The 56,982-nt window shown below is 70.3% G+C and carries 49 protein-coding genes (1 of these 49 only partly in view); 31 read left to right on the top strand and 18 right to left on the bottom strand.

Going from position 1 to position 56,982, the window contains the following annotated elements; all coding sequences use genetic code 11:
• The 4 genes in view from FXO19_RS14410 to FXO19_RS14395 are tightly spaced (at most 35 nt apart) and all read left to right on the top strand, a layout consistent with a single transcriptional unit that may run on beyond the window.
• On the top strand, positions 1 to 35 hold the 3' portion of the coding sequence (locus FXO19_RS14410) for a TetR/AcrR family transcriptional regulator (protein WP_149195809.1). Its footprint begins 586 nt before the window's first position; only the last 35 of its 621 coding nucleotides appear in the window; its start codon lies beyond the left edge, outside the window; its stop codon occupies positions 33 to 35.
• Between the two features lie 35 nt (positions 36 to 70).
• On the top strand, positions 71 to 2,095 hold the full coding sequence (locus tag FXO19_RS14405) for a M1 family metallopeptidase (RefSeq protein ID WP_149195808.1): 2,025 nt from the start codon (positions 71 to 73) through the stop codon (positions 2,093 to 2,095).
• A 3-nt stretch (positions 2,096 to 2,098) separates the two neighbouring features.
• Positions 2,099 to 3,067 (top strand): alpha/beta fold hydrolase, encoded by a 969-nt coding sequence (locus FXO19_RS14400; protein ID WP_149195807.1) that lies wholly within the window; start codon positions 2,099 to 2,101, stop codon positions 3,065 to 3,067.
• Entirely contained in the window at positions 3,064 to 3,792 is a 729-nt protein-coding gene (locus tag FXO19_RS14395) for a hypothetical protein (RefSeq protein WP_149195806.1), read from the top strand. The genes FXO19_RS14400 and FXO19_RS14395 overlap by 4 nt, the downstream gene beginning before the upstream one ends.
• A 125-nt stretch (positions 3,793 to 3,917) precedes the next feature.
• Here FXO19_RS14395 and FXO19_RS14390 read toward each other — a convergent pair whose 3' ends face one another.
• On the bottom strand, positions 3,918 to 4,748 hold the full coding sequence (locus FXO19_RS14390) for a putative signal transducing protein (protein ID WP_255516448.1): 831 nt from the start codon (positions 4,746 to 4,748) through the stop codon (positions 3,918 to 3,920).
• A gap of 10 nt (positions 4,749 to 4,758) precedes the next feature.
• Positions 4,759 to 5,691 (bottom strand): carbohydrate kinase family protein, encoded by a 933-nt coding sequence (locus tag FXO19_RS14385; RefSeq protein WP_149195804.1) that lies wholly within the window; start codon positions 5,689 to 5,691, stop codon positions 4,759 to 4,761.
• A gap of 388 nt (positions 5,692 to 6,079) precedes the next feature.
• Here FXO19_RS14385 and FXO19_RS14380 point away from each other — a divergent pair, with 388 nt between their 5' ends.
• The 12 genes from FXO19_RS14380 (at position 6,080) to FXO19_RS14325 (ending at position 20,503) form a co-directional block, all read left to right on the top strand.
• A complete protein-coding gene (locus FXO19_RS14380) occupies positions 6,080 to 7,123 on the top strand; it encodes a rod shape-determining protein (protein WP_149195803.1) in 1,044 nt (347 codons plus the stop codon).
• Positions 7,124 to 7,255: 132 nt separating this feature from the next.
• Positions 7,256 to 8,212, top strand: coding sequence for a rod shape-determining protein MreC (gene mreC, locus FXO19_RS14375; RefSeq protein ID WP_149195802.1), 957 nt, complete (start codon positions 7,256 to 7,258; stop codon positions 8,210 to 8,212).
• On the top strand, positions 8,209 to 8,691 hold the full coding sequence (gene mreD, locus FXO19_RS14370; protein ID WP_149195801.1) for a rod shape-determining protein MreD: 483 nt from the start codon (positions 8,209 to 8,211) through the stop codon (positions 8,689 to 8,691). The genes mreC and mreD overlap by 4 nt, the downstream gene beginning before the upstream one ends.
• 25 nt (positions 8,692 to 8,716) lie before the next feature.
• Positions 8,717 to 10,678, top strand: a complete 1,962-nt coding sequence (mrdA, locus tag FXO19_RS14365) for a penicillin-binding protein 2 (protein ID WP_425481484.1) — start codon at positions 8,717 to 8,719, stop codon at positions 10,676 to 10,678.
• Positions 10,675 to 11,784, top strand: a complete 1,110-nt coding sequence (gene rodA / locus FXO19_RS14360) for a rod shape-determining protein RodA (protein WP_149195799.1) — start codon at positions 10,675 to 10,677, stop codon at positions 11,782 to 11,784. Before mrdA ends, rodA begins: the two co-directional genes overlap by 4 nt.
• Positions 11,785 to 11,946: 162 nt before the next feature.
• Positions 11,947 to 13,110 (top strand): lytic murein transglycosylase B, encoded by a 1,164-nt coding sequence (gene mltB, locus FXO19_RS14355; protein ID WP_149195798.1) that lies wholly within the window; start codon positions 11,947 to 11,949, stop codon positions 13,108 to 13,110.
• Entirely contained in the window at positions 13,107 to 14,450 is a 1,344-nt protein-coding gene (locus FXO19_RS14350) for a septal ring lytic transglycosylase RlpA family protein (RefSeq protein WP_255516447.1), read from the top strand. The genes mltB and FXO19_RS14350 overlap by 4 nt, the downstream gene beginning before the upstream one ends.
• Positions 14,451 to 14,540: 90 nt before the next feature.
• Positions 14,541 to 15,767, top strand: a complete 1,227-nt coding sequence (locus FXO19_RS14345) for a D-alanyl-D-alanine carboxypeptidase family protein (RefSeq protein WP_149195797.1) — start codon at positions 14,541 to 14,543, stop codon at positions 15,765 to 15,767.
• A gap of 51 nt (positions 15,768 to 15,818) precedes the next feature.
• Positions 15,819 to 16,097 carry a DUF493 family protein gene (locus tag FXO19_RS14340; protein ID WP_149195796.1) on the top strand — a complete coding sequence of 93 codons (279 nt, stop codon included), beginning with the start codon at positions 15,819 to 15,821 and terminating at the stop codon, positions 16,095 to 16,097.
• Positions 16,098 to 16,192: 95 nt separating this feature from the next.
• Positions 16,193 to 16,852, top strand: a complete 660-nt coding sequence (lipB, locus tag FXO19_RS14335) for a lipoyl(octanoyl) transferase LipB (RefSeq protein ID WP_149195795.1) — start codon at positions 16,193 to 16,195, stop codon at positions 16,850 to 16,852.
• A gap of 247 nt (positions 16,853 to 17,099) precedes the next feature.
• Positions 17,100 to 18,116, top strand: a complete 1,017-nt coding sequence (gene lipA / locus FXO19_RS14330; RefSeq protein ID WP_149195794.1) for a lipoyl synthase — start codon at positions 17,100 to 17,102, stop codon at positions 18,114 to 18,116.
• A gap of 197 nt (positions 18,117 to 18,313) precedes the next feature.
• Positions 18,314 to 20,503: a carboxy terminal-processing peptidase gene (locus tag FXO19_RS14325; RefSeq protein WP_149195793.1), complete on the top strand. Its 2,190-nt coding sequence runs from the start codon at positions 18,314 to 18,316 to the stop codon at positions 20,501 to 20,503.
• 51 nt (positions 20,504 to 20,554) lie between these two features.
• On the opposite strand, the gene FXO19_RS14320 is transcribed toward FXO19_RS14325, so the two are convergent.
• Positions 20,555 to 21,049 (bottom strand): Lrp/AsnC family transcriptional regulator, encoded by a 495-nt coding sequence (locus FXO19_RS14320; protein ID WP_149195792.1) that lies wholly within the window; start codon positions 21,047 to 21,049, stop codon positions 20,555 to 20,557.
• 94 nt (positions 21,050 to 21,143) lie between these two features.
• Between FXO19_RS14320 and FXO19_RS14315 the strand changes: the two genes are divergently transcribed.
• The 3 genes from FXO19_RS14315 (at position 21,144) to rarD (ending at position 23,858) form a co-directional block, all read left to right on the top strand.
• Positions 21,144 to 21,695 (top strand): GNAT family N-acetyltransferase, encoded by a 552-nt coding sequence (locus FXO19_RS14315; RefSeq protein ID WP_149195791.1) that lies wholly within the window; start codon positions 21,144 to 21,146, stop codon positions 21,693 to 21,695.
• 325 nt (positions 21,696 to 22,020) lie between these two features.
• Complete coding sequence (yedA, locus tag FXO19_RS14310; protein ID WP_149195790.1) at positions 22,021 to 22,950, top strand: drug/metabolite exporter YedA; 930 nt, start codon at positions 22,021 to 22,023, stop codon at positions 22,948 to 22,950.
• The gene (gene rarD / locus FXO19_RS14305) at positions 22,947 to 23,858 is read left to right on the top strand and encodes an EamA family transporter RarD (RefSeq protein WP_255516446.1); all 912 of its coding nucleotides are present in this window, start codon (positions 22,947 to 22,949) and stop codon (positions 23,856 to 23,858) included. The genes yedA and rarD overlap by 4 nt, the downstream gene beginning before the upstream one ends.
• Before the next feature lie 95 nt (positions 23,859 to 23,953).
• Here rarD and FXO19_RS14300 read toward each other — a convergent pair whose 3' ends face one another.
• The 3 genes from FXO19_RS14300 to FXO19_RS14290 form a co-directional block, all read right to left on the bottom strand.
• Positions 23,954 to 24,523 (bottom strand): hypothetical protein, encoded by a 570-nt coding sequence (locus FXO19_RS14300; RefSeq protein ID WP_149195789.1) that lies wholly within the window; start codon positions 24,521 to 24,523, stop codon positions 23,954 to 23,956.
• A 10-nt stretch (positions 24,524 to 24,533) separates the two neighbouring features.
• The gene (locus FXO19_RS14295) at positions 24,534 to 26,720 is read right to left on the bottom strand and encodes a xanthine dehydrogenase family protein molybdopterin-binding subunit (protein ID WP_255516445.1); all 2,187 of its coding nucleotides are present in this window, start codon (positions 26,718 to 26,720) and stop codon (positions 24,534 to 24,536) included.
• A gap of 136 nt (positions 26,721 to 26,856) precedes the next feature.
• Complete coding sequence (locus FXO19_RS14290; RefSeq protein ID WP_149195788.1) at positions 26,857 to 27,312, bottom strand: (2Fe-2S)-binding protein; 456 nt, start codon at positions 27,310 to 27,312, stop codon at positions 26,857 to 26,859.
• Between the two features lie 202 nt (positions 27,313 to 27,514).
• Here FXO19_RS14290 and FXO19_RS19630 point away from each other — a divergent pair, with 202 nt between their 5' ends.
• Positions 27,515 to 28,480, top strand: a complete 966-nt coding sequence (locus tag FXO19_RS19630; RefSeq protein ID WP_149195787.1) for an XdhC family protein — start codon at positions 27,515 to 27,517, stop codon at positions 28,478 to 28,480.
• Positions 28,477 to 29,094: a nucleotidyltransferase family protein gene (locus FXO19_RS19625; protein WP_149195786.1), complete on the top strand. Its 618-nt coding sequence runs from the start codon at positions 28,477 to 28,479 to the stop codon at positions 29,092 to 29,094. Before FXO19_RS19630 ends, FXO19_RS19625 begins: the two co-directional genes overlap by 4 nt.
• A gap of 28 nt (positions 29,095 to 29,122) precedes the next feature.
• On the opposite strand, the gene FXO19_RS14275 is transcribed toward FXO19_RS19625, so the two are convergent.
• The 5 genes from FXO19_RS14275 to FXO19_RS14255 form a co-directional block, all read right to left on the bottom strand.
• A complete protein-coding gene (locus tag FXO19_RS14275; RefSeq protein ID WP_149195785.1) occupies positions 29,123 to 29,458 on the bottom strand; it encodes a hypothetical protein in 336 nt (111 codons plus the stop codon).
• Positions 29,455 to 30,780, bottom strand: a complete 1,326-nt coding sequence (locus tag FXO19_RS14270) for an ABC transporter permease (RefSeq protein ID WP_187775801.1) — start codon at positions 30,778 to 30,780, stop codon at positions 29,455 to 29,457. Before FXO19_RS14270 ends, FXO19_RS14275 begins: the two co-directional genes overlap by 4 nt.
• A 13-nt stretch (positions 30,781 to 30,793) precedes the next feature.
• Complete coding sequence (locus tag FXO19_RS14265) at positions 30,794 to 31,960, bottom strand: ABC transporter permease (protein ID WP_149195784.1); 1,167 nt, start codon at positions 31,958 to 31,960, stop codon at positions 30,794 to 30,796.
• Positions 31,961 to 32,069: 109 nt separating this feature from the next.
• The gene (locus FXO19_RS14260) at positions 32,070 to 32,762 is read right to left on the bottom strand and encodes an ABC transporter ATP-binding protein (RefSeq protein WP_149195783.1); all 693 of its coding nucleotides are present in this window, start codon (positions 32,760 to 32,762) and stop codon (positions 32,070 to 32,072) included.
• A gap of 166 nt (positions 32,763 to 32,928) precedes the next feature.
• Positions 32,929 to 34,173: an efflux RND transporter periplasmic adaptor subunit gene (locus FXO19_RS14255; RefSeq protein WP_149195782.1), complete on the bottom strand. Its 1,245-nt coding sequence runs from the start codon at positions 34,171 to 34,173 to the stop codon at positions 32,929 to 32,931.
• 508 nt (positions 34,174 to 34,681) lie between these two features.
• Between FXO19_RS14255 and FXO19_RS14250 the strand changes: the two genes are divergently transcribed.
• The 4 genes from FXO19_RS14250 to FXO19_RS14235 all read left to right on the top strand — a co-directional run bounded on the left by FXO19_RS14250 (position 34,682) and on the right by FXO19_RS14235 (position 37,871).
• Positions 34,682 to 35,110 (top strand): hypothetical protein, encoded by a 429-nt coding sequence (locus FXO19_RS14250; RefSeq protein ID WP_149195781.1) that lies wholly within the window; start codon positions 34,682 to 34,684, stop codon positions 35,108 to 35,110.
• A 71-nt stretch (positions 35,111 to 35,181) separates the two neighbouring features.
• Positions 35,182 to 35,382 (top strand): zinc-finger domain-containing protein, encoded by a 201-nt coding sequence (locus tag FXO19_RS14245; protein ID WP_149195780.1) that lies wholly within the window; start codon positions 35,182 to 35,184, stop codon positions 35,380 to 35,382.
• 22 nt (positions 35,383 to 35,404) lie between these two features.
• On the top strand, positions 35,405 to 36,529 hold the full coding sequence (locus FXO19_RS14240; protein ID WP_255516444.1) for a glycosyltransferase: 1,125 nt from the start codon (positions 35,405 to 35,407) through the stop codon (positions 36,527 to 36,529).
• Entirely contained in the window at positions 36,507 to 37,871 is a 1,365-nt protein-coding gene (locus FXO19_RS14235) for an O-antigen ligase family protein (protein ID WP_149195779.1), read from the top strand. Before FXO19_RS14240 ends, FXO19_RS14235 begins: the two co-directional genes overlap by 23 nt.
• A 273-nt stretch (positions 37,872 to 38,144) precedes the next feature.
• On the opposite strand, the gene lpxL is transcribed toward FXO19_RS14235, so the two are convergent.
• Positions 38,145 to 39,059 (bottom strand): LpxL/LpxP family Kdo(2)-lipid IV(A) lauroyl/palmitoleoyl acyltransferase, encoded by a 915-nt coding sequence (gene lpxL / locus FXO19_RS14230; protein WP_149195778.1) that lies wholly within the window; start codon positions 39,057 to 39,059, stop codon positions 38,145 to 38,147.
• Between the two features lie 247 nt (positions 39,060 to 39,306).
• On the opposite strand from lpxL, the gene waaA reads away from it, so the two are divergent.
• Positions 39,307 to 40,593: a lipid IV(A) 3-deoxy-D-manno-octulosonic acid transferase gene (gene waaA / locus FXO19_RS14225; protein ID WP_149195777.1), complete on the top strand. Its 1,287-nt coding sequence runs from the start codon at positions 39,307 to 39,309 to the stop codon at positions 40,591 to 40,593.
• Positions 40,594 to 40,799: 206 nt separating this feature from the next.
• On the opposite strand, the gene FXO19_RS14220 is transcribed toward waaA, so the two are convergent.
• From FXO19_RS14220 to FXO19_RS14210, 3 genes are all read right to left on the bottom strand, one after another.
• On the bottom strand, positions 40,800 to 42,149 hold the full coding sequence (locus tag FXO19_RS14220; protein ID WP_149195776.1) for a TolC family outer membrane protein: 1,350 nt from the start codon (positions 42,147 to 42,149) through the stop codon (positions 40,800 to 40,802).
• A gap of 56 nt (positions 42,150 to 42,205) precedes the next feature.
• Positions 42,206 to 42,868 (bottom strand): protein-L-isoaspartate O-methyltransferase family protein, encoded by a 663-nt coding sequence (locus FXO19_RS14215; RefSeq protein WP_149195775.1) that lies wholly within the window; start codon positions 42,866 to 42,868, stop codon positions 42,206 to 42,208.
• Between the two features lie 129 nt (positions 42,869 to 42,997).
• Entirely contained in the window at positions 42,998 to 43,666 is a 669-nt protein-coding gene (locus tag FXO19_RS14210) for a TetR/AcrR family transcriptional regulator (protein WP_149195774.1), read from the bottom strand.
• A gap of 108 nt (positions 43,667 to 43,774) precedes the next feature.
• Between FXO19_RS14210 and FXO19_RS14205 the strand changes: the two genes are divergently transcribed.
• The 5 genes from FXO19_RS14205 (at position 43,775) to FXO19_RS14180 (ending at position 53,670) form a co-directional block, all read left to right on the top strand.
• Positions 43,775 to 44,884: an efflux RND transporter periplasmic adaptor subunit gene (locus FXO19_RS14205; protein WP_149195773.1), complete on the top strand. Its 1,110-nt coding sequence runs from the start codon at positions 43,775 to 43,777 to the stop codon at positions 44,882 to 44,884.
• A gap of 370 nt (positions 44,885 to 45,254) precedes the next feature.
• The gene (locus tag FXO19_RS14200) at positions 45,255 to 48,413 is read left to right on the top strand and encodes an efflux RND transporter permease subunit (RefSeq protein WP_149195772.1); all 3,159 of its coding nucleotides are present in this window, start codon (positions 45,255 to 45,257) and stop codon (positions 48,411 to 48,413) included.
• A 183-nt stretch (positions 48,414 to 48,596) separates the two neighbouring features.
• Positions 48,597 to 50,435: an FAD-dependent oxidoreductase gene (locus FXO19_RS14195; protein ID WP_149195771.1), complete on the top strand. Its 1,839-nt coding sequence runs from the start codon at positions 48,597 to 48,599 to the stop codon at positions 50,433 to 50,435.
• A gap of 112 nt (positions 50,436 to 50,547) precedes the next feature.
• Positions 50,548 to 52,401, top strand: a complete 1,854-nt coding sequence (locus FXO19_RS14190) for a 2-oxoacid:acceptor oxidoreductase subunit alpha (protein WP_149195770.1) — start codon at positions 50,548 to 50,550, stop codon at positions 52,399 to 52,401.
• Between the two features lie 213 nt (positions 52,402 to 52,614).
• Positions 52,615 to 53,670 carry a 2-oxoacid:ferredoxin oxidoreductase subunit beta gene (locus tag FXO19_RS14180; RefSeq protein WP_149195768.1) on the top strand — a complete coding sequence of 352 codons (1,056 nt, stop codon included), beginning with the start codon at positions 52,615 to 52,617 and terminating at the stop codon, positions 53,668 to 53,670.
• Between the two features lie 90 nt (positions 53,671 to 53,760).
• Here FXO19_RS14180 and leuB read toward each other — a convergent pair whose 3' ends face one another.
• From leuB to leuC, 3 genes are read right to left on the bottom strand one after another with little or no spacing between them, the layout of a single operon-like run.
• A complete protein-coding gene (gene leuB / locus FXO19_RS14175; protein WP_149195767.1) occupies positions 53,761 to 54,849 on the bottom strand; it encodes a 3-isopropylmalate dehydrogenase in 1,089 nt (362 codons plus the stop codon).
• A complete protein-coding gene (leuD, locus tag FXO19_RS14170; RefSeq protein WP_149195766.1) occupies positions 54,839 to 55,462 on the bottom strand; it encodes a 3-isopropylmalate dehydratase small subunit in 624 nt (207 codons plus the stop codon). The genes leuB and leuD overlap by 11 nt, the downstream gene beginning before the upstream one ends.
• The gene (leuC, locus tag FXO19_RS14165) at positions 55,462 to 56,886 is read right to left on the bottom strand and encodes a 3-isopropylmalate dehydratase large subunit (RefSeq protein WP_149195765.1); all 1,425 of its coding nucleotides are present in this window, start codon (positions 56,884 to 56,886) and stop codon (positions 55,462 to 55,464) included. Before leuC ends, leuD begins: the two co-directional genes overlap by 1 nt.
• Positions 56,887 to 56,982: the final 96 nt, after the last annotated feature.

Genomic DNA, 56,982 nt, shown 5'->3' with positions numbered 1-56,982 from the left:
CCGCGGCGGACCCGAGCCCATGCCCGGAACGGTAAACTCCCAGGCCCGATCCGCCGAGGATTTGCCCTCCATGCGTTATCCCCCGATTCGATCCGGCCGCCTGATCCCCCTCATGGCGCTGTCGCTGCTCGCCCTGTTCGCCGCCGGCTGCCAGCGCGAACCCACTCCCGAAACCGCGGCCCCCACCGCCCGGCCGGAGACCGCCGTGTCCACCGAAGACCGCGACGAACATTCCTACGCCGAGCCGGAGAAAGTCGTCATCGACGATCTGGCGCTCGACCTGGCGCTCGATTTCGACAGCAAGACCCTGGCCGGAACCGCCACCTACACGCTCGACTGGAAGGACGACGGCGCGACCCAATTGGTGCTCGACACCCGCGACCTGACCATCGAACAGGTGGAAGGCCAGGCCGACGGTGGCTGGCAATCCCTGCAGTACACGCTCGACGCGCCCGACGCGCTGCTCGGCAGCCGGCTGGTGATCGAGACCCCCGAGCGCAATGCCATGGTGCGCGTGACCTACCGCACCTCGCCCGAGGCCTCGGGCCTGCAGTGGCTGGAGCCGTCGATGACCGAGGGCGGCGAGCTGCCCTTCATGTTCAGCCAGTCGCAGGCGATCCACGCCCGCAGCTGGGTGCCGCTGCAGGACACGCCGTCGGTGCGCTACACCTACAGCGCGAAGATCGCCTCCCGCCCGGACGTGATGGTGCTGATGAGCGCCGACAACGACCCGGCCGCGGAACGCGACGGCGATTACACCTTCGGGATGCCGCAGAAGATCCCGTCCTACCTGATGGCGATCGCCGCCGGCGACCTGGTGTTCAAGCCGATCTCGCAGCGCGCCGGCGTGTGGGCCGAGCCGGCCACCGTCGACGCCGCGGTGGCCGAGTTCGCCGACACCGAGGAGATGATCCGTACCACCGAGCAGCTGTACGGGCCGTACCGCTGGGAACGCTACGACCTGCTGATCCTGCCGCCGTCGTTCCCGTTCGGCGGCATGGAGAATCCGCGGCTATCGTTCATCACCCCCACGGTGATCGTCGGCGACAAGTCGCTGGTGTCGCTGATCGCGCACGAGCTAGCGCACAGCTGGTCCGGCAACCTGGTCACCAACGCCAGCTGGAAGGACATGTGGCTCAACGAGGGCTTCACCTCGTACGTGGAGAACCGCATCGTCGAGGCGCTGTACGGCAAGGAGATCGCCGACATGGAATTCGTGATCGCGCGCGACGGCCTGCAGAAAGACCTCGCCGACACGCGTTCCGAGCTGCAGGTGCTGGCGGTGCGTCCGGGCGATGCCCGTGACCCCGACGACACCTTCGGCGCGGTCGCCTACGACAAGGGCGCCTGGTTCCTGCAGTTCCTGGAAGAGCGCTTCGGCCGCGAGACGCTCGATGCGTTCCTGCGCGGCTACTTCGACCACTTCGCCTTCCAGAGCATCTCCACCGCGACCTTCGTCGAGTACGCAAAGGCGGAGCTGCTGCCGAAGAAGCCCGACGCGGTGACCGAGGCCGAGCTGGAAGAGTGGCTGTACGAGCCCGGCATTCCCGCCTCGGCGCCGCAGGTGCTGTCGCCGCGCCTGGGGCTGGTGGATTCGGCGCGGCTGGCCTGGCTCGGCAGCGAACAGCTGCCGCCGCAGTCGATGACCGCGGACTGGACCACACAGGAGTGGATCCACTTCCTCGAGGGCATGCCGGAAACGTTGACCCTGGAGCAGATGTCGCAGCTCGACACCGCCTACAGCTTCTCCGGCACGCCCAACGGCGAACTGGCGATGCGCTGGTATCCGCTGGCGGTGCGCAGCGGCTATGCGATCGCCTACGAGCCGATGAGCGCGTTCCTGCAGCGGATCGGCCGTCGCAAGCTGATCATGCCGGTGTACGAGGCGCTGGCGCAGAGCGAGGAGGGGCTGGCGTTCGCCAGGCGCGTATTCGAGCGTGCGCGCCCCGGTTACCACCCGATCGCCACCGCGTCGGTGCAGAAGACCCTCGACGAGGCGAAGCCGAAGCCCGCTCCGGCGGTGACGCCGCCGGATGCGGCGGACGTTGAGACCGAGGCCGACAGCACCAGGCCGCAGGCGCCGTCGGCCGACTGAGCCATGGACGCCGCGACGGTCGCGTCGGTAGCCGGCGTCGCGGCGCTCGCCTGCGCGATCGTCCTGGCGTTCGCGCTGTGGCGCGATCCGTACCGGCTGGTGCGCGCCGAATACGCGCGCCAGCGCCGCGCACTCGGCCTGCGCCGGCACCGGCGCAGCATCGACGGCTGTACCTGGACCTGGGTCGAGCGTGCGGCAGCGCACGCCGACGCGCCGACCATGGTGATGCTGCACGGCTACACCGGCAGCAAGGAGAACTGGTACCGCCTGGCGGCACGGCTGCGCGACCGCTACCGGCTGGTCATTCCCGATCTTCCCGGCTGGGGCGACAGCCAGCGCAACGACGGCGACGACTACGGCTATGCCGCCGAGGCCGCCCGCGCCGCCGCCTTCATCCGTGCCGTCAGCGAGCGCCCGGTGGTGCTGCTGGGGCACTCGATGGGCGGCGGCATCGCCGCGGTGGCGGCCGCGCGGTACCCGGAATTGATCGACCGGGTCGCGTTGCTCAACGCCTCGGGCGTGGAGTTCGGCGAGAACCGCTTCGGGCTCGAGGTGCTCGACGGCGGCAATCCGTTCGGCGTCAGCGATGCGGCGTCGCTCGAGCGGTACCTGTCGCTGCTGTTCCACGATTGCAGCGCGCGCCCGCCGATCCCGTGGCCGGCTGCGCACGCGGTGATCGCGCACCGCCGCCGCGAGGGCGCATTCGAACAATCGGTGCTGGACCGCATCGGCCGTGGCGAGGCGCGCTTCCTGCCCGGCGAGGCGGCGGCGGACATCCGGCAGCCCGCGCTGCTGGTCTGGGGCGCGCAGGATCAGGTGATCGACCCCAGCGCGCTGAACCTGTTCGCGCAACGTATCCCGCATGCGCGCACACTGCTGCTCGAGGGCAGCGGCCACATGACCCTGATGGAACGACCCGATGCCGTCGCCGCCGCGGTGACGGCCCTGATCGAGGAGGCGAGACCCGCATGAATCTTCGCAATCCCACCCTGGCACTGTTGCTGGCGGCCCTGGCGCTGCCGGCCTGCGGCGATCCCGAGGCCGAGGCGCAGGCGCGCGCCGAAGCGCAGGCCGCCGCCAACGAACGCGCCGCCGGCGAGGCGGCTGCCGGCTTCGACGCCGCCGTCGCGGAGGAGAACTGGCCGCTGGCCAAGGCCCAGGCCGACGTGCTGCTGGCGCGCTTCCCCGATACCGAGGCCGCCACGCGCGTGCGCGCGCAGTTCGACGAGGTGAAGGCGAAGGCCGACGCACTGCGCGAGGACGCGCGCACCGCCGGCCTGTGGAGCTACAACGTGCAGGAAGTGAAGGGCGGGCAGCAGCGCTCGGCCGCAATCTACGCACGCGAGGACGTCGATACCGACGGCAGCGGCGCCAAACCGGTGCGGCTGATCTTCCGCGACCACCCGTCCTGGGGCCGCAGCAGCTACCTGGTGCTGCAGGCCGGCGATTTCGCCTGTGGCCGCGCCTGCCGGGTGCCGGTGACCGTCGACGATGGCGAACCGCGGCGCATGGCCGCCAACCGCCCCGACACCGACGAGGCGATCGCCATGTTCATCGAGGACGAGGCGGCGCTGTGGCGGATGACCGAGGGCGCGAAGACGCTGACGGTCGAGTTCCCGGTCAAGGCCGGCGGCACCCGCGCCGCGGTGTTCGAGGTCGGCGGCCTGGACCGCTCGCGGATGCCGGGCTGGGATTAGGCGCTCCCGCCTCCTGCAGAAGGGCCGTCCGCGAAGGTAGGGGCATTCGGCATGTGGGCGCGACGGGAGTCGCGATGCCTGCGGTCGCAATGCGGCGGCGCTAGGTTCCGCGCCGGGCGTGCGGTTCAGCGTCGGTCCGCCGCTCCCAACTGCCGGATCGCAACGATCTCGCCACGGGCATCGTAGCGCCGCTCGATGTCGGGGCGGCCGTCGCCGTCGCTGTCGAACGTGCCGCGGACCGGCAGCCCCCCTTCATAGACAATGCGTTTGATTTCGCGGCCTTCATGGTCATACCAGGTCTCGCGGAACAGCACGCCGGCGGTGGCCTCGGCCCGGTAGTCGATGCGGCCATCGCCGTCGTCATCGGTCGTGGTCTCGTGCCAGACGACACCGCGGTGGCGCACCCGTGTTTCCATGCGCCCGTCGAAGTCGTCGTCGTAGGTATCGCGGACCGGTCGCCCTCGCCAGTCGCTGAAATGCACCAGGTCCGGCGTGCCGTCGCCGTTGCGGTCGATCTCGATCCGCCGCAGGCGCTCGCCCGTGTGCACGTAGCTCGTCTCGACAATGCCGTCATCGTCCTCGTCCGCCGGCACGGTCTGCTCCGGGCCCACCAGCAGCAACCAGCAACCGCCGGCGCCCAGCAGCAGGCCCGCGCCGAAGGTGGCCGGAAGGGAGACCCGGCTGCGCACCGGGGCCGCAGCCTGCGCACCGGAGGGAGCCTCCTCCGCATCGGTGAGTCGTTCCGGCACGGCCCGCTCCCAGTCCAGAACAATCGCGCGCGCGCGCGGTGCGTCCGGCGCAGCTACCGTCACGCCGATCTGGCCGCTAACGGGAATCTCGCCCAGCGCGCCCTGCAGGTATTCGCCCTGGATGTGCGCGGCGATTCCCTCGCGCACGAGCAGCTCGCGCACCATGTGGGCATCGGCCAGGTGCGCAGCTTCGTAGATGCGGATCACGCGCCGCCTTCTACAGCGCGTAGCCGAACTGCTGGCGGAACTGCTCGGCGAATTCGGCGTAGTCGAAGCGCTGGTTCTGGGTGCCGGGGTGCTCGACCTTGAGCGCACCCATCAGGTTGGCGATGCGGCCGGTGGTCATCCAGTCGTAGCCGCCGGTGAGGCCGAAGATGAGCCCGGCGCGGAAGGCGTCGCCGCAGCCGGTGGGATCGGTGACGCGGCGCTCGTGCGCGGGCGGGATGTCGTAGACCTTGTCGCCGGCGCGGATGATCGCGCCCTTGGGGCCACGGGTGGCGATGTAGGCCTCCACCTTGCCGGCGATCTGCTCCTCGCTCCAGCCGGTGCGCTCCTGCAGCAGGTTGGACTCGTAGTCGTTGACGGTGACGTAGTCCGCCTGCTCGATGAAGTTGCGCAGCTCGTCGCCGTTGAACAGCGGCATCGCCTGGCCGGGATCGAAGATGAAGGGAATGCCGGCCTCGGCGAACTCCTCGGCGTTCTGCAGCATGCCCTCGCGCCCGTCGGGGCTGACGATGCCGAACTTCACGCCTTCCACGTGCTTCACGTGGTTCTCGTAGCTGCGCATCATCGCGCCGGGGTGGAAGGCGGTGATCTGGTTGTTGTCGTGGTCGGTGGTGATGAAGGCCTGCGGCGTGAACAGCTCGTCGATCACTTTCACCTGGTCCAGGCGAATCTCCATCTCCTCGAACCACTCCCGGTACGGGGCGAAGTCCTGGCCGACGGTCGCCATCGGGATCGGCTCGCCGCCGAGCAGCTTGAGGTTGTAGGCGATGTTGCCGGCGCAGCCGCCGAACTCGCGGCGCATCCGCGGCACCAGGAACGAGACGTTCAGGATGTGCACCTTGTCCGGCAGGATGTGGTTCTTGAACTGGTCGGGGAACACCATGATCGTGTCATAGGCCAGGGAACCGCAGATCAGGACCGACATCGGCGCAGCACTCGATTTTCGAAGCCCGCTAGGGTAGCGGCCCGGGCAGGGCGAGGCCAGCCGGGCGCCGGGCGGCAGATCCCCGCTGCCGACCGGACGCGGGAGCCAAGACGTGGGAGCGACGGGAAGTCGCGACACCGGGCTCGGCGGACGTCGCGACTTCCGTCGCTCCCACCGGGTCGCCCCCACCCGCCGCGCCGGAGCGGGCGGACGCCCGGGGCCTCGCCGGCCGGCCGCCCCTGCGGGCCGCCCCACTCACCCGCGCCCGTGCGCCCCGCATCCGCCCCACGCCCGAGCGCCTTTTTGCTAGGCTTGTCGGCTCCCGATCCCCTCCAACTTTCGATAGCGCCGGCCCTGCGCACGGCGCCCTGACGGACCCTATTCCCCGATGTTCAAGAAGTTCCGCGGCCTGTTCTCCAACGACCTGTCCATCGACCTGGGCACGGCCAATACCCTCATCTTCGTCCGCGGCCAGGGAATCGTGCTCAACGAACCTTCGGTGGTGGCGGTACGCCAGGACCGCGTCGGCGGCCAGAAGGCGGTCGCCGCGGTCGGCAGCGAGGCCAAGCAGATGCTCGGCCGCACCCCCGGCAACATCACCACCCACCGGCCGATGAAGGACGGGGTGATCGCCGACTTCACCTACACCGAGGAAATGCTCAAGCACTTCATCCGCAAGGTGCACAAGTCGCGGTTCCTGCGCCCCAGCCCGCGGGTGCTGATCTGCGTGCCCTGCGGCTCGACCCAGGTGGAGAAGCGCGCGATCAAGGACTCGGCGATGGAGGCCGGCGCCCGCGACGTGTCGCTGATCGAGGAGCCGATGGCCGCGGCGATCGGCGCCGGCATGCCGGTGACCGAGGCGCGCGGCTCGATGGTGGTGGACATCGGCGGCGGCACCACCGAGGTCGCGGTGATCGCGCTCAACGGCATCGTCTACTCGCAGTCGGTGCGCATCGGCGGCGACCGCTTCGACGAGTCGATCATCAACTACGTGCGCCGCAACCACGGCATGCTGATCGGCGAGTCCACCGCCGAGCGGATCAAGCTGGAGATCGGCTGCGCCTATCCGCAGGAGCGCAACGTCGAGATGGAGGTCTCGGGCCGGCACCTGGCCGAGGGCGTGCCGAAGATGATCAAGATCGGCTCCACCGAGGTGCTCGACGCGCTGCGCGAGCCGCTGGCCGGCATCGTCGAGGCGATCAAGCAGGCGCTGGAGCAGACCCCGCCGGAGCTGTGCGCCGACGTCGCCGAGCGCGGCATCGTGCTGACCGGCGGCGGTGCGCTGCTGCGCGACCTCGACCGGCTGATCAGCGAGGAGACCGGCCTGCACGTGCAGGTCGCCGAGGATCCGCTGACCTGCGTGGCCCGCGGCGGCGGCCGCGCGCTGGAGCTGCTGGACATGCACGGCAACGAGTTCTTTGCCGCCGAATGAGGGGTGATTGGTGATTCGTGATTCGTGATTGGCAAAATCCTATGATGTTCCGCGCGATCTTCAGGTAGCCGCCTTCAGGTCGGCGGCGACTGCAACGAATCACCAATCACGAATCACCAATCACGGCTCGAAATGTCTTCCTATGCCAGTCCCGCCGCACCCCGTTCCGGCGATGTCGCCGGCACCCTGCGGCTGCTGGCCTACCTGGCGATCTCGGTGGCGCTGATCGTTGCCGACCATCGCGGTGACTGGCTCGATCGCGTCCGTGCCCAGGCGTCGGTGGCGATGCAGCCGGTGTGGTGGCTGGCGGGCCTGCCGTCGCGGCTGGGGCGCAACGTGCGCGAGGACGCCGTCACCCGTTCGCTGCTGGCCGAGGACAACCGCCGCCTGCGCAACGAACTGCTGGTCGGCAACGCGCGGCTGGCGCGGTTGCAGGCCGCGGCGGCGGAGAATGCGCGCCTGCGCGGACTGCTCGGCGCCGCCGAGCGCGGCGGCCTGGACGTGCAGCTGGCGCCGATCCTCGATGTCGATCTCGATCCGACCCGGCAGCGGCTGATGCTCAGCGCCGGCAGCCGCGACGGCGTGCGCAACGGCCAGTGCGTGATCGACGCCGGCGGCGTGGTCGGCCAGATCATCGAGACCACCCCGACCACCGCGACCGTGCTGCTGCTCACCGATCCCGACCACGCGATACCGGTGGTGGTGGCACGTACCGGAGTCCGCCTGATCGCCTACGGGCAGGGGCGCAGCGACCGGCTGCGACTGCCGAACGTCCCGCTGTCGAGCGACGTGGAGGTTGGCGACGAACTGGTCACCTCGGGCCTCGGCGGACGCTTCCCGGCCGGGTTCCCGGTCGGCAGCATCGCCGCGCTGGCACCCGACGACAGCCGTGCGTTCCTGGTCGGCGACGTGGCGCCGGCGGCGCGGCTCGATCGCGGCCGTGATGTGCTGCTGCTGCAGGACCTGGCGCAGCCGCCGGAGCCGGCCGGTGCGGGGAACAAGATGGATCGCGGCGACAGCCTGCCGGTCCTGCCGCCCGCCGATGCCTTGCCCGAGCCGCCGGATGCCGGCGCCGGAGAAGCGCGATGAGGCGTACCCGCAGCCACTGGCTGCTGCCGCTGAGCGTCCTGGTGGCGCTGCTGCTCGGCCTGCTGCCGTTGCCGGCGGGCCTGCAGCCGTTTCGCCCGTACTGGCTGGCGCTGGTCGTCGCCTACTGGGTGATCGAGGACAGCGGCAGCGCCGGCCTCGGCTTCGCCTTTCTGGTGGGCCTGCTCGGCGACCTGGCCTTCGGCGGCCTGCTCGGCGAGCAGGCGCTGCGGCTGACGATCATGGCCTTCATCCTGCAGCGCTTCCGCAACCAGCTGCGGTTCTTCCCGATGGCGCAGCAGGCGCTGGCGATCGGCGGGCTGCTGCTCAACGACCGCGTGGTCACGGCCGCGATCCACGTCGCCCTGGGCGAGCCGCAGCTGCCGTGGATGTTCTGGCTGGCGCCGGTGCTGGGCATGCTGCTGTGGGCGCCGCTGTTCGTGCTGCTGGACGCGCTCCGGCTGGTACGCAGGACGCGCTGACATGATGCCGGGTCGGCAGCGCAGGTTGCGTAGTCCACAGGTCGAGGCGGCGCGGTTCCGCGTGCGCGCGTTGCTCGGCTTCGTGGTGGTGGTGCTGGCGCTCGGTGGACTCGCGGCCTGGTATTTCCGGCTGCAGGTGCTCGAGCACAGCGACTATGCGCGCCAGTCGGAGGCCAACCGCATCAAGCCGCGGCCGGTGGTGCCGGGGCGCGGGCTGATCTACGACCGCCAGGGCCGCATCCTCGCCGACAACGTGCCGGCCTACCGGCTCGAGGTCACGCCCGAGGATGCCGGCAATACCGATGCGCTGGTCGAGGGGCTGTCGCAGATCTTCGCGCTCGCGCCCGAAGACGTCGCCCGCTTCCGCGAGGAGCGCCGGATCAACCGCGGTTTCCGCCCGATCACCCTGAAGCTGCGGGTAGAGGAGCACGAGGCGGCGCGCTTCGCGGTCGACCGCTGGCGTTTTCCGGGCGTCGAGATCGTGCCCTATCTCAACCGTCGCTATCCATACGGGCAGCTGTTCGCGCACGTGATCGGCTATGTCGGCCGTACCGACGGGAGCGACGTCGAGCGCTACGGCCGCGACCACATCCTGTTCCCCCACACCGGGCGCACCGGGATCGAGCGTTCCTACGAGGACCAGCTGCGCGGCAGCATCGGCTACGAGCAGGTCGAGACCAACGTCGAGGGGCGTGCGCTGGCCACCGTCGGCCGGCTGCCGGCGACCGCCGGTACCGACCTGCGGTTGAGCGTGGACCTCAAGCTGCAGCAGGCGATGGTGCGCGCGTTCGGCACGCTGCACGGCTCGGCGGTGGCGGTGGACCCGGCCAGTGGCGAAGTGCTGGGCATGGTCAGCCTGCCGAGTTTCGATCCCAACCTGTTCGTCAACGGCATCTCGCACGCCGACTACCGCCGGTTGATGGACGATCCGGCCAAGCCGCTGTTCAACCGCAATGTGCTCGGCGGCGGGCCGCCGGGTTCGACGATCAAGCCGTTCGTGGCGCTGGCCGGGGTCGACAGCGGCATGCGCAGGCCGGAGGACAGGGTGTTGTCGACCGGCGAGTTCTTCATCCCCGGGCAGAGCCGCGGCTATCGCGATGCCGGCAGCGGCGGGGGCTGGGTCGACCTGCGCGACTCGATCTCGCGTTCGATCAACTATTACTACTACAAGCTCGCCTACGAGATGGGGATCGCGCGCTTCGCCGAATACATGGCGCGCTACGGTTTCGGGCAGCCGACCGGGATCGACCTGGTAGGCGAGAATCCCGGCGTGGTGCCGTCGCCGCAATGGAAGGCCGGGCACAGCCCCGAGCCCTGGTACCCCGGCGAGACGGTGATCGCCGGCATCGGCCAGGGCTACTGGATCGCCACGGCGCTGCAGCTGGCGCGCGGCACCGCGGCGATCGCCAACGGCGGCGAGCTGCATCCGCTGCGCCTGGTCGCGAGCCGGCGCGAAGGGTATGACCAGCCGTGGCAGGCGATGACGTCCGCCGCGCCCGGGCGCATCACCGACGATGCCGGGCACCTGCGCGCAGTGCAGGAGGGCATGGTCGCCACCATTCACGGGCGCGGCACCGCCACCGCGCTGGCGCGCGACGCCGAATACACGATGGCCGGCAAGACCGGTACCGCGCAGCGGGTGGGGCGGCGCGGCAATGCCCGCGTGGATCCGCGCTCGCTGCCCTATCACCTGCGCCACCAGGCGCTGTTCGTCGGTTACGCGCCGGCCGACAATCCCACCATCGCGCTGGCGGTGACGGTCGAGCATGGCGGCTACGGTGGCGTCGCCGCGGCGCCGATCGCGCGCAAGATCTTCGACGCCTGGATCCTGGGCGAGATGCCGGAGCTCGAGGAGCGGGATGCGGACGCCGTCGTTGCCGCGGCCGAACGCCGGAGCCCGGAAACGGCCGGGGACGCAGCCTCTGCGCTGGCTTCCGCCGCGGCCCCGCAGGCCGGCGACGCCGGAGCCGGGGTCGCGGTCCCATGAGCGTGATCCTGCGCTGGCTGCTGGACCTGGTCGCGCGCTTCGTTCGCACGCTGGACTGGCCGTTGTGCGCGGCGCTGGTGATGCTGATGGGCATCGGCCTGGCGGTGCTGTACAGCGCCAGCGGCCAGAACAGCCAGATGGTGCTCGCGCAGGCGGTGCGCTACGGCGTCGGCCTGGGCGCGATGTGGCTGCTCTCGCGGGTCACGCCGCTGCGCCTGCGCAGCATCACGCCGGCGGTCTACGGGCTTTCGTTGCTGCCGCTGCTGCTGGTGCTGTTCATCGGCACCGGTCGCCATGGCAGCCACTGGATCGACCTGGGCGTGTTCTATTTCCAGCCGGCGGAGCTGATGAAGCTGAGCCTGCCGATGATGGCGGCCTGGTACCTCTACCAGGCCGGTACGCCGCCGCGCATCGGCCATGTGCTGGTGTGCGCGCTGGTGATCGCGGTGCCGACCGGGCTGATCATGCTGCAGCCCGATCTGGGCACCGCAATGCTGGTCGCGGCCAGCGGCGCCTTCGCGCTGTACCTGGCAGGACTGTCGTGGTGGTGGTTCGCGGCGGCGGGCGGCGTGGTCGCCGCGGCCGCACCGGCGGCGTGGTTCTGGTTGCTGATGCCCTACCAGAAGGATCGGCTGCTGACCTTCCTCGATCCCGGGAGCGATCCACTCGGTGCCGGCTGGAACATCATCCAGTCGAAGATCGCCATCGGTGCCGGCGGGTTCGCCGGGCAGGGCTGGGGGCAGGGCACGCAGTCGCATCTCAACTACGTGCCCGAGCACACCACCGACTTCATCTTCGCCGTGCTCAGCGAGGAGTTCGGCTGGCTGGGGGTGGTGGTGACGCTGGCGTTGTACCTGTTCGTCATTGGCCGCTGCCTGTGGATCGCCAGCGAGGCGCGCGACGGCTATGCGCGGTTGCTGGCCGGCAGCCTGGGGCTGGCGATGTTCGTCTACGTGATCGTCAACGGCGGCATGATCTCCGGCCTGCTGCCGGTGGTCGGCGTGCCGATGCCGCTGCTCAGCTACGGCGGCACCGCCGCGGTCTCGCTGCTGGCCGGCATGGGCGTGGTGATGTCGGTGCACGCGCACCGGCCGGTGCGGGGGTGAGGCCTGAGAGCGAGGAGTGAGAAATGAGGGGTGAGAAACGAGAGAAGGGCGATCGCTCTTACTCATTTCTCACCCCTCATTTCTCACTTCTCGTCTTCAAGCCTGAATGCAGCAACGCCAGCCGCGATCCACACCGATTTCCCCATGCTAACCTCGCGACCGATGAACCGACCTTCCGCTTTGCCGCTGGCCTCGTGCCTGCTGTCATTCGCCCTCGTCGCCTGTGCGACCCAGGCCAATCCCCCGTCTCCCGAAACCGCCGCGCCGGCACCCGCCGATGCGTCGGTGCAGCCCGCCACGCCCGCGGGTGGTCCCGCGTCCGCGACCGGCCAGGGACTGCTGGCGCCGGTGCCGCAGCCGCCGGAACGTCCGGTGGCGCCGGAGCCGGTGACCGATCCGGCGATTCCGCGCCAGCAGCGCATCGACAACTTCGTCGACTACACGGTGCGGACCTACGGCATGGACGCCGCCGGCGTGCGTTCGGTGCTGTCGCAGGCGCAAAAGCGGCAAAGCATCCTCGATGCGATGTCGCGGCCGGCGGAGAAGACGCGCACCTGGGCCGAATACCGCCCGATCTTCGTCAACGATGCCAGGATCAGCGGCGGCCGCAGCTTCTATGCCCAGCACCGCGCCGCGCTGGACCGGGTCGCCGCCCAGACCGGGGTGCCGGCCGAATACATCGTCGCCATCATCGGCGTGGAGACCAGCTACGGGAAGATCACCGGCAACTACCGCGTGGTCGACGCGCTGTACACGCTGGCGTTCGACTTTCCCAAGCGCGCGCCGTTCTTCGCCGGCGAGCTGGCGCAGCTGTTCGCGCTGGCGCAGGAGGAGCCGCAGCTCGATGTCACCACGCTGAAGGGCAGCTACGCCGGCGCCATGGGCATGGGGCAGTTCATGCCGTCCAGCTACCGGCTGTGGGCCAAGGACGGCGACGGCGACGGCCGCCGCGACCTGCTGACCCACCTGCCGGACGTGTTCGCCTCGATCGCCAACTACTTCGTGATCCACGGCTGGGAGCGCGACGGGCCGGTGGTGGCGCGCGCGGATCGTGATGCGGCCGCCGCCGACTTCGCCCCCGAATCGCTGGACCCGGTGTACCCGCTGGCCGATCTGGCCGGCCGCGGCTACCGCCCGCGGGCCGGGGAGCCGGTCGCCGAAGGCGCCACCCTGCTGTCGCTGCACGGCGATGCCGGCCCGGAATACTGGCTCGGCTACCGCAATTTCTACGTCATCACCCGCTACAACCGTTCGCCGATGTACGCCTTGTCGGTACACCAACTGGCACAGGCGATCCGCGCCGGCAGCGGCGGCGCCGGGCCGTGAGCCAGGGCGGGCTCGGCATCGGCCGGCAGGCGTTGGCGCCGCTCGCGGCCGCGCTTTCGCTCGCGGCCACACTCCTGCTCGCAGCCTGCAGCGGCGCGCCCAAGCAGTCCTCGCCCCCCGCCGAGACGGCGCACGGGCCGGGCGGGAAGGCGGTCTCGCCCCGGCGCGGGTCGCGGCGATCGCCATATCCGCCGGCGCAGGAGGATCCGAGCAAGCGCGGCGACTACACCGCCGGCGGCCTGTACGCACCGCACGTCCGTGACAGCGCGCCGGACTACGTGCCCGACGTCGATGCGATTCCGGAACCGGAGGTCGTCGACGAGCCGCGCTCGGCCTACGGCAACCGCTCGCCGTACAAGGTGCTCGGCAAGACCTACCACGTGCTCGAGCGCCCCGACGATTTCGTCGAGCGCGGGCGCGCATCGTATTACGGCAACAAGTTCCACGGCCGTCGCACCTCCAATCTGGAGGTGTACGACATGTACGCGTTCACCGCGGCACACAAGTCGCTGCCGCTGCCGAGCTTCGCGCGCGTCACCAACCTCGACAACGGCCGTTCGGTGGTGGTGCGGGTGAACGATCGCGGGCCGTTCCACGAGGGCCGCGTGGTCGACCTGAGCTGGGCGGCCGCGGTCAAGCTGGACATGCACCGCGCCGGCACCGCACAGGTCGAAGTACGCGCGCTGAGCCCGGGCGAAAACGCGCGTCGCGACCACGAGGCCGTGGCCGCGACGCCGCCGGCGACCGTGGAAGCGTCCGCCCCGCCCGCGTCCACGAGCGCCATCGACCAGTTGGTCGAGGCGCTGCCGCTCGCCACCGCCAGCGCCGGCGAGCGCCCTGCCGCGGCGCCGGCGGGCGCGCAGCCGGCCAATGCGCAACCGGAACCGGCCGCGGTGGAAGACTGGCGCTTCGACATGATGCGCGACGGCCGCGTCATGACCGCGGACGAATTTGACGCGTGGATGGCCTCGCGCCGCATCCGCGTGGCCACCGGCAAGCCGGGCGTGCCCGACCCGGTGCCGACCGCGATCGAGCCGCCGATCCCGGTGGTCAGCCCCGCGCAGGCCGTCGCCGAGATCGAAACCGAGATCCCGGCGACGGCCGCGGGTACCGGCGTGACCCTGCAGGTCGCGGCCTTCGGCGCGAAGGCCAATGCCGAACGCGCACTGTCGATGCTGCGCGGCGCCGGAATCGACGGCGCCCGCATGGTCGACGGCAATTCCGGCGGCAAGCCGGTGTGGCGGGTGCGCGTCGGGCCGGTGGATGCCGCCACCGTCGCGGAACTGAGCGCCCGTTTCGCCGGTCTCGGGTTCGGGCAGCCGCACGTCGTTCGCGAGTAGACTGCCGGCCATCCCGATTTCCGTATCCGTGCCCATCTCCACAGCCATGCCGCGACCGGGAACGGTCGCGCCACCGGAGTTCCGCTGTTGATGAAATTTGCCGCCATCCGCCCCGCCCTCGTTGCCGTCCTTGCCCTGTCCGTGTCCGTGCTCGGGCTGGCGCTCGCCCAGGAGGCGCCGTCGCCGGCGCCGCAGCCGGACGCGCCCGCCGCGCTCAGCGACGCCGTGCCGACACCGCCGCCGCCGCCGGTCGTCGGCACCGCCTGGCTGCTGATGGACTACGAGACCGGGCAGGTCCTGGCCGGCGAGAACGTCGATGAGCGGGTCGAGCCGGCCAGCATCACCAAGGTGATGACCAGCTACGTGATCGCCGCGGAACTGGCCGCCGGCAAGGTCAAGCCGGACGACCAGGTGATGCTGAGCGAGAACGCCTGGCGCACCGGCGGCGCCATGACCGACGGCAGCTACAGCGGCTTCGAGGTCAACCAGACCGCGCCGCTGCTGGACATGGAGAAGGGCATGGCGGTGCAGTCGGGCAACGACGCCGCGATCGCCCTGGCCGAGCACGTCGCCGGCAGCGAGGCGTCCTTCGCCGCGCTGATGAACGCCTACGCGGAGCGCATCGGGCTGAAGAACAGCCATTTCGTCAACGCACACGGACTGTCGGCCGAGAACCACTATTCGACCGCGCGCGACCTGGCGCTGCTGGGCCGGGCGATGATCCGCGACTATCCCGAGCAGTACGCGCACAACAAGATCAAGCAGTTCACCGTCGGTCCGATCACCCAGCGCAATCGCAACCGGCTGCTGTGGCGCGACGACAGCGTCGACGGCATCAAGACCGGCCACCACTCCAAGGCCGGCTACTGCCTGCTGTCGTCGGCCAAGCGCGGTGATCAGCGCCTGATCGCGGTGGTGATGGGCTCGACCGGCGAGGACCAGCGCGCCAACGATTCGCTGGCGCTGCTGAACTGGGGCTTCCGCTTCTTCGAGACCCACAAGCTGTACGACGCCGGGCAGGCCATCTCCACCCAGAAGATCTGGAAGGGCAAGGCCGACGAGCTGCGCATGGGCCTGGCCGAGCCGCTGCTGATCAGCATGCCGCGCGGCAAGTACGACCAGCTCAAGCCGACCATGGACGTGCCCAAGACCCTGGTCGCGCCGGTGGAGCAGGGCCAGGCGATCGGCACCGTGCGCGTCACCCTCGATGGCGAAGTGGTCGCCGAGCGCCCACTGGTGGCGCTGGAGGCAGTGGAGCAGGCCGGGTTCTTCAAGCGCCTGTGGCACGAGTTTCTGATGTGGTGGAACTCCGACTGAGACCGGTCAGCCGGGCTTGGGAACGGCCGTGCGGGTGCCCATAATCGGGTCATGGAGATCAAGTCCGACAATCCCGAGCACGGCTTCCAGTTTCCCGGCGAGTTCGAAATCACCGCCATGGGCCCGGCCAGTGCCGGGCTCGAGACCGAGATCCCGAACCTGCTGGCCGCGGCCGGCATCACCGTGCTGCACGAGACCGTCACCACCCGTGAATCCAGCGGCGGCCGGTTCGTGTCGGTGCGGCTGAGTTTCCGCGCCGGCTCGCGCGAGGAATACGAGACCGCGCATGCCGCCTTGCGCGAGCACCCGGAAGTGAAGTGGACGCTGTGAATGCGCTTGGCGTCGCGTGGCCACACGTCCGTGGCGCGGCGCGGCGGCACGCCGGCGAGTCCTCGGCGCTCCCGTTCGTGGGCAGGCCCTAGCGCATGCCCCGCACCGCGCTCGTCCGCGACCTCGGCCGCCAGCCGTACCTTCCGGTCTGGCGCGCCATGCAGCATTTCACCGACGCGCGTGCGGCCGACACTGCCGACGAACTGTGGCTGGTCGAGCACGATCCGGTGTTCACCCTCGGCCAGGCCGGCCGGCCCGAGCACGTGCTGGTGCCCGGCGACATCCCGGTGTTGCACGTCGACCGCGGCGGCCAGGTGACCTATCACGGGCCGGGACAGATCGTGGCCTATCCGTTGCTCGACCTGCGGCGGCTGAAGATCGGGGTGCGCGAGTACGTCGACCGCATCGAGCAGGCGGTCATCGACACCTTGGAGGAGTGGAACATCGCGGCCGGGCGGCGCGACGGCGCGCCCGGGGTGTACGTGGCCGGGGCCAAGGTCGCCGCGCTCGGCATCCGCGTGCGCCGCGGCTGCACGTTCCACGGGCTCGCGTTCAACATCGCGATGGACCTGGAGCCGTTCCGGCGCATCAACCCCTGCGGCTACCAGGGACTGCAGGTGACCTCGGTGGCGGACCTGGGCGGTCCCTCCGGTCCGGAGGCTGTCAAGCCGGTGCTGCTGGCGCGGCTGGCGGAGCGTTTCGGCCTGGCACTACGGTCGGAACCGGATCTGCCGGACCTGTCGCAGGCCGCCTGATGCCGGGCGACCACCCGGCGCCATGCTACCGGTCCGTAGGAGCGCGCCATGCGCGCGATGCCGCCGCAGCTTCTGACGCCGCGGATTCCGTAATCCTCATCCAGTCGTCGGCGCTTCGTCGGTTGCGATGCCGGTGTTCGGGCGGCGCGGGATCGGTGAGCGCCGCGGCATCGCGCGCATGGCGCGCTCCTACGGGGGATTACGGCGACTGGTTTACAATGCCGCTTTGCCGGGTTCTCGCAACGCCATGACGTCTTCCGCCGACCGATCCATCCCGCTGCAGGTGGTGCAACCGGCCGCCGCGCCCGCGCAGAGCTCGCTGCAGCCCGGCGCCCGCCAGGTCGCCGGCGACAAGATCGCGCGCTCGCCGGTGCAGTTCGCCGACGCGCCGGTGCTGCGCAAGCCGTCGTGGATTCGGGTGCGGATCCCGTCCAACGGCGCCGTCGCGGCGCTGAAGTCCAAGCTGCGCGCCAACCGCCTGGTCACCGTGTGCGAGGACGCCAGCTGCCCGAACATCCACGAATGCTTCGGCCACGGCACCGCCACCTTCATGATCCTCGGCGACGTGTGCACCCGCCGCTGCAGTTTCTGCGACGTCGCCCACGGCCGCCCGAAGCCGCCGGACCCCGACGAGCCGCGGCGTCTGGCAGAGACGGTCGCCGATATGGGGCTGAAGTACGTGGTGGTGACCAGCGTCGACCGCGACGACCTGCGCGACGGCGGCGCCCAGCACTTCGTCGACTGCATCGTCGCGATCCGCGACGCGGCGCCAGGCACCCGCATCGAGATCCTGACGCCGGACTTCCGCGGCAAGGGCCGCATGGACCGGGCGTTGGAGATCCTCGCCGCCGATCCGCCGGACGTGTTCAACCACAACGTCGAGACCGTGCCGGAGCTGTACCGCAACGTGCGCCCGGGCGCTGACTATCAGTGGTCGCTGACCCTGCTGCAGAAGTTCAAGGCGCAGCATCCGGGGCTGCCGACCAAGTCCGGGATCATGCTCGGCCTGGGCGAGACCCCGGAACAGGTGCAGGGCACCCTGCGTGACCTGCGCGCGCACGACGTCGACATGATCACCATCGGCCAATACCTGCAGCCCAGCGCCCACCATCATCCGGTGCTGCGCTACTGGACGCCGGACGAATTCAAGGCGCTGGAGGTGTTCGGGGTCGAACTCGGCTTCAGCCACGTCGCCTCGGGGCCCTTGGTGCGCTCGTCCTATCACGCCGACCGCCAGGCGATGGAAGCCGGCGTCGCCGCCTGACGGCGCCGTGGCGGCCAATCCCCGTCGATGGCCATTCGCACATGTACCGTTCACGCCGGGACGGCGATGGCCGGGTAGAGTGGAAAACGCGTTGTCGTGCGCCGCCGATGCAACTTTCGGCACTGTGGCGCCGTCCATGACTGTCCACACATTGTCTGCCGGGCCCGCCTGGCCGACCCTCGAAGGTTGAATCGCGCATGAAAGCCTCCCGCCTGATCTCCACTGCCCTGATCGCGCTGGCCTTGTCGGTGCCGCTGGCGCTGATGGCGCGCGCCGACGGCGATTCGATCCCGGCCTCGCCGAATGCCGACCAGGTGCGGACCGCAAAGCTGGTGCACGGCCTGCTTTCGGACAGCCGCTACGCCTACCGGCCGCGGCAGCTGGATCCGGCGATGTCGGCCGACATCTTCGAGCGCTACCTCGAGTCCCTGGACCCGACCAAGATGTTCCTGACCGCCGCCGACGTCGCCGAATTCGAGGCCTATGGGCCGCGAATCGGCGAGGCCATCCGCGACGGGGACATGGAGCCGGCCTACGCGATCTTCGCCAAGTACAAGGAGCGCGTGGCCGAGCGCGTGACCCATGCGCGCGCACTGCTCAAGCAGGACATCTTCGACTTCGACGGCGAGGACCGCTGGATCTACGATCGCGAGGACGCGCCGTGGGCGGCAGACAAGGCCGAGCTCGACGCGTTGTGGAAACAGCAGGTGCGCAACGACTGGCTGCGCCTGAAGCTGGCCGGGCGCGAGCCGGCGGAGATCCGCAAGACCCTCGACAGGCGCTACCTCAACCAGGGCAACAATACCGCCCAGCTCGACGGCGAGGATGCGTTCCAGACCTTCGTCAACGCCTACACCGCCGCGATCGATCCGCATACCGATTATTTCAATCCGCGCAGCACCGCGCTGTTCAACCAGAGCATGTCGCTGTCGCTGGAGGGCATCGGCGCACAGCTGCAGAAACAGGACGACGTCGTGGTGATCCGCGAGCTCATCGCCGGCGGCCCGGCCGCGATCAGCGGCAAGTTCAAGCCCGGCGACCGCATCGTCGGCGTCGGCCAGGGCAAGAACGGCCCGATCGAGGACGTGGTCGGCTGGCGCATCGACGACGTGGTCGAGAAGATCAAGGGCCCGAAGGGCACCCAGGTACAGCTCGACGTGGTGCCGGGCTCGGCCAACCTCGACAGCGAGCCGGTGCGCATCGTGCTGACCCGCGCGCGCGTGCGCCTGGAGGAACAGGCGGCCAAGTCCAAGGTCCTGACCCTGCCGGGCACCGGCGGTGACGGCGCCGATCGGCGCATCGGCGTGATCGAGTTGCCGGCGTTCTACCAGGACTTCCAGGGCCGGCGGAATCGCGACGGCGACTACGCCTCGGCCACCCGCGACGTGGCGCGGATCCTCGGCGAGTTCGGGGAGGAGGACGTCGACGGCGTGGTGCTGGACCTGCGCAACAACGGCGGCGGTTCGCTCAACGAAGCCGTGGAGCTGACCGGCTTGTTCATCGATACCGGCCCGGTGGTGCAGGTGCGCGAATCCGGCGGCCGCGTCAGCGTCGAGGGCGATCGTACCTCGGGCGTCGCCTGGGACGGGCCGCTGGCGGTGCTGATCAACCGCGGCTCGGCGTCGGCTTCGGAGATCGTCGCCGGCGCGATCCAGGACTACGGCCGCGGCCTGGTGATCGGCGAGTCCACCTTCGGCAAGGGCACGGTGCAGAACCTGGTCGACCTGGACCGCTGGCCGGGCAGCGAGGAGAAGCGTTTCGGCTCGGTCAAACTGACCGTGGCGCAGTTCTTCCTGCCCGGCGGCAGCAGCACCCAGAACCGCGGCGTGGTGCCGGACATCCGCTTCCCGGTGACGGTCGACGCCAGCGAGTTCGGCGAGAGCACCTACGACAACGCGCTGCCCTGGACCCGCATCGCCTCGGTCCCGCACACCCGCTACGGCGACTTCAAGCCGCTGCTGCCGCAGCTCAACGTGCTGCACGAGAGCCGGATCGCCGAGGATCCGGAATTCCAGTGGTGGGTGGAGGACGTCGAGCAGTTCCGCACCGAGCGCGCGAAGAAGTACGTCTCGCTCAACGAGGCCGAGCGCCGCGCCGAGCGCGAGCGCGAGGACACCAAGCGTCGCGAGCGCCAGGAACAGCGTCGCGCGCTGGGCCTGCCGTTGGATCCGCTGGCAGAGGAAAGCAGCGACGACGGCCTGCAGGCCAACGAACGCGACATCGCCCTGGACACGGCCCGCGAGAAGGCGGCCGAGGAGCGTCCGGACCCGCTGCTGCAGGAGTCGGCGGCGATCCTGGCCGACGCCATGCGCCTGCTCGACAACGATCGCCAGCTATCGGCACAGGTGTTGCCGGAGTCCACCCAGCCCGGCAGCTGGGCGCGCTGAGTGTCCGTCCCGGTGGCCGCGTCGGCGGCCCGCCTTGCGGGGCCGGCGTGGTCAGGGCGTCACGCCGGCACGAATCGCCGGTGTCGGTAACTCCAGGCCGTGTTTCACGACGTCGAACACCAGGTGGGTGTCGTAGCGCCTGATGTTGCCTTCGTCGAGAAAGAGCCGGTCAACCACCTGCCGGCAGTGGGCGACGCCGGTCGTGGCGACGAGCACCAGGTAGTCCCACTCGCCGGCCAGTTCGTAGCACTGCTGCACCTCGGGCGCCTCGCGCATCCGGGTCCGGAAGGCGGTGTGCCGCTGCGCGGATTCGCGCTCCATCGTCACCCAGACCGCCGCGAGGGTGCAGTCGAGCGCGGCAGGGTCCAGGACTGCGACCTGGCGCATCAGTCCGCTGCTGCGATAACGCGAGATCCGTCGCTGCACCGCGCTCGGCGAGAGCCCGACCGCATCGCCAAGTGCGGTGAGCGTGGCGGTGGCGTCGCGCTGCAGCAAGGCCAGCAGGCGGTGGTCGAAATCGTCGAGAGGCGGCGGTCGGCGCGGCATGCAAAATTTTTGCGTATATCCGGGTAAATTTTCAAGCGCGTCCCGTGCCGCTCCGCTAGCCTGCCGGACAGTCCCGCCGTTCCGGAGTGCCAAGATGCAACCGTCTGTCGAGCCACTGCCGGATCCCGTCCGCGGCGCCGATGCGACGATTCGCGACGCCACCAGCGCCGACGTTCCGGCCTTGCAGGCGCTGATCCTGGCGCATGGCCCGAACCCATGGAATCACCTGCCTGTCGACGAGATCCGCGCCCATGTCGCCGCGATCGCCGAAGGCCGGGTCGATGCGGTCGTGGCCGAAGCTGGCGGCGCGATCATCGCCGCGGTGACGTACGAGACCACGGACGCGTTCCGGCGTTACCGGCCGTCGGCGTCGCCGGCCTCGGCACTGGGGCACGTCTGCGAAGCGGTGGTGCATCGCGAGCATGCCGGCCGCAGCCTCGGTAGCCGCCTGTTGCGGGCTGCGGTCGGGCATTTGCGACGCCTGGGCTGCGACGACATCTATGTCGAGCGCCATGAACAGAATGCCGCGTCGGCGGCGATGATGGCGCGGGCGGGTTTCGTCGCCATCGACACCTTCGACGATCCACTGCGACGTCCCAACGGCAGCGGCCGCACGACCGTGTGCCGGTTCCGGTCTGCGCCGTGAACGGTGGCGACGGCCCCGTGACGCCCCGGCTGCGCGCTGATCGTGCGTTGGTCTGCATGCCGTGCGACGCACGCGGCATCGTCGGATCCTGCGCACGCCCGCGCTCGACATCATCGATCGGCCGCATGCCTGCATTGCTTGCCCAAAGGCCGGCTGCAACCGGCGCGATGGACGTCGCAGGCACTGCGACCGGTTGGCTCCGGTGGAGCTACGCAGCGTTGCAGCTGCGTCGGTTTCCGCTGGCGTAAGATGCATCCGCGGCGGCAGGTTGCCGCTTCCCCGTTGCCCGCTTCCCGATTGTCGTTTCCCGAACCGGACCGCTCCCATGAGTGCCGTGCCGTCGCTGGTCTCTCGCCCTGCTTCCGCGCTGGCCGTCGCCGGCGCTCTCGCCCTGGTCTACGTGATCTGGGGCTCGACTTATATCGGCATCCGCTTCGCCCTGGAGGGCGGTTATCCGCCGCTGCTGATGGCAGGCATGCGCTTCGTCGTCGCCGGCGCGCTGATGTACGCGGTGCTGCGGCTGCGCGGCACGCCGATGCCGACCCGCGCGCAGTGGCGCAACTGCACGATCATGGGCGTGCTGCTGCTGGGCGGCGGCAACGGCCTGGTGTGCATCGCCGAGCAGTCGGTGTCTTCAGGTTTAGCGGCGATCGCGGTGGCGTCGGCGCCGCTGTGGATCGGCCTGTTCGCCACCCTGCGCGGACACCGCTCCGGTGCGCTCGAATGGACCGGCCTGGCGATCGGCTTCGTCGGCGTGCTGTGGCTCAACGCCGGCAGTTCGCTGACCGCGTCCCCGCAGGGCCTGGTCGCGCTGTTGATCGCGCCGATCGCCTGGGCGTTCGGCTCGGTCTGGAGCCGCGGCCGTGACCTGCCGTCGCCGTTCATGACCGCCGCGGCGCAGATGCTGTGCGGCGGCGCGGTGATGCTGCTGGTCGGGGGGTTGCTGGGCGAGCGCTTCGCCGGCCTGCCGACCCTGCACGGCACGTTGTCGGTGGCCTACCTGATCGGCTTCGGCTCGATCGTCGGCTTCACCGCCTATGTCTGGCTGCTGCACCACGTGCGGCCGACGCTGGCCGGCAGCTATGCCTACGTCAATCCGGTGATCGCGGTGATGCTCGGCGCGTGGCTGGCCGCCGAGCGCTTCAGCGTGAACGACCTCGGCGCGATGGCGGTGATCCTGTGCGGCGTGGTGGCGATCACGCTGGCGCGCACGCGCGCGCCGAGGCCGGCGCCGGAAGCGGACGCCGGCACGTGAGCGACGCGACGCGCGAACTGCGCGCCGGGCTGTGGACCGCGGCCGGCGCATTCGTCCTGTGGGGGCTGATGCCGCTGTACTGGCACCTGCTCAAGGCGGTGCCGTCGCTGCAGATCGTCGCCCACCGCATCGTCTGGAGCACATTGTTGGTGGTGGCCTGGCTGCTCTGGAAGCGCGGGCGCGGCTGGCTGCGGGCGACGCTGATGCAGCCGCGGCTGGCCTGGATGCTGGCGCTCAGCGCGCTGCTGATCAGTGGCAACTGGGCGCTGTACATCTGGGCGGTGAACGCCGGCCACGTGATCGAGACCAGTCTCGGCTACTTCATCAATCCGCTGCTCAACGTGGTGATCGGCGTCCTGTTCCTGCGCGAGCGGCTGTCCATGCCGCAGTGGGTGTCGGTGGCCATGGCCGCGGCCGGGGTGCTGTGGCTGACGTTCCACTACGGCAGCTTTCCCTGGATCGCGCTGGGGCTGGCGCTGTCGTTCGCGCTGTACGGACTGGTGCGCAAGCTGGCGGCGGTGGAGTCAATCCCCGGGCTCGGCGTGGAAAGCCTGTACCTGTTGCTGCCCGGCCTGGCGCTGCTGCTGTGGGGCGAGAGCCACGGGCAGGGCGGCTTCTTCGACGGCTGGGGCGCGACGCTGGTGGCGCTGCTGGTGGTCGGCGGCGCGCTGACGGCGCTGCCTTTGATCGGCTTCGCCTATGCGGTGCGGCGGGTGCCGCTGTCAGTGGTCGGGGTGATGCAGTACATCGCGCCGACGCTGCAGTTCCTGCTCGGCGTGTTCTTCTTCCAGGAAGCCTTCGACCGCGATCGCGCCATCGGCTTCGTCTTCATCTGGATTGCGCTGGCGGTGTTCGCGATCGACGGCTGGCTGCGCTCGCGCCGGCGCGCGGTGGCGCCGATGGTGTAGGACGAGGAACGAGCGGAGAGAAACGAGGAACGAGTCAGTGCAGGAGCCAGCTCTCGTTTCTCATTTTCTCTCCACTCGTTTCCCTGCTTCTCCAGCTATCCCGCCGGGCACGGACCGCCGGCATCGGCCCAGGTCGTGAATGCAGCGACGAACTCGGCGTGCGGGACCGGCACCGGCATGCGCTCGCCGCCCGGTTCCCAGCCCCACAGCACCAGCGCGTCCTCAGCGACGTGCTCGAGCATGGCGTCGAGGTCGCGGTCGCCGTTGCGGCTGCGGTCCTTGAGCAATGCGCACAGTTCGGCCGGTGAGGCGCCGATCCAGACCATCTTCTGTTCCGGCGGCGGCAACTGCCAGTGCGGCGCGCCGGGTGGGGCGTGCGGGCCGTAGCTGTCCGGCGCGTTGGCCTCGCCGTGGCAGGCGGCGCAGGGCAGGCCGGATGCGCCCTTGCCTTCCGGGCCGCGCACCACCTGCATCGCGTGCGGCGTCTGGCTGTCGAACTGCAGCGGCTGGTCGCCGGGGATGTGGCAGTTGCTGCAGCGCGGGTGCTGGAACACCTGTTCGACGGTGGCGAACGCCTCGACCGCGGCGGCTTCCTGCTCCGGGCTCACGCGCGGTGTGCATGCGGCGAGTGCCAGCACGGCCAGGCAGGGGATCAGCATGCGCATCGTCGTCTCCTCAGGTCTGCGACGCGGAAGTGGCGGGCACGGTGGTGGGCCGCAACGGCAGTTCGCGCAGGCGCTGTCCGGTGAGCGCGAACACGGCATTGGCGACCGCGGGCGCGATCGGTGGCGTGCCGGGCTCGCCGGCGCCGCCCATCTTTCCGGTGCCGGGCACGATGTGCACCTCGACCCGCGGCATCTCGTCCAGGCGCAGCACCCGGTAGTCGTGGTAGTTGGATTCCTGCACCCGGCCCTCGCGCAGGGTCAGGGTGCCGTGCAGCGCCGCGCCCAGTCCGAAGACGATGCCCGACTCCATCTGCGCGCGGACGCCATCGGGATTGACTGCCACGCCGCAGTCGATGGCGCAGACCACGCGATGCACGCGGATGCGGCCGTCGTCGACGGAGACCTCGGCCACCTGCGCCACGAAGCTGCCGAACGATTCGTGCACCGCCACGCCACGGGCGCGGCCTTCGGGCAACGGGCCCGTCCAGTCGGCATGTTCGACCGCGAGCTCGAGCGCCGCCAGGTGGCGCGGATGGTCCTTCAGCAGGTCGCGCCGGTACTCGACCGGGTCGCGGCCGGCGGCGTGCGCCAGTTCATCGACCAGGCTCTCCATGGCGAAGCCGGTGTGGGTGTGGCCGACCGAGCGCCACCACAGCACCGGCACCGGGTTGGTCGGCGAGTGCAGTTCGACGCGATGGTCGGGCACGTCGCGCAGGTAGGGCGAATCGGACGCGCCTTCGACCGAGGCGTTGTCGATGCCGTTCTCGATCATCGCCGCGAACGGCGTTCCGCCGAGGATCGACTGGCCGACGATCGTGTGCCGCCAAGCCATCGGCCGCCCGGCCGCGTCCAGCCCGACCCGCGCCCGGTGCAGGAACGCCGGCCGGTAATAGCCGCCGCGCGTATCGTCCTCGCGCGTCCAGACCGTCTTGACCGGCCGTCCCGCGGCCTTGGCCACGTGCAGCGCCTCGCGCACGAAATCACAGGTCGGCGTGGCGCGGCGACCGAACGCGCCACCGAGGAAAGTGGTGTGGATGCGGATCTGCTCCGCCTCGAGCCCGGTGACCTCCTGTGCGACCTGCAGGTCCAGGGTCTGGAACTGGGTGCCGGTCCAAACCTCGCAGAGATCGGCGCCGAGGCGCACCGTGCAGTTGAGCGGTTCCATCGCCGCGTGCGCGAGATAGGGCACGGTGTATTCGGCCTCGACGACCCGTGCGGCGGATTCCAGTGCCGCGCCGGCGTCGCCGGCGCTGGCCGCGACCGCGCCTTCGGTCTCCGCCAGCCGGCGGTAGTCGTCGAGCAGCGCGTCGCTGTCGACGGCGGCGCCGTCGCCGGGCTGCCATTGCAGGCGCAGGGCATCGCGGCCGCGCTTGGCGGCCCAGAAGTGATCGGCGACCACGGCCACGCCGCTCGGCACCTGCACCACGTCGCGCACGCCCGGCACCGCACGCGCGTCGCTGTCGTCGAAGGATGCCAGCCGTGCGCCAAAGACCGGCGCCCGCGCGACCACCGCGGTCAGCAGGCCCTCGAACTGCACGTCGATGCCGAAGATCGCGCGGCCGGTGATCTTCTCGGGCGTGTCCAGGCGCCGGGTCGGCTGGCCGATGCGGGTCCACTGCTTGGGATCCTTGAGCGGCACCGACGCCGGCGCCGGCAGTTCCGCCGCGGCCGCCGCGACCTCGCCGTAGCGCAGGCGGCGGTCGCCGGCGATCAGCTCGCCGTTCTCGGTGCGCACGCGCTCGGCCGGCACGCCGAACCGCTGCGCCGCGGCCTGCACCAGCAGCGCGCGCGCCAGCGCGCCGGCCTGGCGGTAGCGGTCGAACTCCGACCAGGTGCTGGTCGAGCCGCCCGTCATCTGGATCCCCATCGCGGTGTGCGCATAGGCCGGCGCGGCCGGCGCGTGTTCCACCCGGATCGTCGACCAGTCGGCATCGAGCTCCTCGGCGATCAGCAGCGGCAGGGTGGTCCACACGCCCTGGCCCATTTCCGAATGCGCCAGCAGCACGGTGATGCGGTCGTCGCTGCCGATGCGCAGGAACGCGTTCGGCGCGAAGGTCGTGGCGCCCGTGGCGGCGGCCTCCTGCGCCATTGCCAGTCGCCTGGCGCCGGGCAGGGCGATGGCGACCACCAGACCGCCGCCGAGTACGGCGCCGGTCTTGAGGAATCTGCGGCGGGAAGCATCGGTCGCGGTATTCACGGCAGGTCTCCGTCAGGAGGTGAAGGAAAAGGCATCGTCCGCAACCGGTGTCTTGTAGAGCCGAGCTTGCCCGGTGCGCAGGCTCCGGAGCCGGGAGCAGTGGAGCAAGCGCCGCTCTACGCTTCCACCGGTCGCATCAGCCCTTGCTCAATTCCGCTGCGCGGTGCACCGCGGCACGGATGCGCTGGTAGGTCCCGCAGCGGCACAGGTTGCCGGACAGTGCCTGGTCGATGTCGCCGTCGCTGGGGCTGGGCACCGCGGCCAGCAATGCGGCCGCGGACATGATCTGCCCGGACTGGCAGTAGCCGCACTGCACCACGTCGATTTCCGCCCAGGCCTGCTGCACGGGATGGCTGCCGTCCTCCGACAGGCCCTCGATGGTGGTGATGCGCTTGCCCGCCACCGCCGCCACCGGCGTGACGCAGGCGCGCAGCGGTGCGCCGTCGACATGCACGGTGCAGGCGCCGCACTGGGCGATGCCGCAGCCGTACTTGGTGCCGGTCAGGCCCATCAGGTCGCGCAGGACCCAGAGCAGGGGCATGTCGGCGGGCGCGTCGATCTCGCGCTCGGAACCGTTGACGTGAAGTTGCATCGGTCTTTCCCCTGGCGGCGGCTGGGATGTTCAGGCACGTTACCGCTGCCGGCGGTCGTTTGCACCGCGTTTGCTTGCACGATCGTCCGGAACTCGTGCCCGATCGTCGTGGTCTGGCCTTGGCGGCCTGACGACGGCGATGGACTCGGGCAGTTTGTTCGCAACTTCGACGGCCGTCGCGGCCGATGCGCATGGGAGTGGCATGTCCGAACAACGCATGGTGATGGAGGCGTCACTTGCAGCACTGCGGCACCGGGAAGCCGCCGCGCTGGCCGTCGTCGTCGCCACCGAGGGCTCGACCTACGTGCGCGCCGGGGCGATGGCGCTGTTCGGTGCCGGTGATACGCAGGTCGGTTGGCTCAGCGGCGGCTGCCTGGAACCGGAGATCGCGGTCAAGGCCCGCGCGGCGGCGGCCACCGGGCAGGTGGCATGGATGGACGTGGACACGCGCGACGACGAGGACCTGTTCTCGGGCTCGGCGCTCGGCTGCCGTGGCCGCCTGCACCTGGCATTGCTGCCGTTGCGCGGTCTGGCGGGATGGGACGAGGTGGTGCGCGACTGGCTGCAGGGCGCCGCGCTGCAGCTGACGATCGAGGCGGCCGGCGTCGTTGCCGCCGCGATCGGCGGCCGGTGCCTTCGCTGGCGACTGCCGGTGTCCGCGACGGCGTCGACATTGCCGCCGTTGCCGTGCCTGCTGCCAATCGCGGCGCCGCCACGCGTACTGCTGTTCGGCGCCGGGCCGGAGTCGGCCGGCCTGCTGCCGCTGCTGCGCCGGCTCGGCTGGATGACCACGGTGGTCGAACGGCGCGAGCGCTGGCGTGCGCAGGCACAGCTGGCCGACCGGGTGATCGAGGGCGACGCGGAGACGGCCGTGGCCGATCCGGACGCGGCCCCGTACGCGGCGGCGCTGGTGATGCAGCACAACTTCGAACTCGATCGTGCGGCGTTGGCGGCGCTCGCCGGCGGCGCCGTTCCCTTCATCGGCCTGCTCGGGCCGGTGCGTCGGCGCGAGGACCTGTTCCGGGTGCTGCCGGCGTCGGCGCGCGCGGCGCTCGCACCGCGGCTGCACTCGCCGGTCGGCCTGGACCTCGGCGGGCACGGGCCGGAGGCGATCGCGCTGAGCATCGCCGCGCAGCTGCAGGCCTGGCGCGGCGGCGGGGCGCCGTGAGCACGCCGCATGTCGCGGTGGTGCTGGCGGCCGGCGGCAGCCGACGGCTGGGCCGACCCAAGCAACTGCTGACGCGCGCGGGCGAGCCGTTGCTGTGTCGTGCCGCGCGGCTGGCGCTGGAAACTTCGCCCACGCGGGTGCTGGTGGTCCTGGGCGCCGGCGCCGAGGCGATGGTCGTGGCGCTGCGCGGGTTGCCCGTGGCGACCGTCGTCAATCCGGACTGGGAACAGGGGCTCTCGGCGAGCCTGCGGGTGGCCGCCGATGCGCTGGCGGCGGCTGCGGGCAATTGCCTGATGCTGGGCTGCGATCAACCCGCACTGGAAAGGTCCCACCTGGAAGCGCTGCTGGCGCTGGCGCACGGGGCTGCGTCCGGCTGTGCCGCGACCGTGCACGGCGACCTGGCCGGCATTCCGGCCGTCGTGCCCATGCCGCTGCTGCGGCAGGCCGCCGGGCTGCACGGCGACCAGGGGCTGCGTGGCGTGCTGCGCGGATTGCCGCAGGCGGACCTGGGCCGGCTCGAGGCGTCCGGGCTGCCGTTCGACATCGATACGCCGGAACAGCTGCAGGCAGCGGTCGAGGCGGGCTGGGTGGATCCGGTGGAGCCGGCGCGATAGCCGTCGGGATGTGCGGGCCCCGCGCCGCTCAACCCCGTGCCAGCAGCAGCCAGGCGATCGTGCCGCAACCGGCGATCGCCACCACCACCGTGGCGATCCACCAGCGGCGCGCACGCCGGCGCAAACGCGCCACGCGTTCGGCGTGCACCGCGCGCGCCTGCTCGATCAGCGGCGCGGCCCGCGCCTGCGCGCGCGCGGTCGCGGTGTCGCGGTCGACACAGCCGGCCTCGGCCGCCCGCTCGCCTTCGTCGTAGCACGCGAACACGCGCCGGTGCAGATCGGCGTACAGCGCTTCGAGCTCGCGCCCGGACAGGCGCCGCAGTGCCTCGGGCGCGACCGGATCGCCCGGCGACGCCGCGTTCACGCCGCCCGCAGCGCCGTCGTCACCGGCAGCCGCGCCGCCCGCAGCGCCGGGAACAGGCCGCCGACGAAGCCGATCGCCAGTGCCCACTTCAGCCCGGTCCACAGCACCGCCGGCGAGACGTCGAACTGGAACGTCAGCTGGCCGACGCCGCCGGCGATGGTCGAAGCGGTATAGCCGTTGAACACCAGCCACGCCAGCAGTCCGCCGAGCAGCCCGCCGAGCAGCGCCAGCAGCATCGTCTCCAGCATCACCGCCACCACCACCGGCACGCTGCGAAAGCCGATCGCGCGCAGCGTCGCGATCTCGCGCGCACGCGTGGCCACGGTCGCGAACATGGTGTTGAGCGCGCCGAACACCGCGCCGATCGCCATGATCGAGCCGACCACCATGCCGATGATGCGGATCACCTTGGTCATGCCCTCGGACTGCTTGCTGAAATACTCGAGCGTGGTGCTGGCGTCGACGTCGACGCGCGGATCGGCAGCCAACGCCGCCTTGAACGGCTCGAACGCATCGGCGCCGTCGAGCTTGACGGTGACCGAGGTGCGCGAGCTGCCGCGGCGATAGGTCGCGGCGACGATCTCGGCATCGGCCCACAGCTCCGACTCCATGGCATCGCCGGAGCGGAAGAGGCCGGCCACGGTCCACAGGTCGCTGCCCAGGCGGATCTGCTTGCCGACGTCGAGATCGGCGAACTGGCGGCGCGCGCCCAGGCCGGCCACGATCTCGCGCTTGCCCGGCTCGAACCGGCGGCCCTCGACGATCTCCACGTTCGGGCGCACGTCCCAGGCGCGCTCGCCGACGCCGCGCAGCTGCACGCTGCCGTCCTCGTCCGGGCCGCCGTCCTTGATCGGCAGGTTGGCCGCCACCACCAGTTCCGCCGAGGCGATCGGCCGTCCGCCGGCGTCGCGGGCCACGCCCGGCGCCTGCTCGACCACCACCACCGAGGCGCGATCCAGCGTCGACATCACCTCGGCCGCCGAGGCGCCGCGCATCACGATCGCGGTGTCCTCGCTGCCGCTCTTGCGCAGGGTCTCGCGATAGCCTTCCGCCATCGCCAGCAGCGCCACCAGCACCGCCACCACGCCGGCGATGCCGATCACGATCACCGACGAGGCGCCGAGGCGCTGGCGGATCGTGCTGACCCCGACCTGGGTCACCGACCCGGCCTGGCGGCCGCGCCGGGTGAGCGCCATCCACAGCGCGAACAGCACCGCCGCGCCCAGCAGCGCGGGCCACGGCAGGGCCAGCCAGGCGGCGATGCCGAGCACCACCACCAGCAGCAGGCCGAGGCCGCCGAGAAACGATTTCAACTTGCTCATGTCGGTCTCTCCGTCAGCGTCCGGCCAATGCATCGACGATGTTCAGCCGCATCGCGCGCAGCGCCGGCAGCAATCCCACCAGCAGTCCGATGGCGATCATCAGCCCCAGTCCCAGCAGCCAGCTGCCGGCGCTCATCGGCGGCAGGCTGATCACGCCGCCGGAACCGGCGCTGACCATCGGTCCGAGCACCGCCGCCAGTCCCAGTCCGAGCACCCCGCCGATCAGCACCAGGACGACCGATTCGGCGAGCACCAGGCCGAGCACGCTGCCGTCGCGGAAGCCGATGGTCTTGAGCACCGCCAGTTCCGGGATGCGCTCGCGCACCGCCTGCGCCATGGTGTTGCCGGTCAGCAACAGCAGGGTGAAGAACACCGCGCCCATGATCGAGCCGACGATCAGGCCGATGTCGGCCATCTGCTTCATCCACGACGCAGTCGCCGCCTGCTCGGTCATGGTCTTGGTCTCGTGGGGGGAGTTGGCCGACAGCGCATCGATCGCCTTGGCCACGCGGTCGGCCTGGTCGACGTCCGACACGCGGCTGACGTACCAACCGGCCTGGCCCTGGTTGTAGGGCGTGGACTCGTCGAAGTACTTCCACTGCAGCAACAGCATCTGGTCGTACCAGCCGCCGCTCTTCTTGTCGGTGGCGCTCATTACTCCAACGATGTCGAACTCCCAGTTCTTGCTGCCGTCGCGATTGGGGAAGATGGTCGATTGCAGCGGGATGCGCTGTCCGACCTCCCAGCCGAAGCGCTGCATCAGCCCCTCGCCGACCAGAATGCCGGTGCGGGTGTTGTTGAAGGCCTCGCGCTGCTTCGGGTCGACCGCGATTTCCGGGTACAGGTCGAGGTAATTCGGCGCCACCGCAAAGCTGAAGATCTGGTTGCGCGGGTCCTGGTAGGCGCCGCCGAACCAGTTGGCGTAGGTCACCGCCTCCACGCCGTCGACCTGGGCGATGCGCGCGTGCAGCGCCATCGGCAGCGCCTGGATGAAGGACAGGCGCGAGCCGGTCTGCAGGCGCTCGGCGCCGGCCGCGCTCTGCCCGGCCTGGGCGAAGCTGTCGCGCACGCCGTTGAGCAGGCCGAACAGCAGGAACGCCGCCAGGATCGACAGCAGGGTCAGGATCGTCCGCGTCTTGCGCCGGAACAGCTCGGCCCAGATCAGGGGCAGGTATTTCATGTTCGACACCTCTTCAAGTACGCAGAAACGAGTGGAGAGGAGTGAGAAAAGAGAGAAAGCGGTGCGCTGCGCCTACTCGTTTCCCACTCCTCGTTTCTCACTTCTTGCCCTAGGCGGCATGCCGCACCTGCTCCACCAGCGTGCCCTTGTCCAGGTGCATGGTGTGGGTGGCATATTCCGCCGCCTTCGGGTCATGGGTGACCATGACGATGGTCTTGCCGTGCTCGCGGTTGAGCGTCTGCAGCAGGCCCAGGATCTCCTCGGCCGAGTGACGGTCGAGGTCGCCGGTGGGCTCGTCGCAGATCAGCAGCGTCGGATCGGAGACGATCGCGCGCGCGATCGCCACGCGCTGCTGTTGGCCGCCGGAGAGCTCGTTGGGGCGGTGCGAACTGCGGTCGGCAAGCCCGACCAGGGTCAGTGCGACCTCGGCGTTGCGCTTGCGCTGCGCGCCGCCCAGGCTCGTCAGCAGCAGCGGCAGCTCGACATTGCGCTGCGCGCTGAGCATCGGCATCAGGTTGTAGAACTGGAATACGAAGCCGACGTGGTCGCTGCGCCACTGCGCCAGCTGGCCGGCGCCCATGGTGTCGATGCGGGCGCCGTCGACCTCGATCTCGCCGGAGGTCGGGTTGTCCAGGCCGCCGATCAGGTTGAGCAGGGTGCTCTTGCCCGAGCCGGACGGGCCCATCAGCGCGATGAAGTCGCCCTTGGCGATCTCGAGGTCGATGCCGTGCAGCACCTCGATCTTCTCCGGGCCGCGCTGGTAGGTTTTGGTGAGGTTGCGGGTCGATACCAGGGATGCCATGGCTGTTACCTCGTGTCGGTCAGGACGGTTGTCGGATGGGGCGAGGAGTGAGTGGAAAGGAGTGAGAAGCGAGAGAATGCATTTGCTCCTGCTTGCTCTCGTTTCTCACTCCTTTCCACCCGTTTCTGCTCCTCGACGAACGGGGAACGGCGATTTCGACGCACGCTCATTGCAGCACCCGTACCCGGCCGCCGTCCTCCAGCTCGGCCGGCGGCGCCAGCACCACGGTTTCGCCGGCGCTCAGTCCGGACAGCACCTGCCGGTCGTCGCCGACCGCGCGCCCGGGCTTCACCGCACGGCGCTCGACGACGGCCGGATCGCCGCCGCCGACGACGAACGCGACGTCGGCGCCGTCGCGCTGCACGATCGCGTCGGCGGGCACGCGGACCTCCTGCGGCGCGCGCTCGTCGGCCGAGCGTTCGGTCTCGAGGAAGCTCACGTTGACGCCCATGTCCGGCACGATCCGCGGATCCTTCTCCTTCAGCGCCACGCGCACCTTCACCGTGGCCTTGCCGCGGTCGGCGGTGGGCACGATGGCGATCACCTCGGCCGGGATCTTCCAGTCCGGATAGGCATTGAGCGTCGCCTCGACCGGCATCTTCGGCTCGACCCGGCCGATGTAGGCCTCGCCGACGTCGACCTCGATCTCCAGCGAATCCATGTCGACCACGGTGCCGATCCCGGTGCGGGTGAAGCCGCCGCCGGCCGACAGCGGCGAGACGATCTCGCCCGGCTGCGCCGCCTTCGCCACCACCATGCCGGCGAACGGCGCGCGCACGACGGTGTTGTCGACGCCGATGTCGGAGATCTTGAGCTGGTCGCCGGCGACTTCGACGTTGCGCTGCGCCGAGGCCAGCTGCGCACGCAACGAATCGCGTTCCGCCACCGCCTGCTCGTACTGCGCACGCGAGACCAGCTGTTGCTGCACCAGCGATTCCAGCCGGCGCGCATTGGCCTCGGCTTCCTTCAGCTGCGCCTGCACGTTGCCGACCTGGGTACGCGCGGCGGCGAGCTGCGCGGCGGAAAGGCTGCGCTGGGCGTCGGCGTCGATCGGGTCGAGCGTGGCCATGACCTGGCCTTCCTCCACGGCCATGCCTTCCTCGATCAGCACTTCGCGCACGCGGCCGGTGATCTTGGCCGAAACCGTGGCCATGCGCCGCGCGACCACGTAGCCGCTGGCGTCGAGCACCGAGGCGGACGCCGTGCCGCCGCCGGTGGCCACGACCTGCGTGGTGCGCACCTCGATCCCGCGGTCGCGGCCGAACAGCGCCCAGGCAGCGAGTGCGGCCAGGAGCAGGGCGACGACCACGGCAATCGCGATCCAGAGGCCGCGCCGCGACGGCGGCGGACCGGGCCTGCGGTCGATGCGCAGTTCCTTGAGCAGGTCGGCTTGGTTGTTCTGATTGTTCATGCGTACCCGGGACGGACGATCCGGTGCGAGTGTGACGGCCGGCGGTGCCACGAACAGTGGCCGGAAGTCACATGAGGATTGGAGAGGACGGCCCCGGCGCAGATTGGCGCGGATCCCGCCTGTCATCACCTGACGATTGTCACCTGCGTTTCCCGACGTCGGCGACTGCCGGTATCGGGACCCCGGCGCCGAGGATGGCGCCATCCGGCCACGAGGGCAAGCGACGAAACAGCGTGGCTACGCTGCTGGCGTAGCGGTGCGCGCCGGTTGCGCGCCACGCGCGGTGCTCGTCGCGTTCGCCACGACTTCTTCTTTCCAGCTGGAGCGCCACCCTGGCGGTTGCCCAGGAGCGCTCGATGGAAGCGCTTCCGGAAGTACCAGCAGGGCCGGCGCGGCAGAAGGGCGGCCCCAGTGCCTGTTGGCGGTCTGGCCCGCCAACAGGCACTGGCTGCGCACACGGACCGGGAGTAGCCTCGACGCCGTCGCCAGGCAAATCCGGGGAGGGAGCATGGACACGACGAAGGTACCGACCACGCATTGGGTCGTGGGGGCGGTCGCGCTGGTCTGGAACCTGATCGGCGTGGCGATGTTCTTCCTGCAGACCAACCTGGGCCCGGAGCAGATCGCGGCGCTGCCACCCGAACAGCAGCAGGTCTATGCGGCGATGCCGGCCTGGCTGGACATTCCATACGGGGTGGCGGTGTTCGGCGGCGTGCTGGGCGCACTCGCCCTGCTGCTGCGCCGGCGCTGGGCGGTGGCGATGTTCGCCGTCTCGCTGCTGGCGGTGGTGGTGCAGATGGCCGGCGTCTATGCGCTGACCCCGGCCTGGGTGGCGTCCGGCGCCTCGGGACTGCCGATGGCGCTGCTGATCGTCGTCATCGCCGGGTTCCTGCTCTGGTATGCGCGCCGCGCGGCGGCGCGCGGCTGGCTGCGCTGACGCGGCGGCGATACGCCGCAGTCATGGCGCGGGGCGGTAAACTGGCGGCCTGTCCCACCCGGTCTCCCGCCATGTCCGCAGCCGAAGCCAGTCCCGAGCAAGCCAACGCCCAGCGGCGTTACGAAGTCCGCCGCGGCGACCTGCCGCTGAGCTGCCCGCTGCCGGCGATGGCGCTGTGGAACTCGCACCCGCGCGTGTACCTGCCGATCGAGGCCGAGGGCGGCGAGTCCGACTGCCCGTACTGCGGCGCGCACTTCGTCCTGCTCGACTGAGCCGGCCGGGGCCAGCGCGCCGGTGCCGACGCATTCCGGACTCACCGTGGTCCAGCTGCTGCCGGCGCTCGTGTCCGGCGGCGTCGAACGTTCCACCATCGAGATCGCGGACGCCCTGGTGCGCGCCGGGCACCGCGCGCTGGTGGTGTCGGCCGGTGGCCGCCTGCTGCCGACGCTGCGGGCGACCGGCGCCGAGCACGTCGCGCTCGACATCGGCCGCAAGTCGCTGCTGACCCTGCGCCACACTGGTGCGCTGCGGCGGCTGTTCGCGGCCTCCGGCGCCGACATCGTGCACGCGCGTTCGCGCCTGCCGGCCTGGCTGGGCTGGCGCGCGCTGCGCGGCATGCCGGAAACCGACCGGCCGCACTTCGTCACCACGGTCCACGGGTTGAACTCGCCCTCGCGCTACAGCGCGATCATGGTCCGCGGCGAGCGCGTGATCTGTGTGTCGCGGACGGTGCGCGACTACGTGCTGCGGCACTACCCGGACACCGAGGTCGCGCGCCTGCGGGTGGTGCCGCGCGGCATCGATCCGGAGTCGTTCCCGCGGCACGCATTCCCTGATCGCGCGGCGCGCGCGCGCGTGGCCGCGCAGCACCCACGGCTGGCCGGCGACGGCCCGTTGCTGCTGCTGCCCGGGCGCGGCACTCGGTTGAAGGGCCATGCCGACGCCGTGGCGCTGCTCGCTGCGCTGCGCGCGGACGGCGTCGATGCACGCCTGTGGATGCCCGGCGCACGCGAGGCCGGACGCGAGCGCTACGTCGCCGAACTCGAGGCCGAGGCCGCGCGCGCCGGCGTCGCCGATGCGCTGGCGATCACGCCGCCGACGGCCGCGATCGTCGAGGCCTACGCCGCCGCCGACCTGGTGCTGCAGCTGTCGCGCAAGCCCGAGGCGTTCGGACGTACCGTGATCGAAGCCCTGTCGGTCGGCCGCCCGGTGCTCGGCTGGGACCATGGCGGCGTCGGCGAACTGTTGCGCGAACTGCAGCCGCGGGGCGCGGTGGCGCCGTTCGACACCGCCGCGCTCGCCGATGCCGCGCGCGCGCTGCGCGCGCAGGCGCCGGCCCTTCCCGCTACGATGCCCTACACCCTCGCCGCCATGCAGGCCGCCACGCTCGCCGTCTATGCCGAACTCGATCGCCGCTGACCGCAATCCCGCCGCACCCGGCTGGCGCTGGGCACCGCACTGGGTGCTGGCCTTCGTCGCGCTGTGGCCGGCGCCGGGCTATGCCGAGGGGGTGATGGTGCTCGGCGCACTGGTGGCGATCGTGCGGCTGCTGATGGCGCGCTTCGCCAACGGCACCGCGCTGCTCAGCGTGCAGGCCTGGGCGCTGACCAGCGTGCTGTTCTTCGCCTACTGGCTGCCGGAACTGTTCTCGTCGGTCGGTGCGGTCGACGGCAGCCGCGCGCTGCGCGAGTCGCTGGTCGACCTGCGCTACCTGCCGTTCCTGTGGCTGGTCGCCTCGGCGGTGGCCGACCGGCGCGGGCGCGGCATCACCTTCGGCGGACTGGCGGTGATCCTCGGCATCTGGACCCTGGACGGATTGGCCGAGGCCTTCTTCGGCACCAGCCCGCTGTTCTTCGGCATCGATGCCGCCAAGCAGCTGATCAGCGGCCGGCCGATGTGCAGCGCCGAGGACGTCGCCGCGGTCGATCGCCTCAGCGGCGTGCTCGGCCCCTGCAATCTCAAGATCGGCCTGGTGCTGGCCAGCCTGTCGCCGTTCGTGCTGTACGCGGCCGGGCGCCGCTTCGGGGCCGGCGGCTGGATCCTGGCCGCGGTGTCGCTGGGGCTGGTGATCCTGCTCGCGGGCGCGCGTGCCTCGTGGCTCACTTTCGCCCTGGTGCTGCTGTTCTCGGGCTGGCGGTTGCTGGGCTGGAAACGGCTCGGCGGCGTGTTCGTCTTCGGCATCGTCACGGTCGCGCTGCTCACCCTGGCCTCGCCGCAGGTGCGCGACCGGATCGAGCGCACCGCGCAGATGGCGACCGCGGACGAGTCCGGCGTCGACATGGCCCTGTCCGGACGCATGCGCATCTGGGGCGCGGCGCTGTGCATGGCCGGCGAACGGCCGGTCAACGGCGTCGGCGCGCGCGGCTTCCGCGAGGCCTTCCCGACGTGCGATCCGCATGCCGGCAAGATCGCGGTCTGGGGCGAAGGCCCGGCGCTGCATGCGCACCAGATCGTGCTGGAGATCCTCAGCGAAACCGGCGGCCTCGGCCTGCTGCTGTGGCTGGCCGGCGCCGCGCTGGCCTGGCGCGCCTGGCGCTACGCAGACGCCGAGGCGCGCGACCGCGCGCGACCGGCGATGCTGGCGCTGGCAGTGACGGTGTTCCCGCTCAACACGCACCTGGCGTTCTATTCGACGTTCTGGGGTGGACTGACGCTGATGCTGGCGGCGCTGTATGCAGGGAGCCTGCTGGCGCGGGAAGAGCCGGGAATCGGGAATCGGGAATCGGCAATGGAAGGCGGGAAGCCGGCCGGTAGCACGTAGGAGCGCGCCACGCGCGCGATACCGCGGGTGCTCGCAGGATCCGGTGGATGCCGCGATTCCGGACCGGCAGGCGCGCCGGTCACCGGAATTCGCGGGCGGCGCAATGCCCGCGGTATCGCGCGCATGGCGCGCTCCTACGGAGGTGCTGTGGCATCCGTGCATGCGAAGGACTTCGGTTCGACCCGCCATTCGGCTGTTGAAAGCCACCTGGATGACGACAGGCGCGATAGGCTCTTCCCGATTCCCGATTCCCGATTCCCGATTCCCGGCCCCTCAGTACACCGATTCCCCATCCGGCCGGCGCTTGAAGCGGCGGTGAATCCACAGGTACTGCGCCGGTGCCGCGCGCACCATCGCTTCGATGCCGGCCATGACCCGTGCCGTGTCCGCGGTCGCGTCGCGCGAGGGAAAGTCCCCGAGCGCCGGCGACAGCCGTAGCGTGTAGCCGCCGTCCGCGCGCCGCTCGTGGCGGAACAGCACCACCGCCGCGCCCGACAATCGCGCCAGCTGGTGGGTGGAGGTCAGGCTGTGCGCCGGCTGGCCGAAGAACGGCACGTAGACCGCGTCGCCGCGGCTCGGGTCCTGGTCCGGTGCGTACCAGAGCAGGCCGCCGCGCTTGAGGTGGCGCACGGTGCCGCGCACGTCCTGCTTGGGGAACATCGCCGCGGCGTAGCGCGCGCGGCCGCGGCGGACCGCCCACTCCATCGCCGGCGCCGCATGCGGGCGATACATGCCGGCCAGCGGCACGTGGTCGCACATCAGCCGGCCGCAGACCTCGAGCGTGGTGAAGTGCCCGGAGACCACGATCACGCCGCGACCGCCGCGACGTGCGGTCTGCAGATGTTCCAGGCCCTCGACCACGAGGTCGCGCTGCAGCGGCCGCACCGATCCCCACCACGCGCGGGCGAACTCGAACAGGCCGATGCCCAGCGCCGCGAAGTGCTCGCGCAGCAGCGCCGCACGCGCCGCGGGAGCGAGCGCGGGAAAACACAGCGCCAGGTTGCGCTCGGCGATCTTGCGGCGTTTGCCCAGCAGTCGTCGCAGCAACGCACCGAGCCCGCGTCCCAGTCCCCGCTGCCACGACCAGGGCAGCCGCGCCGCGGCCGCCATCAGGCCGATGCCGATCCATGCCGGCCAGTGCCGCGGCGCCAGGGGCGGGCGGGGCGATGTCGTGCCGATCCGGGTCATCGGGGAATTGTACGGGTGTGGGCGAAGGGAAAAGGAGGGAAAAAAATGGTGCCCATTGCCGTCATCCCGGCGCAGGCCGGGATCCGGTTCTTCTATGCGATGCGTGATCGCTTGGAGGAAAGAAGATCAAGCTGGATTCCGGCTTGCGCCGGGATGGCGGGCATGGACAGCTGCGCTTGCGGCTTTGCGGTTCCCCGCGTATCGCGCCACCGCGCATCACCGACGGGCCAGCGGGTATCCTTTCGCGATGCCGGAAACCCTCGTCGAACGCCTGCTGCGCGGCCTGTACTCGGCCGTGCTCTATCTCTTGGTGCCGGTGACGGTATACCACCTGATCTGGCGCGGTTTCCGCCAGGCCGAGTACTTCCAGCGCTGGAGCGAGCGCTACGCCTCGTACCGCGATGCGCCGCATGCCGCCACCGTCTGGGTGCACGCGGTGTCGGTGGGCGAGGTCAACGCCGCGGCGCCGCTGATCGACGCCCTGCTGCGCCAGCGCCCCGACCTGCGCCTGCTGGTGACCACCATCACTCCAACCGGCTCGGCGCGGGTGACGACGCTCTGGGACCGGCGCGTCGAGCACGTGTATCTGCCCTACGACCTGTCCGGCGCGGTGCGCCGCTTCCTCGAGCATTACCGGCCGCAGCTGGGCCTGATCGTGGAAACCGAGCTGTGGCCGAACCTGCTGTTCTGCTGCCGCGACCACGGTATCCCGGTGTACGTGGTCAATGCGCGGCTGTCGGCGCGCTCGCTGCGCGGCTACCGGGTGCTGCGGCCGCTGGTCGGCCGCGCGCTGCGCACGGTGCGGGTGGTGGCGGCGCAATCGGCCGACGATGGCAGGCGGTTCGAGCGCCTCGGCGCCTTGGCCGGGCAGATCGTGGTCACCGGCAACCTCAAGTACGACATCGCCGTCGATCCCGCGCTGGACGCGTTCGTGGGTGGCTTCCGCGGCCGCATCGGCGCTCGCCCGGTCTGGATCGCCGCCAGCACGCACGAGGAGGAAGAAGCACCGGTGCTGGAGATCCATCGCCGGCTGCGCGAACGCTGGCCGGACCTGTTGCTGCTGTGGGCGCCGCGGCATCCGGAACGCTTCCGCGCCGTCGCGCAGCAGGCGGTGACCGCGGGCTGGCGTACCGCCACCCGCAAGTTTACCCACTGGCCGGACGCGGCCGACGCCGTGTTCGTGGTCGACACCCTCGGCGAGCTGATGAACTTCTACGGCTGCGCCGACGTGGCGTTCGTCGGCGGCAGCCTGCAGGACGTGGGCGGGCACAACCTGCTCGAGCCGGCCGCGGTCGGCACCGCCGTGGTGACCGGCCCGCACCTGCACAACTTCACCGAGATCGCGCGCCGGCTCGAACAGGCCGGCGGCCTGCGCATCGGCGCCGATGCCGCCGCGGTGGGCGCGGCGGTCGCCGCATTGCTGGCCGACAGCGGACAGCGTGCGGCGATGACGTCGGCCGCAGCGGCATTGGTGGAGGAGGGGCGCGGCGCGGTCGAGCGTACCTTGGCCGTGGTCTACGCCGACCTGCCGTAGCGGCCATCGTCGGCGCGAATGCCCGCCCCCGTAGGAGCGCGCCATGCGCGCGATACCGCGGGCGTTTCGCCGCCCGCGACTCCGGCCACCGGTGCGCCTTCCGGTTCGCGGCGGGGTCGCCGATGACCGAGACCGGAGACACCCGCGGCATCGCGCGCATGGCGCGCTCCTACGGGGCGGGTGGATGGGGGGCGGTGGATTCGGCGCTACTGCTGCTGCTGCGGAGTGTCCAGGCGCGCCTCGGCCTCGGTGGTGAGCAGGCCGTTGATCTCCCGCAGATCGTCGATGTCGAGGGTGCCGGCGGCCTGTGCCAGCAGCAGCCGGTTCTGCAGGAAGTTGTAGCGCGCCAGCGCGTGCTGCTGCTCGGCGTTGAACAGCGTCTGCTGGTTGATCAGCACGTCGACCACGGTGCGGGTGCCGACTTCCAGGCCGACCTGCGAGGCCTCGTAGGCGCTGCGCGCCGAGATCACCGCCTGGCGCCGCGCTTCGATCTCGGAGACACCGGCGACCACGGTCTGGTAGGCGTTGCGGGCATTGCGTTCGAGCGCGCGCCGGGTCTGTTCCAGCTGGTCCTGCGCGATGTCGCGGCGGGCGATCGCCTCGCGCACGCCGGACTGGGTGGCGCCACCGCTGAAGATCGGCACGACCAGGGTCAGGCCGACGTTGTGGCCCTCGCTGGTTGCGGTGGGATCTTGGTTGGGACGGCTCAACTCTCCCCAGGACGCGCCGTTGCTATAGCCAGCGCCGAGCGAGAGCCGCGGCAAATGCCCCGACTTGGCGGTGGTGACACTGTGCTCGGCGGCCTGGAAGGCGTACTCGGCGGCGCGCAGCGACGGATTGTTGGCGATTGCGGTGGCGACCCAGTCGTCGGCGGCGCCTTCAGCCGGCACTTCCGGCTGGAAGTCGTCCGGCAGTGCGCGCAGGTCGCGCACCGGCCGGCCGGTGATCTCGGCAAGGGCCTGATAGGCATCCTCGAGTTCGTTGCGGGCAAGGATCACGTTGGCGCGGGCGCCGTCGTACTGCGCGCGGGCCTCGTGCACGTCGGTGATCGGCGCCAGGCCCACTTCCAGTCGCTTATCGGCGAAATCGTACTGCTTCTGCAGCGCGGCCTCGGACGCCTCGGCGGCGGCCAGGGTCTCGATCGCCACCAGCACGTTGAAGTAAGCGGCGGCGGTGCGAGTGATCAGCTCATCGTTGGCGGCCTCAAGATCGAAGCCAGCGGCGGTGTCGAGATCGCGTTGCGCGCGCAGGCTGGAGATCTGCCCGAGGTCGAACACGGTCTGGTTGAGGTCGACGCCGACGCTGCGACGGCGCAGGTCGCCGCGTGTGTCGGCCACGTAGTTGCGGCTGAGCGAGGCGCTACCGCTGATCTGCGGCAGCAGCTGCGCCCGCGCCTGCACCCGGCCTTCGCGGGCGATGTCGCGGTTGGACTCGGAGATCGACAGCTGCGGATCGCCGCTGCGGGCCATCTCGTAGGTCTGCAGCAGGTCCTGGGCGAAGCCCGAGGCCGGCAGCAGGGCGAGGGTGAGGGCGATTGCGAGAGGGCGGCGAAGCATGCGGGGGTCCTTTGCGTGTCCGGTGAGATCCGTGCGGGTGTGCGCGGAGGCTCGGGTCAGAGCTGGAATTCGGGCGCCGGCGCGGCGCCGGCGAGATAGCCGATGTCGGTTTCGAACAACGATTCGGTACGCGCGGCGTTGACGTCGTCGCCGACCATATGGATCAGCACCGCCTCCATCGCCGGCGCGCGGCCGTGGACGACGAACATCCGCCCACCCGGACGCAGCCAGCCGAGGAAACGTGACGGGATACGGTCGACTGCGGCGGTCACGCAGATCGCGTCGAAGCGGCGTTCGGTGTCCCAGGCGAAGGCGTCGGCGGTCTCGACCGCGACGTTGCCGATGCCATGGGCGCCCAGGCGCGCGCGCGCGGCCTCGGCGAGGTCGGCGTGGCGCTCCAGGCTGACCACGTCGCGCGCCAGACGTCCGAGGCAGGCGCTGAGGTATCCGCTGCCGGTACCGATCTCAAGTACGTCCTCGCCAGCGGCCGGCGCCAGCGACTGCAGGATCCGCCCGGTGACGACCGGCTTGAGCATGCGCTCGCCGTGGCCGAGCGGAATCTCGATGTCGCTATAGGCCAGTGCGCGGTATGGCTCGGGCGCGAAGTCTTCGCGCGGCAGTTCGGCGAGCACGTCGAGCACGCGCTGGTCCAGCACGTCCCATGGCCGGATCTGCTGCTCGACCATGACTTCGCGGGCTCTGGCGTAATCGATCGTCATCGTGGTGGTCTCGTGCGCGGGGAGCGCAAGTTTAGCGGGCATTGCGGGGAGCGGCCGCACCAGGCGTCCGCGGACAGCATCGCCGCCCGCAGGACGATGACTGAGTGCCATAAGTCATCGCGACGCAGGTCACGGTGTGGCATCCGGGCGCCGGGGCGCATAGGCGCGCAGGAACATGTCGACCGATGCCTCGATATGGGCCTGGCGATGCGCCTCGCAGTTGGTCTCCTCGCTGCAGCATTCGAATACCATCATCGCGTGCAGGTCGCCCTTGAGCAGGGTGAAGAACTGCGCGGAGGCGCGCGGAATGTCGTCGATCTCCAGTTGCCCGGCCTTGACCCGCCGCCGCAACAGTTCGGAGAAGGCGGTCTGCACGCGGACCGGCCCGCCTTGCCAGAAGGCCCGTGACAGGCGCTTTTCGACCATCTGCGGCGTGCAGAGCAGCCGGTGTCCGGCCACCGCCTCGGGCGAGCTGACCATGGCGAAGAAGGCGTTGGCGATCTCCAGCAGGCGCTCGCGCAAGGGACGGCCCGGAGACGGATCGAAAATCGAGATCGGCATCTGCTGTTCGCAATACGCCTTGGCGGCCTCGGCGAACAGTGTGTCCTTGTCGCCGAAATGGCTGTAGACAGTGAGCTTGGAAACGCCGGCCTCGCTGGCGATCTGGTCCATGCTGACACCCTCGTAGCCCTGCTGCAGGAACATGCGCTCGGCGGCATCGAGGATCGCCGCGCGCTTGGTCAGGTCCTTGGGGCGGCCGGGGCTGGCCGTGGCCTTGGGAAGGGGTTTTCGTGACATGCTTCAATACTAGACCAACCAGTTTGATATTTATACTATACGGACCGGTTCATTAATTTGCCGGCTATGGCGAAGGAGGCCGCGATGGGTGGCAATCAGGGAAGGGGCATGGCCATGGCGGCCTTGGCGTTGCTGCTGGGCGGCTGTGGCGGCGACGGCGGAACGGAGGCCGCGCCGCGCCCGGTCCTGGTCGAGCGCCCGACCGAGCACGCGGCCGGCACGGCGCTGGCGCTGGCCGGCGAAATCCGCGCCCGCGAGGAGAGCGCACTGTCGTTCCGGGTCGGCGGCAAGCTGGTGAAGCGCCATGTCGACATCGGCGCCGTGGTCCGCCGCGGCGATCTGCTGGCCGAACTCGATCCGGGCGACCAGCGCCTGCAGGCGCAGTCGGCCCAGGCCCAGTACGCCGCGGCCGAAGCCGAGCTCAAGCGCGCCCGCGCCGACCAGGCACGCTACGAACGGCTGGGCGCACAGCAGCTGGTCAGCCAGTCGACCCTCGACGCCCAGACCGCCGCCTTTCGCGCCGCGCAGGGGCAGGCGCGGGCGGCGCGCGCGCAGCTGGACGTGGCCCGCAACCAGGCCGGCTACACCGAACTGCGGGCGCCCGAGGATGGCGTGATCGCCGACCGCCAGGCCGAGGCCGGGCAGGTCGTCGCCGCCGGGCAGACGATCTTCACCCTGGCCGGCGATGGTGGCCGCGAAGTCGCAGTCGCGCTGCCGGAATCGCGCATCCATGCCTTCCGGGTCGGCCAGGAGGTCGCGGTGGCGTTATGGAGTGCGCCGGGGCGGCGCTGGTCCGGGCACATCCGCGAGATCGCGCCGGCGGCCGACCGGCAGGCGCGCACCTACGCCGCGCGCGTCGCGCTGGAGGACGCCGCCGCCGCCGCGGTCGAACTGGGGCAGAGCGCGCGCGTGTATGCCGCCGACGCGGACGACGTGGCCATCAGCGTGCCGTTGTCGGCGGTGCAGCGTGGCGACGACGGCGGTACTGCGCTGTGGGTGGTCGATCCGCAGGACCCGGTGGCCCGGCGCATGCCGGTCCGGTTGGGCGAGTTCGGCGCCGAGCGCGTCCCGGTGCTCGACGGCCTCCCCGCGGATGCACTGGTGGTCGTCGCCGGCGGCCACCTGCTGCGGGAGGGCCAGCCGGTGGCCCCGGTCGACCGCGAGAACAGACCCATAGAACCGAGAATCCCGAAGCCGACAACCACAAAGGCCCGGTGATGTCGTCGCAGGAACTCGCGCACAGCATCAACTCCCCTTCTCCCGCTTGCGGGGGGCGAGGCGAGCCGCTTGCGAGCCATTGGCTCGCGGCTCGCAGAGCGCCCGTCGGCTGCGCCGACGGGCCGGGGCAGATGGGATGGGGGCGACGCGCCGGTCATCTTTCCTCTTCGATAACCGACCCGGACTGTCCAGAAAGTTCGGCGCACCTCTCGACTCCGATGCCGCCGATCCGGCCCGTCTCCGGCTTGCCCCCACCCCGGCCCTCCCCCGCAAGCGGGGGAGGGAGCGTGTCCGCCTGCGGAGGACGGCGCAGGCCGGATGACGGGGCGATCACCATGCCCGGGGCCGAATTTCCGATGCGGACCGCACCATGACCCGCTTCAATCTTTCCGAATGGGCCCTCGGCAACCGCGGCCTGGTGCTGTACGCGATGCTGGTGGTGGCGATCGTTGGCACCTGGTCCTACCTGCGCCTGGGCCAGTCCGAGGATCCGCCGTTCACGTTCAAGGCGATGGTCGTGCGCACGCTATGGCCCGGCGCGACCGCGGACGAGGTGTCCAGGCAGGTTACCGAGCGCATCGAGAAGAAGCTGATGGAGACCGGCGATTACGAGTTCATCCGCTCGTACTCGCGGCCGGGCGAATCGCAGGTGATCTTCACCGCGCGCGACTCGATGCGCTCGAGCGAGATTCCGGACCTCTGGTACCAGGTGCGCAAGAAGGTCGGTGACATCCGCGCCACCCTGCCCGAGGGCGTGGTCGGCCCGTTCTTCAACGACGAATTCGGCGACACCTTCGGCAACGTCTACGCGCTGACCGCGGACGGCTACGACTATGCGGTGATGAAGGATTACGCCGACCGCCTGCAGTTGCAGCTGCAGCGACTGCCGGATGTCGGCAAGGTCGAGCTGGTCGGGCTGCAGGACGAGAAGATCTGGATCGAGGTCAGCAACACCCGGCTGGCCACCCTCGGCATCCCGCTGGCGACGGTGCAGCAGGCGCTGGCCGAGCAGAACGCGGTGACGCCGGCCGGCTTCTTCGAAACCGCGAGCGACCGCGTGCGGCTGCGCGTCGACGGCGCCTTCGATTCGGTCGAGGCGATCCGCGCGTTCCCCATCCGTGCCGGCGACCGCACCATCCGCCTCGACGACATCGCCACCGTGCAACGTGGTTTCGCCGATCCGGCGGCGCCGCGGATGCGCTTCATGGGCGAGAACGCGATCGGTATCGCGGTGTCGATGCACGAGGGCGGCGACATCCTGCGCCTGGGCGAGACGCTGGAAACCGAGTTCGCACGGCTGCAGGAGACGCTGCCGGTGGGCATGCAGCTGCGCAAGGTGGCCGACCAGCCGAAGGCGGTGGAGGACTCGGTCGGCGAGTTCGTCAGGGTGCTGGCCGAGGCGGTGGCGATCGTGCTGCTGGTGAGCTTCTTCTCGCTCGGTTTCCGCACCGGCCTGGTGGTGGCGGTATCGATCCCGCTGGTGCTGGCGATGACCTTCGCGGCGATGCACTACTTCGGCATCGGCCTGCACAAGATCTCGCTGGGCGCGCTGGTACTGGCGCTGGGCCTGCTGGTGGACGACGCGATCATCGCGGTGGAGATGATGGCGATCAAGATGGAACAGGGCTTCAGTCGGCTGAAGGCGGCCAGCTTCGCCTGGGACCACACCGCCTTCCCGATGCTCACCGGCACCCTGGTGACCGCCGCCGGCTTCCTGCCGATCGCCACCGCGGCCTCGAGCACCGGCGAGTACACCCGCTCGCTGTTCCAGGTGGTGACGATCGCGCTGGTGGTGTCATGGATCGCGGCGGTGCTGTTCATTCCGTACCTGGGCGACAAGATGCTGCCGGACTTCGGCAAGCCGCGGCCGCCTCGCCCCGGCTCGCCGGTCGCGCGCTGGCGCGCGTTCCGCGCGCGGCTCGCCGACCGCTGGCCCGCGCTCGCCTTCGTGCTCGAACCCGGGCCGGACGATGCGCATGACCATGATCCGTACCAGCGTCCGTTCTACCGCCGGTTCCGGCAATGGCTGGACTGGTCGCTGGCGCACCGCTGGCTGGTGATCGGCGCCACGGTGGCGCTGTTCGTCGGTTCGCTGCTGCTGTTCCGCTTCGTGCCGCAGCAGTTCTTTCCCGACTCGACCCGGCTGGAGTTGATGGTCGACCTGGAACTGGCCGAGGGCAGCTCGTTGCGCGCCACCGAGACGCAGGCGCGAAAACTCGAGAAGCTGCTGGCCGGACACGAAGGCGTCGACAACTACGTCGCCTACGTCGGCACCGGCTCGCCGCGTTTCTACCTGCCGCTCGACCAGCAGTTGCCGCAGGCGAATTTCTCCCAGTTCGTAGTGATGACCACTGACGTCGCTGCGCGCGAGCAGGTCCGCGCCTGGCTGACCGACGAGGTCGCGCCCGCATTTCCCGAGCTGCAGTTGCGGGTCACCCGGCTGGAGACCGGGCCGCCGGTGGGCTATCCGGTACAGCTGCGCGTGTCCGGCGAACATGTCGAGCGTGTGCGCGGGATCGCGCGCGCCGTGGCCGACAAGGTCCGCGCCAACCCGCATGTCACCAACGTCAATCTTGACTGGGACGAGCCCAGCAAGGTGGTGCGGCTGAAAATCGACCAGGACCGCGCCCGCGCCCTCGGGGTGAGTTCGCAGCACGTGGCGCAGTTCCTGTCGGGCTCGCTGTCCGGACTGCCGGTGAGCGTGTACCGCGAGGGCAACGAGCTGGTCGAGATGCTGCTGCGCGGCCCGGCCGACGAGCGTGGGCAGCTGGAGATGCTGGGCAGCCTGGCGGTGCCGACCGAAAGCGGGCAGTCGGTGCCGGTGTCGCAGATCGCGACCCTGGAATACGTGTTCGAGGACGGCATCATCTGGCATCGCGATCGCCTGCCGACGGTGACCGTGCGCGCCGACATCCGCAACGGGCTGACGCCGCCGACGGTGGTCGCGCAGATCCTGCCGACGCTGGAGGAGATCCGCGCGGAACTGCCGCAGGGCTACCTGCTGGAGACCGGCGGCACGGTCGAGGATTCGGCGCGCGGGCAGGATTCGATCAGGGCCGGCATGCCGCTGTTCCTGTTCGTGGTGGTGTCGCTGCTGATGCTGCAGCTGCGCAGCTTCCCGCGCGTGGCGCTGGTCCTGCTGACCGCGCCGTTGGGCCTGATCGGGGTGACGTTGTTCCTGCTGGCGTTCCGGGTGCCGTTCGGGTTCGTGGCGATGCTGGGCACGATCGCGCTGGCCGGCATGATCATGCGCAACGCAGTGATCCTGGTCGACCAGATCGAACAGGACGTCGCCGCCGGTCTCGATCGCTGGCACGCGATCGTCGAGGCCACCGTGCGCCGCTTCCGCCCGATCGTGCTGACCGCGCTGGCGTCGATCCTGGCGATGATCCCACTCTCGCGCAGCGTGTTCTTCGGGCCGATGGCGGTGGCGATCATGGGCGGCCTGACCGTGGCGACGGTGCTGACGCTGACCTTCCTGCCGGCGCTGTACGCGGCGTGGTTCCGGGTCAAGCGCGAGGCGTCGTAAGGCGAGACACGTGAAGGGGGAATGGGAAACGAGGGCCGCCTTGACTCGTTCCTCGTTCCTCTTCACTCGTTCCTGCTTCACTCGGGTTGCCCTGCAGCATGACGCGGCGCAGCGGCGGCGCTAGACTCGCCGCGCAAGCGACGGCCGACGCCATCGGCCCAGCCAGCGACGGGATGCAGCGCGGTGGAACCGACCGATATTCGCGACCCGGACGTCTTCCACAAGGTGGTGGACTGCCAATGGGCTTGCCCGGCGCACACGCCGGTGCCGGAATACATCCGCCTGATCGCCGCCGGCCGCTACGCCGATGCGTACATGGTCAACTGGCACAGCAACGTCTTCCCGGGGATCCTCGGCCGCACCTGCGATCGCCCTTGCGAGCCGGCGTGCCGGCGCGGGCGGGTCGAGGAGAACAACGGCCCGCCCCAGGACAAGATGAAGCCGGAGCCGGTGGCGATCTGCCGGCTCAAGCGCGTCGCCGCCGATCACAAGGGCGACGTGCGAGCGCGCATGCCGAAGCCGGCAAAGAAGCCGAACGGCCGGCGTGTCGCCTGCGTCGGTGGTGGACCGGCTTCGCTGACGCTGGCGCGCGACCTGGCGCCGCTCGGCTATCGGGTCACGATCTTCGAGGCCGATGCCAAGGCCGGCGGCTTTATGCGCACCCAGGTGCCGCGCTTCCGCCTGCCGGAGTCGGTCATCGATGAGGAGACCGGCTACATCCTCGACCTCGGCGTCGAGTTCATGGGCGGGCGCCGGATCGACTCGATGCGGGAGCTGCTGACCCACGGTTTCGACGCCGTGTTCGTCGGCAGCGGTGCGCCGCGCGGTCGTGACCTCGACCTGCCCGGACGCGTGGAAGCCGATGCGCAGATCCACGTCGGCCTGGACTGGCTGGCCAACGTCTATTTCGGCCATGTCACCAAGGTCGGCCGGCGCGTGCTGGTGCTCGGCGGCGGCAACACCGCGATGGACTGCTGCCGCAGCGCGCGTCGGCTCGGCGGCGAGGACGTCAAGGTCATCGTGCGCTCCGGCTTCGACCAGATGAAGGCCAGTCCGTGGGAGAAGGAGGATGCGATGCACGAAGGCATCCCGATCCTCGACTGCCGGGTGCCCAAGGCCTTCACCCACGCCAGCGGCAAGCTGACCGGCATGACCTTCGAGAAGGTGCGCGTGGACTACGGTGACGACGGCCGCCGCCGGCTGGTGCCGACCGGCGAGCCGGACGAGTTCCACGCCTGCGACGAGGTACTGATCGCGGTCGGCCAGGAGAACGCCTTTCCCTGGATCGAGCGCGACGTCGGCATCGAGTTCGATCAATGGGGCATGCCGGTGGTCGACAAGGTCACGTTCCAGTCGACGCTGCCGCACGTGCTGTTCGGCGGCGATGCGGCATTCGGGCCGAAAAATATCATCTGGGCGGTCGCCCACGGTCACGCCGCCGCGGTCACCGTCGACCGGCTGCTCGAGGGCGAAGACCCACGCGTGCGCCCGGCGCCGGGCGTGCAGCTGCTTTCGCAGAAGATGGGCATCCACGAGTGGAGCTACGACAACGCGGTCTCGCCCGACGAGCGCTACGTGGTGCCCTGGTCGGAGGCGGCGAAGAAGCTCGACAGCCTGTCCACCGAGGTCGAGCTGGGATTCGACATGGCCACTGCGTGGAAGGAAACCCAGCGCTGCCTCAACTGCGACGTGCAGACGGTGTTCGATCGCGACAAGTGCATCGAATGCGATGCCTGCGTCGACATCTGCCCGACCGACTGCATCACCTTCATCGCCAACGGCGAAGAGGACGAGTTGCGACCGCAGCTGACGGCGCCGGCACTCAACCTTGAGCAGGGCCTGTATGTCTCGGCGCCGTTGAAGACCGCGCGGGTGATGGTCAAGGACGAGGACGTCTGCCTGCATTGCAGCCTGTGCGCGGAGCGCTGCCCGACCGGCGCCTGGGACATGCAGAAGTTCCTGCTGCAGGAAATCTATGCCGGCCCCGGGTGCCGCGATGTGAAGTGCAAGGAGGCGGCGTGAAACGACTTTGCTCGTCATCCCGGCGCAAGTCGGGATCCAGGCCCATGGGCGTTCAGCCGCCTGGTTCTTGGATCCCGGCCTGCGCCGGGATGACGGTTCGAGAGGTTCGCGGATGACCCCGGCCTTCGCCCCGCTACAGTCGGTCAATGATTTCGTCGTCAAATTCGCCAACGTCAACGGCTCCGGTTCGGCTTCGGCCAACGAGCTGTTCGCCAAGGCGATCCTGCGCATGGGCGTGCCGGTCAGCCCACGCAACATCTTTCCTTCGAACATCCAGGGCCTGCCGACCTGGTACGAGGTGCGGGTGTGCGAGCGCGGCTGGCTCGGCCGCCGCGGCGGTGTCGACCTGATGGTGGCAATGAACCCGCAGACCTGGGACGAGGACGTCGCCGGCATCGAGCCTGGCGGCTACCTGTTCCACGACAGCAGCAAGCCGCTGCCGCGCGCGAAGTTCCGCGACGACATCACCGCGATCGGGGTGCCGCTGACCGAGATCTGCAACGCGACCTACGCCGATCCGCGCCAGCGCCAGCTGTTCAAGAACATCATGTACGTGGGCGCGCTGAGTGCGCTGTTGGATCTCGACGTGGCGACGATCGAGACGTTGATCGGCGAGCAGTACCGGAGCAAGCCGAAGCTGCTGCAGCCGAACGTCGAGGCGTTGCACCTGGGGGGCGACTGGGTGCGCGACCACCTGCCGCATCCGATCGGGCTGCAGGTGCGCAGGGCCGATGCCGTGGGCGACCGCATCTTCGTCGAGGGCAACGCCGCCGCGGCGCTCGGCTGCGTCTATGGCGGCGCCACCGTCTGCGCCTGGTATCCGATCACGCCCTCGTCGTCGCTGGCCGAGGTCTTCCAGGCGTACTGCCGGAAGTACCGCGTCGACGCACACGGCAACGCGCGTTACGCGGTGATCCAGGCCGAGGACGAGATCGCTTCGATCGGCATGGTGGTCGGCGCCGGCTGGAACGGCGCCCGCGCCTTCACCGCCACCGCCGGGCCTGGCATCTCGCTGATGAACGAGTTCATCGGCCTGGCCTATTTCGCCGAGATCCCAGTCACGATCATCGACGTGCAGCGCGGCGGGCCGTCGACCGGAATGCCGACGCGCACCCAGCAGTCCGACGTGCTGGCCTGCGCCTACGCGTCGCACGGCGACACCAAGCATGTCCTGCTGTTCCCGGAGGACCCGCACGAGTGCTTCGATTTCGCCGCGCGTGCGCTGGACCTGGCCGATCGCCTGCAGACCCCGGTATTCGTCATGAGCGATCTCGACATCGGCATGAACCAGCGCCTGTGCGCGCCGCTGCACTGGGACGATGCGCACCGCTACGATCGCGGCAAGGTGATGACCGCCGAGGCGCTGGAGGCCGGCACCGAGTTCGCCCGCTACCGCGACGTCGACGGCGATGGCATCCCGTACCGCACCTGGCCCGGGACGCATCCGGACAAGGGTGCGTATTTCACCCGCGGCACCTCGCGCGATCCGTCGGCGCGCTATTCCGAGCGCGGCGCCGACTACGTCTACAACATGCAGCGCCTGCTGCAGAAGTTCGAGACCGCGAAATCGCTGGTGCCGCAGCCGCTGGCCACGCCGGCCGCGCGCGGACAGTCCGGCGTGCCCGCGCGTCACGGCGTCCTGTTCTATGGCTCGACCAGTCCGGCCATGGCCGAGGCGATCGAGCAACTGCAGGCCGGCGGCATGGCGCTCGACATGCTGCGAATCCGCGCGTTCCCGTTTGCCGACGCGGTGCGCGATTTCATCCTCGCGCACGAGGCGGTATTCGTGGTCGAGCAGAACCGCGACGGCCAGCTGCGGACGCTGCTGGTCAACGAATTCGACCTGGATCCGGCGCGGTTGCTGCCGGTGCTGCACTACGACGGCACGCCGATCACTGCGCGCTTCATCGCCGGGGCGATCGCGGCGCACCTGCGGCCGGAGGCGCAGCGGAACAAGGTGGCGTGATGCTTTTCCCTTCTCCCTCCGGGAGAAGAGCCTGCCCCCGAAGTGCTGTTGGTCGGGGTGGCGCGGAGCGCCGGATGAGGGTACGGCGAAGCGGCAGAGACCTGAACCATCGCGACTTCGCCGTACCCTCACCCCAACCCCTCTCCCGGAGGGAGAGGGGCTTGAAGCGTTTTCCTTCTCCCGATGGAGAGGGCCGGACCGCAGAGGTATCCAATGACCTACATCGCCAAGCCCAAGCTCCACCATCCCACGCTCGCCTGCAACGCGATCGGCTTCACCCGGCGCGACTACGAGGGCAAGATCAGCACGCTGTGCGCCGGCTGCGGGCACGACTCGATCTCGGCGGCGATCATCCAGGCCTGCTGGGAGCTCGACATCCGGCCGCACCGGGTCGCCAAGCTGTCCGGCATCGGCTGCAGCTCGAAGACACCCGACTACTTCCTCGGCCAGTCGCACGGCTTCAATACCGTGCACGGACGCATGCCCTCGGTGCTCACCGGCGCCAGCCTGGCCAATCGTGACCTGATCTACCTGGGCGTATCCGGCGACGGCGACTCGGCTTCGATCGGCATCGGCCAGTTCGTGCACGCAATCCGGCGCGCGGTGAACATGACCTACATCGTCGAGAACAACGGTGTCTACGGCCTGACCAAGGGGCAGTTCTCGGCCACCGCCGACCAGGGCTCGGTGTCCAAGCGCGGCATGGCCAACAGCGACAGCGCGCTGGACATGGTGACGATGGCGCTGCAGCTGGGCGCAAGTTACGTCGCCCGCGGCTTCTCCGGCGACAAGAAGCAGCTGGTGCCGCTGATCAAGGGCGCGCTGTCGCACCGCGGCGCCGCCTTCCTCGACATCGTCAGCCCCTGCGTCGCCTTCAACAACCACGACGGCAGCACCAAGAGCTACGACTACGTACGCGCGCACAACGACGCGGTGAACCGGCTCGACGTGATGCCGCCGCGGGCGGAGATCGTGGCCGACTACGCCGCGGGCGAGAGCATCGAGGTCCCGCAGCACGACGGTTCGGTGCTGCGGCTGCACAAGGTCGAAGGCGGCTACGATCCGCGCGACCGCATCGCGGCGATGAACCTGATCCAGCAGCGCCACGCGCGCGGCGAGATCGTCACCGGGTTGCTGTACGTCGATCCCGATGCCGTCGACCTGCATGCGCATCTGGGCACGGTCGAGGTGCCGCTCAACAGCCTCGAGGCGGACACGCTGTCGCCGGGTGCGGAGGCGCTGACCGGGATCAACGCAGCGTTGCGCTAGAGCGGTTTTGGCGCAAGTGTCGATGGATCCCTTCTCCCGCTTGCGGGAGAAGGTGCCCGGAGGGCGGATGAGGCCAGCGGGTCCGATCAGTCAGTCGCGTAATTCCGGCACGCGGCTGACGGCGGCGATGCGCTCGATCACCGCGTCGGCGACCTCGCCGGTGCCGGCGGCGCGGCCGTTCGGTGCCAGGTCGGCGCTGAAGACGCCCGCCTCCAGGGTCGCGGCGACCGCCTGCTCGACGCAGGCGGCCTCCGTCTCCAGTCCGAGCGAGTGCCGCAACAGCAGCGCGCCGCTGAGGATCGCGCCGACCGGGTTGGCGACGCCGCGGCCGGCGATGTCGGGCGCTGAGCCGTGGATCGGCTCGTAGAGGCCGATCCTTCCGTCGCCGAGGGAGGCGGACGGCAGCAGGCCCATCGAGCCGGCCAGCATCGAGGCCTCGTCGGTGAGGATGTCGCCGAACATGTTCTCGGTGACGATCACATCGTAGGCGCGCGGCTTCGACAGCAGGTGCATCGCCATCGAGTCGACCAGCTGGTGCTCCAGCGTCACATCGGGGAACTCGTCGCGGGCGATGCGCGCGGCCACTTCGCGCCAGAGCCGCGAGGTCTCCAGCACGTTGGCCTTGTCGACCGAGGTGACGTGGCCGCGGCGCAGGCGCGCGAGTGCGCAGGCGCGACGGACAACGCGCTCGACCTCGGCCACGCTGTAGCTGCACAGGTCGCTGGCGCCGGTGTCGGTGCGGGTCTTGTCGCCGAAGTAGATGCCGCCGGTCAGTTCGCGCACCACCACCAGGTCGACGCCGGACAGCAGGTGCGCCTTGATCGGCGCCGCGCCGAGGGTGGCCGGATGCGGCTGCACCGGCCGCAGGTTGGCGTACAGGCCCAGGCCCTTGCGCAGCGCCAGCAGGCCCTGTTCCGGACGCACACTGGCGTTCGGGTCCGACCATTGCGGTCCGCCGACCGCGCCCAGCAGCACCGCGTCGGCGCGGCGGCAGGCCGCGAGCGTCGGCGGCGGCAGCGGATCGCCGTGGCGGTCGATGGCGATGCCACCGATGTCGTGCGCGGCGAAGTCGAACGCATGGCGGAAGCGGTGGGCGACCGCCTGCAGCACGGCGACGGCGGCGGCGGTGACCTCGGGGCCGATGCCGTCGCCGGACAGGACGGCGATGTCAGCGCGCATGGAAGCGGTCCTCGTACAGGGTGATGTCGGCCTGGCGCGCGAGCAGGTAGCCGAGCTCGTCCACGCCCTCGAGCAGGCAGGTGCGCGAGAACGCATCGAGCGGGAACCGGTACACGTGGTTGCCGGGCGTGCGCAGCTCGCGGGTGGCGACGTCGATCTCGAGCTCGTCGTCCGGGCGCCGCATCAGCGCCTGCACCACGGTTTCCGGCAGCACGATCGGCAGCAGGCCGTTCTTGAGCGCGTTGCTGCGGAAGATGTCGGCGATCTCGCTGCTGACGATCGCGCGCAGGCCCAGGTCGCGCAGCGCCCACGGTGCGTGCTCGCGCGAGGAGCCGCAGCCGAAATTGCGCCCTGCGATCAGGATCGAACGGCCGGCGTTCTCCGGCCGGTTGAAGGCGAAGTCCGGGTCCGGTGTGCCGTCGGCGCGCCAGCGCCAGTCGTTGAACGCGTGCCGGCCGAGCCCCTCGCGCTCGGTGGTCGACAGGAACCGTGCCGGGATGATCTGGTCGGTATCGATATTGGTCTGCGCCAGCACCACGCTGCGCGAGCGCACGCGCAGGGTGCGGCGGTCGTCGGCTTGTGGTTGCGCAGTGGGGGATTGGAGCACGTTCATTACGCTACCTCGCGTTGCGGTTGTCTTGCGAAGAACTCGCGTGGATCGGCGACGTGGCCGTGCACGGCGGCCCAGGCGGCGGTCAGCGGCGAGGCCAGCAGCGTGCGCGAGCCTGGGCCCTGGCGGCCCTCGAAGTTGCGGTTGCTGGTGCTGACCGCCAGTTGCCCGGGCGCAACCAGGTCGCCGTTCATGGCGATGCACATCGAGCAGCCCGGCTCGCGCCATTCGGCGCCGGCCGCGCGCACGATCTCGGGGATGCCCTCGGCCTCGGCCTCGCGCTTGACCTGCTCGGAGCCGGGCACCACCAGCATGCGCACGTGCGCGGCGATCCGGCGCCCGGCCAGCACCTGCGCCACCTCGCGCAGATCGCGCAGGCGGCCGTTGGTGCAGGAACCGACGAACACCACGTCGACCGGCGTGCCCTGCAGCGACAGGCCCGGGGCGAGCCGCATGTAGTCCAGACCTTTTTGCGCCGCCGCGTCAGCGGCCTCCGGAATCGCGCGATCGACCGCGATCGCGGTGCCCGGATGCGTGCCCCAGGTCAATGTGGGGCGGATGTCGGCTGCGTCGATCGTCACCTCGGCGTCGAAGCGAGCATCGGGATCGGTGCGCAGCTCGCGCCAGCGCGCCTTGGCCGCCTCGAAATCAGGCCCCTTCGGCGCGCGCGGCGCGTTCTCGAGCCACGCGAACGTGGTCTCGTCCGGCGCCACCATGCCGGCGCGGGCGCCGGCCTCGATCGACATGTTGCACAGGGTCATGCGCTCTTCCATGTCCATCGCGCGGATGGTCGAGCCGCGGTACTCGATCACGTGGCCGGTGCCGCCGTTGACGCCAATGGTGCCGATCACGTGCAGGGTCACGTCCTTGGCGCCGACGCCCGGTGCCAGCGCGCCCTCGACGTTGACCGCCATCGTCTTCGGCCGGCGCTGCAGCAGGCACTGGGTGGCCAGCACGTGGCCGACTTCGCTGGTGCCGATGCCGAACGCAAGGGCGCCGAACGCGCCGTGGGTGGAGGTATGGCTGTCGCCGCAGACAATCGTCATGCCGGGCTGGGTGAAGCCCATCTCCGGCGCGAACACGTGGACGATGCCGCGCTGGTCGGAGCCGAAGTCGAACAGCTCGATGCCGGCCTCGGCGCAGTTGCGCGCCAGCATCTCCACCTGGCTCTCGGAGGCCGGCGTGTAGTAGGGCAGGCGGCCGTCGGCGCCGCGCGGCAGGGTCGGCGTGGAATGGTCCATCGTCGCCTTGGTGCGGTCCGGCCGGCGCGGCGACAGCCCGCGCGCGCGCAGCTCGGCGAACGCCTGCGGCGAGGTCACCTCGTGGATCAGGTGCAGGTCGACGTACAGCACCGCGGGCGCTTCGTCGGTGTCCGGGACCACGACGTGCGCGTCCCATAGTTTGTCGAACAATGTTCTGGCGGTCATGGTGGAGATCGGGTCCGGAGAGTGGGACGTTGGTGACGAGGAGTGAGGAGTGAGGAGTGAGGAGTGAGGAGTGAGGAGTGAGGAGTGAGGAGTGAG

Source organism: Luteimonas suaedae, from assembly GCF_008312895.1.
GTDB classification, from domain to species: domain Bacteria; phylum Pseudomonadota; class Gammaproteobacteria; order Xanthomonadales; family Xanthomonadaceae; genus Luteimonas; species Luteimonas suaedae.
Note: the sequence above shows the minus strand (reverse complement) of the source record. Positions and strands in the feature narration are given on the sequence as shown.

Bases quoted from the DNA above. Each gene is read 5' to 3' on its own strand.
- FXO19_RS14405 (WP_149195808.1), top strand. From the start codon at position 71: ATGCGTTATCCCCCGATTCGATCCGGCCGCCTGATCCCCCTCATGGCG.
- FXO19_RS14400 (WP_149195807.1), top strand. From the start codon at position 2,099: ATGGACGCCGCGACGGTCGCGTCGGTAGCCGGCGTCGCGGCGCTCGCC.
- FXO19_RS14395 (WP_149195806.1), top strand. From the start codon at position 3,064: ATGAATCTTCGCAATCCCACCCTGGCACTGTTGCTGGCGGCCCTGGCG.
- FXO19_RS14385 (WP_149195804.1), bottom strand. From the start codon at position 5,691: ATGTCGGTCCTGATCTGCGGTTCCCTGGCCTATGACACGATCATGGTG.
- FXO19_RS14380 (WP_149195803.1), top strand. From the start codon at position 6,080: ATGTTCAAGAAGTTCCGCGGCCTGTTCTCCAACGACCTGTCCATCGAC.
- mreC (WP_149195802.1), top strand. From the start codon at position 7,256: ATGTCTTCCTATGCCAGTCCCGCCGCACCCCGTTCCGGCGATGTCGCC.
- mreD (WP_149195801.1), top strand. From the start codon at position 8,209: ATGAGGCGTACCCGCAGCCACTGGCTGCTGCCGCTGAGCGTCCTGGTG.
- rodA (WP_149195799.1), top strand. From the start codon at position 10,675: ATGAGCGTGATCCTGCGCTGGCTGCTGGACCTGGTCGCGCGCTTCGTT.
- mltB (WP_149195798.1), top strand. From the start codon at position 11,947: ATGAACCGACCTTCCGCTTTGCCGCTGGCCTCGTGCCTGCTGTCATTC.
- FXO19_RS14345 (WP_149195797.1), top strand. From the start codon at position 14,541: ATGAAATTTGCCGCCATCCGCCCCGCCCTCGTTGCCGTCCTTGCCCTG.
- FXO19_RS14340 (WP_149195796.1), top strand. From the start codon at position 15,819: ATGGAGATCAAGTCCGACAATCCCGAGCACGGCTTCCAGTTTCCCGGC.
- lipB (WP_149195795.1), top strand. From the start codon at position 16,193: ATGCCCCGCACCGCGCTCGTCCGCGACCTCGGCCGCCAGCCGTACCTT.
- lipA (WP_149195794.1), top strand. From the start codon at position 17,100: ATGACGTCTTCCGCCGACCGATCCATCCCGCTGCAGGTGGTGCAACCG.
- FXO19_RS14325 (WP_149195793.1), top strand. From the start codon at position 18,314: ATGAAAGCCTCCCGCCTGATCTCCACTGCCCTGATCGCGCTGGCCTTG.
- FXO19_RS14320 (WP_149195792.1), bottom strand. From the start codon at position 21,049: ATGCCGCGCCGACCGCCGCCTCTCGACGATTTCGACCACCGCCTGCTG.
- FXO19_RS14315 (WP_149195791.1), top strand. From the start codon at position 21,144: ATGCAACCGTCTGTCGAGCCACTGCCGGATCCCGTCCGCGGCGCCGAT.
- yedA (WP_149195790.1), top strand. From the start codon at position 22,021: ATGAGTGCCGTGCCGTCGCTGGTCTCTCGCCCTGCTTCCGCGCTGGCC.
- FXO19_RS14300 (WP_149195789.1), bottom strand. From the start codon at position 24,523: ATGCGCATGCTGATCCCCTGCCTGGCCGTGCTGGCACTCGCCGCATGC.
- FXO19_RS14290 (WP_149195788.1), bottom strand. From the start codon at position 27,312: ATGCAACTTCACGTCAACGGTTCCGAGCGCGAGATCGACGCGCCCGCC.
- FXO19_RS19630 (WP_149195787.1), top strand. From the start codon at position 27,515: ATGTCCGAACAACGCATGGTGATGGAGGCGTCACTTGCAGCACTGCGG.
- FXO19_RS14270 (WP_187775801.1), bottom strand. From the start codon at position 30,780: ATGAGCAAGTTGAAATCGTTTCTCGGCGGCCTCGGCCTGCTGCTGGTG.
- FXO19_RS14265 (WP_149195784.1), bottom strand. From the start codon at position 31,960: ATGAAATACCTGCCCCTGATCTGGGCCGAGCTGTTCCGGCGCAAGACG.
- FXO19_RS14260 (WP_149195783.1), bottom strand. From the start codon at position 32,762: ATGGCATCCCTGGTATCGACCCGCAACCTCACCAAAACCTACCAGCGC.
- FXO19_RS14255 (WP_149195782.1), bottom strand. From the start codon at position 34,173: ATGAACAATCAGAACAACCAAGCCGACCTGCTCAAGGAACTGCGCATC.
- FXO19_RS14250 (WP_149195781.1), top strand. From the start codon at position 34,682: ATGGACACGACGAAGGTACCGACCACGCATTGGGTCGTGGGGGCGGTC.
- FXO19_RS14245 (WP_149195780.1), top strand. From the start codon at position 35,182: ATGTCCGCAGCCGAAGCCAGTCCCGAGCAAGCCAACGCCCAGCGGCGT.
- FXO19_RS14235 (WP_149195779.1), top strand. From the start codon at position 36,507: ATGCCGAACTCGATCGCCGCTGACCGCAATCCCGCCGCACCCGGCTGG.
- lpxL (WP_149195778.1), bottom strand. From the start codon at position 39,059: ATGACCCGGATCGGCACGACATCGCCCCGCCCGCCCCTGGCGCCGCGG.
- waaA (WP_149195777.1), top strand. From the start codon at position 39,307: ATGCCGGAAACCCTCGTCGAACGCCTGCTGCGCGGCCTGTACTCGGCC.
- FXO19_RS14220 (WP_149195776.1), bottom strand. From the start codon at position 42,149: ATGCTTCGCCGCCCTCTCGCAATCGCCCTCACCCTCGCCCTGCTGCCG.
- FXO19_RS14215 (WP_149195775.1), bottom strand. From the start codon at position 42,868: ATGACGATCGATTACGCCAGAGCCCGCGAAGTCATGGTCGAGCAGCAG.
- FXO19_RS14210 (WP_149195774.1), bottom strand. From the start codon at position 43,666: ATGTCACGAAAACCCCTTCCCAAGGCCACGGCCAGCCCCGGCCGCCCC.
- FXO19_RS14205 (WP_149195773.1), top strand. From the start codon at position 43,775: ATGGCCATGGCGGCCTTGGCGTTGCTGCTGGGCGGCTGTGGCGGCGAC.
- FXO19_RS14200 (WP_149195772.1), top strand. From the start codon at position 45,255: ATGACCCGCTTCAATCTTTCCGAATGGGCCCTCGGCAACCGCGGCCTG.
- FXO19_RS14190 (WP_149195770.1), top strand. From the start codon at position 50,548: ATGACCCCGGCCTTCGCCCCGCTACAGTCGGTCAATGATTTCGTCGTC.
- FXO19_RS14180 (WP_149195768.1), top strand. From the start codon at position 52,615: ATGACCTACATCGCCAAGCCCAAGCTCCACCATCCCACGCTCGCCTGC.
- leuB (WP_149195767.1), bottom strand. From the start codon at position 54,849: ATGCGCGCTGACATCGCCGTCCTGTCCGGCGACGGCATCGGCCCCGAG.
- leuD (WP_149195766.1), bottom strand. From the start codon at position 55,462: ATGAACGTGCTCCAATCCCCCACTGCGCAACCACAAGCCGACGACCGC.
- leuC (WP_149195765.1), bottom strand. From the start codon at position 56,886: ATGACCGCCAGAACATTGTTCGACAAACTATGGGACGCGCACGTCGTG.